We start from the raw sequence: 56123 nt of genomic DNA on the forward strand, positions 1-56123 counted from the left end.
AAGATGAAGCCGATCTTGTCCCGGCGCAGCTTGGTCAGCTGCTTGTCCTTCAGGGAGCCGAGCTCGGTGTCGCCGATGCGCACCGACCCGGAGGAGAAGGTGTCGAGACCGGCCACGCAGTGCATCAGGGTCGACTTGCCGGAGCCGGAGGGGCCCATGATGGCGGTGAACTCGGCCTGCCGGAAGTCGACGGAGACCCGGTCCAGGGCGACCACCTGGGTCTCACCCTGTCCGTAGATCTTCGACAGATCCGTGGCGCGCGCGGCCACGGTGGTGGCCCGGTCGGTGAGCGGTGCGGTGGTCACGGGATGGCACTCCTGTCGGACGGCGGTGGTCTTGGAAGGACTCGTTTCCATCGTCCGGGTCCCACGCCGCCGTGTAGTCACCCGTTGTTCCGGTTCCGAGGGCCGACTGCGGTCTGACCGCGAGCGGTGGTGTCATACCTGGGGATGACGAACGCCCCTGAGGGGGCCGGGTGTCGGGCACCGAGCGGGCCGGGTACCCGGGAACGGAGCCGTCAGGGTGTCAAGAACAGGTGGAGTGCCCTTGTTCGGGCGGTGAAATTCCGTCATTCCGCATGCGCCGCCGACGGTCGCACGCAAGGCTATTGGCAAGTGCGGATGGCGCGTTCCGTGTGCTGATGCACCCTCAGACGTCAATAAAATAAGACAACATCGGTCCGCCCTTCCGCTGTTCGGGGGACCCGTCCCGATAGTCTCGGAACCTCGATGCGGAGCCCATGGCCTGCCCGGATGGTGGAATGCAGACACGGCGAGCTTAAACCTCGCTGCCCCTTCGCGGGCGTGCCGGTTCGAGTCCGGCTCCGGGCACCTTCCGATCCCTGTGTGGTCCATTGAGAAGTTCGCGGCATGCCCGTTGACAGCGGTCGCCTGCCGTCAGAGACTCACGTCCGGCAAAGGTGAAAAAAATTTCACCTGACGAACGGAAGGGAAGGGGTCGCCGATGCGCACCACCGTCGGCATCATCGGAGCGGGCCCCGCCGGCCTCCTCCTCGCCCGGCTGCTCCACAACGCCGGCATCGACTCGGTCGTCCTGGAGAGCCGCGACCGCGCCTATGTCGAACGGCGGCAGCGCGCCGGGATCCTGGAGCAGGGCACCGCGGACGTGCTGCGCGCGGCCGGTGCCGGGCAGCGCATGGACCGCGAGGGGCTGCGCCACGACGGCATCGAACTGCGCTTCGACCGCCGGCGCCACCGCGTCGACTTCCCCGCCCTCACCGGCGGACGCTCCGTGATGGTCTACGCCCAGACCGAGGTCTGCAAGGACCTCATCGCCCTCCAGCTCGCCGAGGGCGGTCCGCTGCTGTTCGAGGCGGAGGCGCTGGCCGTGGAGGACGCCGCCACCGACGCCCCGCGCGTCCGCTTCCGGCACCAGGGCCGCGAGGACGTCCTGGAGTGCGAGTACGTCGTCGGCTGCGACGGCTTCTGGGGTGTGGCCCGCAAGGCGATCCCGGCCGAACTGACCCAGGTCTTCGAACGGACGTACCCCTTCGGCTGGCTCGGCATCCTCGCCGACGTGCCGCCCTCGCACAACGAGCTCGTCTACGCCCGCCACGACCGCGGCTTCGCCCTGCTCTCCATGCGCTCGCCGTCGGTCTCCCGCCTCTACCTCCAGGTGCCCGACGGCACCGACGCCGGGGCGTGGAGCGACGAGGAGATCTGGGACGAGCTGGAGCGCCGCTTCGAGACCGCCGACGACTGGCGCCTGGAGCGCGGCCCGATCACCCAGAAGTCGGTCACGCCCATGCGCTCCTACGTCCACGAGCCCATGCGCCACGGCCGCCTCTTCCTCGCGGGCGACGCGGCGCACATCGTGCCGCCCACCGGCGCGAAGGGGCTGAATCTCGCCGTCGGTGACGTCGTGACGTTCGCCCGGGCCCTGACCCACCGGAAGGCGACGGGCTCACCGGAGCTGCTCGACGCCTACTCGGAGACCTGCCTGCGCCGGATCTGGCAGGCCGAACGGTTCTCCTACGACATGACGACCCTCCTGCACCGCGCCCCCGGCACGACCGGCTTCGAGGACCGGCTCCAGCTCGCCCGGCTGGACCGGATCGCCTCCTCCCGCGCGGCCGAGACCGATCTGGCGGAGGGGTACACGGGCTTCCCGTTCGGGTGAGGCCTCGGGCGGCGTAAGGACGGCGTCAGCGGGTGATCTCCGTCCGGTTCCGGACGTGTCGCAGCTTGGTGATGAATGACCCCCTCCGGTGAGGGGAATCACGAAGCCGCGTAGCGTGTTGCGCAGCACGACGAGGGAAAGATCCTCCCCAAGCACTAGGGTCATTCCTTTGCCTACCTATTACTCTTGAGCCAAGGCCACGCAGTGTTGGCCATGGAGGAGTGAAATGAGGAGCAGAAACCCGGTCTTCTCGCGACGGGGGTTCAGCCGCGACAACGGCTACGCGGGCTTCAACACCGCGCCGCAGGCCGGGGGTCCCGCTGTCGCCACCCAGGGCAACCCGTACGCGCAGCCGACGGGCAACCCCTACGCGCAGAACCCGTACGCGCAGAACCCTTACGCCCAGCAGGACCTGCAGTACGGCGCGCCGCCGCAGGCCCCGGCCACCACCGGCCGGATGACCATCGACGACGTCGTCCTGCGCACGGCGAGCACGCTCGGTGTGCTCATCGTCACCGCGGCGCTCTCCTGGGCCCTGCTGCCGGTCGACGACGCCAACATCAGCCGTAGCTACGGCATCGGCATCGGCGCCGCGCTGATCGGCATGGTCCTGGCGTTCGTGCAGTCCTTCAAGCAAAAGGCCTCGCCCGCGCTGATCCTCACGTATGCCGCCTTCGAGGGTGTCTTCCTCGGCGTCGTGTCCAACATCGTCGACAACCGCATCGCCGACGGCGCGGCCATGCAGGCCGTGATCGGCACGATGGCGGTCTTCGCCGGTGTGCTGATCGCCTACAAGGCCGGCTGGATCCGTGTGAACCGCCGCTTCTACGGCTTCGTGATGGCGGCCGCGCTCGGCTTCATCCTGCTGATGACCGTGAACCTGCTGTTCGCGGTGTTCGGCGGCGGTGACGGCCTCGGCTTCCGCAGTGGTGCCCTCGGTGTCGTCTTCGGCGTCATCGGCATCATCCTCGGTGCCTGCTTCCTCGCCCTGGACTTCAAGCAGGTCGAGGACGGCGTCGCCTACGGCGCCCCGCGCGAGGAGGCGTGGCTCGCGGCCTTCGGCCTGACGCTGACGCTGGTGTGGATCTACATGGAGTTCCTGAGGCTCATCTCGATCCTCAACAGCAACGACTAGTACTGATCGGTCAGCACTGAGCGGTCAGCACTGATCGGGCGTACGCGAAGGGCCCCGGCTCCGGCCGGGGCCCTTCGTCGTGGTGCGCGCCTAGAGCAGTTTGCGCGCGGCCCTCCTCAGGTCGTACTCATGGACGATCGCCTTGGCGTGGCCGTACGCCAGGTTGTGTTCGTGCCGGAGCCAGCTGACCTTTTCCTCGAAACGGAAGAGTGCCGGGCCTTCTTCGACGGTGCGCAACCAGTCGGAGATCTCACGACCGGTGCAGTGGGGGATGCGGGCGAGCATGTTGCGATGGGTCTCTTCGGAGAAGACTTGGGACATCGGCGCCTCCGGACGCTGGGATGTAAGCCGGTCCTTCAGGTCACCGTGCCTGAGTGTTCGCCCGTTGGCAACAGTCCCGGTGCGACGCGTACGCTCGCGGCGTGGTTGATACGACGCCTCTGACCCGTGCGGTGGATCACTTCGCCGATCGTTTGAGGGCTGCGCCCCAGAGCCGGTTGCAGCGGGGCGCTGCCGCTGAGGCCCTCGGGCTGGCCCGGGAGTTGGCCCGGAGGGCGCAGGTGCTGGAGGGCATGGAGCCTCGGGAGATGCCGGATGCGGGGATGTTTGCGGCAGCAGATCAGATCACCGTTGCCGTGCATGACCTGGCGGTGGTGATTCCCAGTGCCGCCGACGTCGATGACGCGGTGCGGTTGGTCGAGGAGGCGCAGAAGCGGGCGGGGGTTTGAGCGTCGTTCGCGGATTCGGGTGCGTTGTGGTTGCTGGCGCAGCTCCCCGCTCACCTAGAGGGACGCGATGACCCTGTCGGCCAGGATGTACACGTTCTCCTCGCCGCACTCGAACGTGAGGGTGTACGCGCCGGAGATGCCGGAGCCGCCCAGGAGGATCGGGGTGTGGCCTGCGCGCAGAGCCGCGGCCAGGTGCTCCGCCGTCTCCCGGTGGCCCGGGGTCATGCACAGGGTCGTGCCGTCGGCGAAGACGTAGACGTCGAGGGTGCCCAGCGGGCCCGGGCGGACGTCCGTCAGTTCCACGCGCGAGGAGGCGAGCTCCTCCAGCGTGGCGACCGTGCGCTCGTGGTCGTTCGCCACCGGCGACTGCGTCGGTACGAAGTCCGGGTGGGAGGGGTGGCGGCGGCGGGCCGCGGCCAGCTCCGGGGACTCCGCGGCCGGCTCCTCGGTGTCCGCGCCGGGCTCGGACACCGGCTCCAGACCCGCGAAATCGGCCTGCCGGGGCAGGAACAGGTCGGGGTCGGGCAGACCCGGCAGGGGCGGCGCGTCGGAGGCGTCACGGGCCTCCTGGGCGGCCCAGAACGCCCGTGCCTCGGCGAGCTCCCGCTCGCGCTCCTCCGCGAGTGCCGCCGCGACGGCGGCCCGTATCTCGTCGGTGTCGGCGGGCGTGCGGGCGGAGGGCAGCAGTGCACGGGTGGTGGCGGCGCGGTTCTCGGCCAGCGCGGTGTGCAGGGCCGCGACCTGTCGGCGCAGCTGCAGGACGGTGCGCAGGACGGCGACACCCACGGCGCCCGTGGCGGCCGTGGTGACCAGCAACGCGATCGGCATGGCGCTCACTGACGTACTCCCGGTTCAAAGTCGACCCCCGACTTCCTACATCAGCTTGAAGGGCGGACTAACCAGCTGTCAGTGCGTAACGTCACGAAACGGACAGGGCTTCGGTGTCGGGGGAGGGGGTGGGGCTCCTGTGACCTGGGCTTCTCTGCGCGCAGAGGGAGATAGGTCACATCCTGGGGGAGATTGGATCACAAAACAGCCCAGAATCCCGGGGTTTCCGGGGTTCTGGGCCAAGACCTCACGGTCGGTGCTATGGCGGCTACGGTCAGGCGCTCAGCTGAGGCGCTCGATGACCATGGCCATGCCCTGGCCGCCACCGACGCACATCGTCTCCAGGCCGAACTGCTTGTCGTGGAACTGGAGGGAGTTGATGAGCGTGGTGGTGATGCGGGCGCCGGTCATGCCGAAGGGGTGGCCGACGGCGATGGCGCCGCCGTTGACGTTCAGCTTCTCCAGCGGGATGCCCAGGTCGCGGTAGGAGGGGATCACCTGGGCGGCGAAGGCCTCGTTGATCTCGACCAGGTCGATGTCGTCGATGGTCAGCCCGGCCCGCTTCAGGGCCTGGTTGCTCGCCTCGACCGGGCCGAGGCCCATGATCTCGGGCGAGAGGCCGGAGACGCCGGTCGACACGATGCGGGCGAGCGGGGTGAGGCCCAGCTCGCGGGCCTTGGTGTCGGACATGATCACGAGCGCGGCGGCGCCGTCGTTCAGCGGGCAGCAGTTGCCGGCCGTGACCATGCCGTCGGGGCGGAAGACCGGCTTGAGGCCCTGGACGCCCTCCAGGGTGACGCCGGCCCGGGGGCCGTCGTCCTTGGCGACGACCGTGCCGTCGGGGAGGGTCACCGGGGTGATCTCGCGCTCCCAGAAGCCGTTCTTGATGGCCTCCTCGGCGAGGTTCTGCGAGCGGACGCCGAACTCGTCCATGTCCTGGCGGGTGACGCCCTTGGCGCGGGCGAGGTTCTCGGCGGTCTGGCCCATCGCGATGTACGGGTCGGGCAGCAGGCCGTCCTCGCGCGGGTCGTGCCAGGTGGAGCCCTCGGACTGGGCGGTCGCTTCGGTGCGGGCCTCGGCCTCGGCGAAGAGCGGGTTGTGCGTGCCGGGCATGTCCGAGCTGCCGTTGGCGTAGCGGGAGACCATCTCGACGCCGGCCGAGATGAAGACGTCGCCCTCGCCCGCCTTGATGGCGTGCAGGGCCATGCGGGAGGTCTGGAGGGAGGAGGAGCAGTACCGGGTGATGGTGCAGCCCGGCAGGTGGTCCATCCCCATCTGCACGGCGACGATGCGGCCGAGGTTGTGGCCCTGCTCGCCGCCGGGCAGGCCGCAGCCGAGCATCAGGTCGTCGATGTCCTTCGGGTCCAGCTCGGGGACCTTGGCCAGGGCGGCCTGGACGATCGTGGCGGTCAGGTCGTCCGGGCGGAGGTCCTTGAGGGAGCCCTTGACGGCGCGGCCGATGGGGGAGCGGGCGGCTGAGACGATCACGGCTTCGGGCATCACGGCTCCATTGACGTACCGGGTGGTCTGGCTGGGCTGTCTGGGAAGTTACCCGTACGTATGGGCTGGGTCACGGGTGTGGCGGTGTGACCCTGACCGCAGTTTTCTAAGCGCTTGCTTTTCCGGCCTCCCCGGACTTCTCGTCAGCTCGACGGCGTGGCAGGGGTCGGCTCCTGCTCGGGTACCCGCCTGCGCCGCCGGCGCTTCAGCAGCGCCCACGGTCCCCTCGGACCGCTCGGCATGGCGGCCGTGACCTCCGTACCCGCCTCCGACGCGGCCTCCGCCGCCGCCCGGGCCACCGGCAGGAAGCCCTCGCGGCGGGAGGCGTCCGGGCGCTCCTCCTCGGCCGGCCACAGGCCCAGGGAGGCGCAGACGGTCGGCAGGACGGCCATCGCCGCCGTCGCGTAGCCCTCGGCGGAGGGGTGGTAGTTGTCCGGGCCGAACAGCTCGCGCGGGTTCGCGGCGAACTCGGGGCCGAGCAGGTCGCCCAGGGACACGGTGCGGCCGCCCTGTTCGACGACTCCGATCGTCTGGGCGGCCGCCAGCTGACGGGAGGCCCGTCGGGCCAGCCACCGCAAGGGCTGCTGGACCGGCTCGATGGTGCCCAGGTCGGGGCAGGTGCCGACCACCACCTCCGAGCCGGCGGTGCGCAGCCGCCGTACCGCCGAGGACAGGTGGCGGACCGAGCGGGTCGGGGGCATGCGGTGGGTGACGTCGTTCGCGCCGACCATGATCACGCAGATGTCAGGCACTGGGCCGGGGTCGGACAGCACCAGGGCCACCTGGCGGTCCAGGTCGTCCGAGCGGGCCCCGGGCGTGGCCACCGTGCGCAGCTCCACCGGGCGTTCCGCCAGGGCCGCGAGCCCCGAGGCCAGCAGCGCGCCCGGGGTCTGCCCCGCCCGGTGCACGCCCTGGCCGGCGGCCGTGGAGTCGCCCAGCATCGTCAGCCGCAGCGGTGCGTCGGCGGGGCCGGTGTACGTTCGGCCGTACAGTCCGTCCGCGTTCGGCACGTGCGGTGACGTGCCGTTGCCCACCCGGCGCCGCGCCAGCTGCACCTCCGCCAGCACCAGCCCCACGGCGGCCGCCCCGGCCAGCCCGATCCCGCCACCGCCGTACGCCGCGCCCGCCGCGATCCGCCGGGCCACCCGCGCCCTCGACATGCTCGTCATGCGTCGCCGCCACCTCCTCGAACCCTTACACCCAGTGCTTGCCCCGTGCAGACCGTCGCCCAATCTCAACAGCGAGTGAACGACCGTCACGGATGACCGGCAGGCCATAGGCTGGCGGCACCAACCACGACCACTTCTGCGGCAAACCGGAGACAACGGTGCAGTTCCACGACTCGATGATCAGTCTCGTCGGCAACACCCCGCTGGTGAGGCTCAACAGCGTGACCAAGGGCATCAGGGCGACCGTCCTGGCCAAGGTGGAGTACTTCAACCCCGGCGGGTCCGTGAAGGACCGCATCGCCCTGCGCATGATCGAGGCGGCCGAGGAGAGCGGCGCGCTCAAGCCGGGCGGCACGATCGTCGAGCCGACCAGCGGGAACACCGGCGTGGGTCTCGCCATCGTGGCGCAGCAGAAGGGGTACAAGTGCATCTTCGTGTGCCCCGACAAGGTGAGCACCGACAAGATCAACGTGCTGCGCGCGTACGGCGCCGAGGTGGTCGTGTGCCCGACCGCCGTGGACCCCGAGCACCCGGACTCCTACTACAACGTCTCCGACCGGCTGGTCCGTGAGACGCCCGGCGCCTGGAAGCCCGACCAGTACTCCAACCCGAACAACCCCCTCTCCCACTACCACTCCACCGGCCCCGAGCTGTGGGAGCAGACGGAGGGGAAGATCACCCACTTCGTGGCGGGCGTGGGCACCGGCGGCACCATCTCCGGGACCGGCCGCTACCTGAAGGAGATCAGCGACGGCAAGGTGAAGGTCGTCGGCGCCGACCCCGAGGGGTCCGTCTACTCCGGCGGGTCCGGTCGGCCGTACCTCGTGGAGGGCGTCGGTGAGGACTTCTGGCCCACCGCCTACGACCGGACCGTCGCGGACGAGATCGTCGCCGTGTCCGACAAGGACTCCTTCCAGATGACCCGCCGCCTGGCCAAGGAGGAGGGCCTGCTGGTGGGCGGCTCCTGCGGCATGGCGGTCGTCGCCGCGCTGGAGGTCGCCGAGCGGCTCGGCCCGGACGACGTCGTCGTGGTCCTGCTGCCGGACAGCGGCCGCGGCTACCTCAGCAAGATCTTCAACGACGAGTGGATGGCCGACTACGGCTTCCTGGAGGACTCGGGCCCCAGCGCCCGCGTCGGCGACGTCCTGAACGACAAGGAGGGCGACCGCATGCCCTCCCTCGTCCACATGCACCCGGAGGAGACGGTCGGCCAGGCCATCGACGTGCTGCGCGAGTACGGCGTCTCGCAGATGCCGGTCGTCAAGCCGGGCGCGGGCCACCCCGACGTGATGGCCGCCGAGGTCGTCGGCTCGGTCGTGGAACGCGAGCTGCTGGACGCGCTGTTCAGCAAGAGCGCCTCGCTCGACGACCCGCTGGAGAAGCACATGTCCGGCCCGCTGCCCCAGGTCGGCTCCGGCGAACCCGTCGCCGACCTGATGGCCGTCCTCGGCAAGGCGGACGCGGCGATCGTCCTCGTCGAGGGCAAGCCGACCGGTGTGGTCAGCCGGCAGGACCTGCTGTCCTTCCTCGCCCGGTCCGCGAAGTGACGGCGAACGGCCGGTGAACCACCGGTTGACCGGGTGCACTTGCCGTTCGTCCGCGATCTTCGTGGACTTCGCGGAAGTGGTACGAGCGCGACACGTTCGCGCAGCACCCGCTTAACACGAGTCCTGCACATTGGTGGGTGTCGGCAGGGCGGGAGCGGCTCCCCGCCCCGGCCGGCGCCGTTGGCGTCAAGGACCTCCGGAGCGGCTCCCGGACCTCCACCGACGTCACAGACGCGGGGGCCCGGCCTGACCAGGTCCGCGTCTCACGCGGGGACCGCCGTCGTCCCGCCCCCCGGTCACGGGGGTGCGGCGGTCCCCGCGCATTTCTCCGTGCGGGCGTCAGAGGGCCGGTTTCTCTTGCGGCACCGGCCTGTTGCTTTTCGCGCCTCAGCCGGCCCGGCTCGTCACCCAACTCCCCAGCAGCGCGAGCCGCTCCGCCGTCTCGGAGCCCGGCTCGGGCGTGTACGCCACGACCGTCTGGTCCGGTGCGGCCGGGATCGTGAGGGTCTCGTACGGGAGGTTCAGCAGGCCCGCGACCGGATGCCGGATCTGCTTCACCCCGTGGTCGCAGGGCTTGACCAGGTGGTCGGCCCACAGGCGGCGGAAGTCTTCGCTGGCGGCGGAGAGTTCCCCGACGAGCCGGCCCATCGCCGCGTCGTCCGGGTGGTGCCCCGCTTTCAGACGGAGGTGGGCGACCGTCTGGGAGGCGATCGCCGGCCAGTCGGGGTAGAGGTCGCGGGCGGTGGGGTCGAGGAAGACACGGCGGGGCAGGTTGCGGTCGGCGGGGGCCCTGTCGCTGAAGCCGACCACGGCGTCGCCGAGGGCGTTCCAGGCGAGGACGTCCATGCGGTGGTCCAGCACGTACGCCGGGTTGCGGTCCAAGCCGTCCAGGATCAGCTGGACACCCGGGCGCACGCGGGACGCGGACACGGTTGGCCGGGCCGCGGATTCGCGGGACGCGGCCGGAGCGCCCTCGGTCCGCCGAGGCGGCCGGGCGACCGCCCGCAGATACTCCTGCTCCGCCTCGTCGAGCCGCAGCACCCGCGCGACGGCGTCCAGCACGGCGTCCGACACGCTCGGTCCCCTGCCCTGCTCGAGGCGGATGTAGTAGTCGACGCTCACCCCGGCCAGCTGCGCCACCTCCTCACGACGCAGACCCGGGACCCGGCGGCGGCCGTACGAGGCCAGCCCCACCTCCTCCGGCTGGATACGGGCGCGGCGCGAGCGCAGGAAGTCTCCCAGTTCTCCGTCCATGGGCCCGAGCCTAGGCGCCCCGGGGCCGGCGAACCTGGTACTGCCGGACCCAGGAAAAGCGCCGCCCTGGGTACGGCCGCCGAGAGAACCGAGGGTGGTGGACGAGGCCGGGGAGACGCCCCGGCCACCGCCGAGGGGAACACTCCATGCCGTACGAGAACCTGGCCGGCCGCACCGCCGTCGTCACCGGAGCCGCGAGCGGCATCGGCGAGGCCGTCGCCGTGCTGCTGGCAGCCCAGGGGGCGCGGGTGGCGCTGCTGGCCCGGCGTGAGGAACGGCTCGCGGCGATCGCCGGGAAGATCCGCGCCGACGGCGGGCAGGCCCTGGCCGTCGTCGCGGACGTCACCGACGAGGCGTCCGTGGCCGGCGCCTGCGACCGGATCCACACGGAGTACGGGCCCGTCGACCTGGTCGTCAACGCCGCCGGCGTCATGCTGCCGCACCCCGTCGACGCCCGGCGCGGCGACGAGTGGCAGCGGATGCTCGACACCAACGTCACAGGCGTGCTGCGGATGATCGGCGCCTTCACCGCCGACCTGGTGGGCGCCGCCCAGGACGGCCGTACCGCCGACATCGTGAACATCTCGTCCATCGCCGCGCACGTCAGCTTCCCGAACTACGCGGTGTACGGCGCCACCAAGGCGGCCGTCACCCATCTGTCGGAGTCCCTGCGCGGCGAGTTCGGGCCGCGGGACGTCCGGGTCACCAACATCGAGCCCGGGTTCGTCGAGAGCGAGCTGCGCACGCACATCGCCGACGCGGAACTCTCCCGGCAGGTGGAGGGCATGCTGGCCGAGGTGGGCGCGCTGTCCGCCGAGGAGCTCGCCGACCTGGTCGCCTACGTGACGAGCCGCCCGCGCCGGGTCAACCTGCGGCAGATCGTCGCGCTGCCGACCCGGCAGGTCTGAACGGCGTGCGCCCGCTCAGTCCTCCCAGTCGCTGCCCTGGGAGGACTTGCGGCGGCCGCCGAACAGGCCCGGGTTGGTGCGCGCGGCCTGCACGACGTTGACGCCGACGATGCCCGCCCAGGCGGCGAGCAGGCCGGGCAGATGGCCCACGCCCCCGCCGATCGCGGACAGCGGCACCGCGAGGACCAGGGAGACGATCCCGAAGCCGAAACGCTCCCCCCAGGAGTCCGTGGCCCGCGGCGACCGGGACTCCCGGGCCGTCTGCATCTGCTGCTCGGCGAGCTGCCGGCGCACCCGGCGCTCCACCGCGCCGTCGATCCGCTGGTCGACCTTCTCCAGGAACGAGTCGACCAGCGCGGACTCGTACTCCTCGCCCAGCTCCCTGCGCGCGTGCAGGGTGGCGTCGAGTTCCTTCTTCAGGTCGGTGTCCCGCGCGTCCATTCCGGTCATGTCACTCACGGTAGAAAGCCGGGGCGCCGACCGCACTGGGGTTAGCCCCCGTGTCGGGGCTGGGGTTCGCGGGCGCGGGGCGGGGCCGGCCCTTCGGTCCCGCTTGCCGGTCTGCATATGCTCATGCAGAATCCTCAGCTACTGAATAGGCGAGGGGGAGCACGTCATGAGCGTGACCGACAGCCCTGCCGCGCGGTTGCAGGCTCTCTTCGAGGGCCACCGGCTGACGCCGACCCAGCGGCGCATCGCGCACAGCATGGTGCGGCGCGCCGCCGACGTGCCCTTCCTGTCGAGCGTGGAGCTCGCCGAGCTGGCCGGGGTCAGCCAGCCGTCCGTGACCCGCTTCGCCGTCGCCCTCGGCTTCGACGGCTACCCGGCCCTGCGCCGCCACCTGCGCGAGGTCGCCCCCGCCGAAACCGCCGCGGACGCCGGGTCCTCCAACGAGTACCAGCAGGCCGTCGAGGCCGAGATCGAGAACCTGCGGCACCTGGCGGAGGCCCTGGCCGACCCCGGGCCCGTGCAGCGCGCGGGGCGCCTCCTCGCCGCCTCCCGGCCGCTCCCCGTCCTCGGGCTGCGGGCGGCAGCCGCCCAGGCGCACGGCTTCGCCTACTTCGCCGCCAAGGTCCACCCCGACGTGCGGCTCCTCAACGAGGGCGGCACGATGCTCCACGACCGCATCGACGCCGCCGTCCGGGCCGGTGCGACCGCACTGCTGTGCTTCGCGCTGCCCCGGCATCCCCGCGAGGTCGTCGACACCCTCGACTACGCCAGACAGGCCGGGCTGACCGTCGTCACGGTCGCCGACTCCGCCTTCGCACCGGTGGCCAAGGTGTCCGACCTGCTGCTCCCCGCCGCCGTCGGCACCGGCCTCGCCTTCGACACGGCCTGCGCCCCGATGCTGCTCGGCCGGGTCCTGCTGGAGGCGATGTGCGACGACCTGCCCCAGGCCCAGTCCCGCCTGGAGGAGTTCGACGTGAAGGCCGCGGCGCGGGGGCTGTTCGTCGACTGACGGCACGGGCACCGCATTCTCAGACTCGTCTCACGTTGTGTCGCTAATGTGCCTCTCCTGAAACGCCCTTCAGACGCTTCGGAGACCGAACGGAGGCTGAACGTGACGCGCGGAGGACAAGGGCTGGCTCGGGTGGCCGTCGTCGTACGGGCGGGGGCGTCCCCGCTATGGTGGCTGGGTGTGTTCGCGGCGGGCATCGGCCTGCTGCACCCGGGACTGACGGGCCGCCGCATCGGCGTCCTGGCCGGGGCGGCACTGTTCGTCCTGGCGACGGCCGCGGTGGCCTACGGACGCCGCAAGCGCTACGTCGCCCTCGCCGCCTCCGCGGCCCGCGCCGGTAAACACGACGTCCTCCAGGACCGCGCGGTCACGACCCGCAACTGGCGCCGCGCCCACCGCTGGTGGCTCCTCCTCGCCTTCCTCGCCGCCCTGGGCAGCGCCTTCGCCGTGCCCGCCGCGGCCGGTCTGCTCCTGGCCGGCTGCGGCGCGGGCCTGTGGCTGAAGGCCGCGTGGCTCGGCCGCCGCGAGCGTGCGGACGAGGTGCTGCTGTGGGTGCGGGTGGACTGGCTGCGCCACGGCGCGGGCGGCCCAGCGGGCAAGCCGGTCAAGGGCTACCGCAGCACGGGCATCGCGGCCGGTGACGCGGCTCCCGGCGGGGCGCGAAGGAAAACGCCGGCGCTCGTGTGATCGGGCAGGGGGAGACCGGCCCCGGGGCGCGGACCGCTTTCGACGTGTGGCTACGCCGCGTGGGCGCGACCAGCCGCGATGAACCGGCAGCCGGGGGCTACGAGAACCCCCACGGCGCCCGGCCGCCCAGCAGCGCAGCGACATGCGCCCCTCCGGACTCCGCCACCACCTCCTCGACCGTCTGCGCCTCCCGCACCACCGCGAAGGCGACACCGCCCTCCCGGCCCGGGCCGAAGCCGTACACCCCGGGCCGGACCAGCGAGTTGTACGCATAGTGGTGCGCGAAGTAGTACGCCCCGGTGTCCAGCGCCGCCGCGAAGTCCCCCTGCTCCAGCAACGGCAGCGCACACCCCTCGGCCAGCAGGTCGCCCGAGAAGCACGCCGGTCCGGCCACGTCCTGCACCACGGCCGGACCCTCCTTCGGGCGCCCCTCGGAGTCGTACCCGGCGATCCTCAGCGGCCAGGCCCCCGGCGCGTACACCGTCCGCGTCGCGACCTGCACGCCCGCGTGCGTGACCGCCACCGGCCGGCCGCCCGCGCTCTTGGCGTACTCGACCCGCGCCACGACCGTCCCGTGCTTCGCCAGCAGTGACCGTCCGAACTCCGTCACCAGCCCGTACCGCCCGTCGAACAGCCCGGGCACCTCCTCGGCCAGCATCCGCGCGTACTGCGCGTACGTCGGCGTCGTCGCGTCCGACGCGAAGTTCACCGGCAGCCCGCCGCCGATGTCGAGCGTGTCGATCTGCCGCCGCCCGGCCCGCCGGTTGATCTCCTCCGCCAGCTCGTACGTCTCCGCCACGCCCCGGGCCATCAGGGACAGCGGGACCCCCTGGGACCCGGTGTGCGCGTGCAGCCGGGTCAGCCACGGCCGGTCCAGATACGCCCGCACGACCCACTCCCGGGCACCCTCGTCGCGCAGCGCCACCCCGAACTTCGACGTCGCCGTGGCCGTGGACGTCGCCTCGATGGAACCCCCGCCGATCTGCGGGTTCACCCGTAGGCCGAGCGGGGAGCGGCCGGCGCCGGACTTCATCAGGCCGTCGATGCGCTCCAGCTCCTGCGGATTGTCCGCGTTGACGGCGATGCCCAGCGCCAGCGCCTCGCGCAGCTCCCCGGGCGTCTTGGCCGGCGAGTCCAGCACCGTCATCTCCGGGCCCAGCCCCGCCGCCCGCGCCAGCGCCAGCTCGCCCGGGCTCGCCACCTCCGCCCCGACGCCCTCCTCGCGCAGCAGCCGCAGCACCGGCACCAGCGGGGTCGCCTTCACCGCGAAGGCGTGCAGCACGGGCGTGCCCGGCGCGACGACCGCGTCGAACGCGGCCCGCAGCTCCGCAGCCGACTCCCGGATGCCGGTGACGTCCAGCAGCCCGACGATGGGGCTGTCGGGCCCGAGCAGCCCCTGCTCCACGGCGGCCCGTACCGCCTCGTCCCGCCGGGCCGCGCGCCCGGCGCCGGAGTCGCGTGCCTCTGCCGCCTCGATGTGTGCGCCCATGCATCCAGCCAAACATCCACGGCACCGCCGCGCCGACCCCCGGACGTATTGACTAGCTCTATTCAGAAGGCCAGGATGTGAATAACCGCAGCAACAACCCGCCGGGAGCACCACGCACCCACCAGGAGGCAGACCATGTCGGGACCCCGCCCTGTCCGAGCGCCGCGCGGCACGGCACCGAGCGCCCTGGGATGGCAGCAGGAAGCCGCCCTGCGGATGCTGCAGAACAACCTCGACCCGGAGGTCGCCGAGCACCCCGACAAGCTCGTCGTCTACGGCGGCACCGGCAAGGCGGCGCGTGACTGGCGCTCCTTCGACGCGATGGTGCGCACGCTCAAGGGGCTGAAGCAGGACGAGACCATGCTGGTCCAGTCCGGCCGGCCCGTCGGCGTCATGCAGACCCACGAGTGGGCCCCGCGCGTCCTCATCGCCAACTCCAACCTCGTCGGCGACTGGGCGAACTGGGAGGAGTTCCGTCGCCTGGAGGCCCTCGGCCTGACCATGTACGGGCAGATGACGGCCGGCTCCTGGATCTACATCGGCACCCAGGGCATCCTCCAGGGCACGTACGAGACCTTCTCCGCCGTCGCCGCGAAGAGGTTCGGCGGCAGCCTCGCCGGGACGATCACGCTGACCGCCGGCCTCGGCGGGATGGGCGGCGCCCAGCCGCTCGCCGTGACGATGAACGACGGTGTGGCGATCTGCATCGACTGCGACCCGCGTGCGATCGAGCGGCGCATCGAGCACCGGTACCTGGACGTGCGGGCCGACTCCCTGGACCACGCGCTGCGGCTCGCCGTTCAGGCCCGTGACGCCCGCCGCCCGCTGTCCATCGGTGTCCTCGGCAACGCCGCCGAGCTGGTGCCGCAGCTGCTCGCCATGGGCGCGCCGATCGACGTCGTCACCGACCAGACCTCCGCCCACGACCCGCTGGCCTATCTGCCCCTCGGCACCGCCTTCGAGGACATGGCCGACGCCGCCGCCAAGGACCCGGCCGGCTTCACCACCCGGGCCCGGGAGTCCATGGCCCGGCACGTCGAGGCCATGGTCGGCTTCATGGACGCCGGCGCGGAGGTCTTCGACTACGGCAACTCCATCCGCGGCGAGGCGCAACTGGCCGGATACGACCGGGCCTTCGCCTTCCCCGGCTTCGTCCCCGCCTACATCCGCCCGCTGTTCTGCGAAGGCAAGGGCCCCTTCCGCTGGGCAGCCCTGTCCGGCGAGGCCTCCGACATCGCGAAGACCGACAGGGCGATCCTCGACCTCTTCCCGGAGAACGAGTCCCTGGCCCGCTGGATCCGCATGGCGGGGGAACGGGTCCACTTCCAGGGCCTGCCCGCCCGTATCTGCTGGCTCGGATACGGCGAGCGGGACAAGGCCGGTGAGCGGTTCAACGACATGGTCGCGAGCGGGGAACTGGCCGCGCCGGTCGTCATCGGCCGCGACCATCTCGACTGCGGCTCCGTCGCGTCGCCCTACCGGGAGACCGAGGCCATGCTCGACGGGTCCGACGCGATCGCCGACTGGCCGCTGCTGAACGCGATGGTGAACGTGGCCTCGGGGGCGTCCTGGGTGTCCCTGCACCACGGGGGCGGGGTCGGCATGGGCCGGTCGATCCACGCCGGGCAGGTGACGGTGGCGGACGGCACGAAGCTCGCCGGCGAGAAGATCCGGCGGGTCCTGACCAACGACCCGGGCATGGGCGTCATCCGGCACGTCGACGCCGGGTACGACATCGCGGAGTCGGTCGCCGAGGAGCGCGGCGTGCGGGTGCCGATGCGCGAGGGTGACGGCGCGTGAGCTTCCACAGCATGTGGGCGGAGCTGCTGCCGGTCGGCCGCAGCTCCGCCTCCGGCGGCTACCGCCGCTTCGCCTGGACGGACGCGGACGCCGAGTGCCGGACCTGGTTCGAGGCGCAGGCCCGGGCCCGCGGACTCGGCTACGAGGTCGACCGGAACGGCAACCAGTGGGCCTGGCTCGGTGACCCCGCCGTCGGGGACGCCGTCGTCACCGGGTCGCATCTGGACTCCGTGCCGGACGGCGGGGCCTTCGACGGCCCCCTCGGAGTCGTGTCCGCCTTCGCCGCCCTGGACGAACTGCGCGGCCGGGACGCGCGGTTCACCCGGCCCCTCGGCATCGTGAACTTCGGTGACGAGGAGGGCGCCCGCTTCGGGCTCGCCTGCGTCGGGTCCCGGCTCACCGCCGGGCAGCTCACCCGCGAGCAGGCGCACCGGCTCACCGACGGCGACGGCGTGACGCTGCCGCGTGCGATGGAGGCCGCCGGATACGACCCGGACACCATCGGCCCCGACCCGGAACGGCTGGCCCGCATCGGTGCCTTCGTCGAACTGCACGTCGAGCAGGGCCGGGCCCTCGACCTGTCCGGCGACCGGGTCGGCATCGCCAGCGCGATCTGGCCGCACGGCCGGTGGCGGTTCGACTTCCGGGGCGAGGCCAACCACGCCGGCACCACCCGGCTCGCCGACCGGCGCGACCCCATGCTGTCCTACGCCGAGACCGTCCTCGCCGCCCGCCGCGAGGCCGAACTCGCCGGTGCCGTCGCCACCTTCGGCAAGATCGCCGTCGAGCCGAACGGCGTCAACGCCATCCCCTCCCTGGTGCGCGGCTGGCTCGACTCCCGCGCCGCCGACCAGGACAGCCTGGACGCGGTGGTCGCCGGCGTCGAGAAGGCGGCCGGGGAGTACGCCGCCGCCCACGGTGTCGATCTCGCCGTCGTGCGTGAGTCGTTCACCCCCGTCGTCGAGTTCGACCACGCCCTGCGCGACGAACTCGCCCGCATCCTCGGCCAGGACACCGGCCTCAAGGTCCCCGTCCTCGGCACCGGCGCCGGACACGACGCCGGGATCCTGTCCGGGAGCATCCCGACCGCCATGCTGTTCGTGCGCAACCCCACCGGCGTCTCCCACTCACCGGCCGAGTCCGCCACCGAGGACGACTGCGTGGCCGGGGTACTCGCACTCGCCGACGTACTGGAAGGACTGGCGTGCAGGTGACCACAGCAGCCACGCGCACCTACTGGCTGGAGCACGCCTGGCTCGGCACCAGCGTCGAGCCGGGCGTGGCCCTGGACGTCCGGGGCGGCCGCATCGCCGCCGTCCGCCCGGGCACCCCCACCCCGCCCCCCGGCGCCGAGGTCCTGCGCGGCCTCACCCTCCCCGGACTGGCCAACGCCCACAGCCACGCCTTCCACCGCGCCCTGCGCGGCACCGTCCAGGTCGGCTCCGGCACCTTCTGGACCTGGCGCGAGGTCATGTACGCCACGGCCGCCCGGCTCACCCCGGACACCTACCACGCCCTCGCCCGCGCCGTGTACGCCGAGATGGCCCTGGCCGGCATCACCGCGGTCGGCGAGTTCCACTACGTCCACCACGCCCCCGGCGGCACCCCCTACGCCGACCCCAACGCGATGGGCGAGGCCCTCATCGCGGCCGCCGCCGAAGCCGGGATCCGCATCACCCTCCTCGACACCGCCTATCTCTCCTCCGGCTTCGGACAGCCGCCCACCGCCCCCCAGCTCCGCTTCTCCGACGGCACGGCGGACGCCTGGGCCGAACGCTGTTCAGTTCTCAAGGAACGAGATCACGCGCGGATCGGAGCGGCCATCCACTCCGTACGGGCCGTGCCCGCCGACCAGCTGGCGACCGTTGCGCGGTGGGCCGAGGAGCGGCGGGCCCCGCTCCACGTGCACCTGTCGGAGCAGACGGCCGAGAACGACGCCTGCCGGGAGGCCCACGGCCGCACTCCCACCCGGCTGCTCGCCGACCACGGCGTGCTCGGCCCGCGCACCACCGGCGTCCACAACACCCACCTGACTGCCGAGGACATCTCCCTCATCGGCGGCAGCGGCACCGGCACCTGCATGTGCCCGACGACCGAGCGGGACCTCGCCGACGGCATCGGGCCCGCCGCCGCCCTTCAGCAGGCGGGCTCGCCGCTCTGTCTCGGCTCCGACAGCCACGCCGTGATCGACCTGCTCGAAGAGGCGCGCGCCATGGAGCTGAACGAGCGCCTGCGCACCCGTACCCGAGGCCACTGGACGGCGGCCGCCCTTCTGCGGGCCGCCTCGGCGGACGGCCACGCGGCCCTCGGCTGGGAGGACGCGGGCGCCCTTGAGCCCGGCGCGCTCGCCGACTTCACGACGATCGCGCTCGACTCGGTCAGGACGGCAGGGCCGCTTCCGCGGCTCGGGGCCGAGACGGCCGTATTCGCTGCGTCGGCAGCAGACGTGTCGCATACGGTCGTGGGAGGGCGGCACGTCGTACGGGACGGGGCCCACTCGCTCGTACCGGACGTGCCGCGAGCCCTCGCGGACGCCGTCGAAGCCCTGCGCGGATGACACCGGGCCGCTCCTGCGAGCGAGCGGCCCCCGAACCCGACCCCACCGCCGACCAGGCCACCAAGGACGCCATGAGCAACGCGACGACCGTCAGCCCCGCCCACTCCGCGAGCACCGCAAGCACGCTCATCACCAACATCGCCGCCCTGGTCACCAACGACCCCTCCCTCGGTGACGGAACCCCCCTCGGACTGGTCCAGGACGCGGCCGTCGTCATCGAAGGCGACCGCATCGCGTGGACCGGTGATCAAAGCAAAGCACCCGCCACTGACAATCGGGTCGACGCGGGCGGCCGGGCGGTCCTCCCCGGCTTCGTCGACTCCCACTCCCACCTCGTCTTCGCGGGCGACCGGACGCAGGAGTTCAACGCCCGCATGTCGGGGCGGCCGTACAGCGCGGGCGGCATCCGCACGACCGTCGAGGCCACCCGCGCCGCGACGGACGAGGAACTGGAAGCCAACGTCACCCGTTACCTCGCCGAGGCCCTCCGCCAGGGCACCACCACCTTCGAGACGAAGTCCGGCTACGGCCTCACGACCGCCGACGAGTCCCGCGCCCTGCGCGTCGCCGCCCGCCACACCGACGAGGTCACCTACCTCGGCGCCCACATCGTCGCCCCCGAGTTCGCCGAGGACCCGGCCGCCTACGTCGCCCTCGTCACCGGCGAGATGCTCGACGCCTGCGCCCCGCACGCCCGCTGGATCGACGTCTTCTGCGAGCAGGGTGCCTTCGACGGCGACCAGGCCCGCGCGATCCTGACCGCCGGCCGGGCCCGCGGCCTGCACCCCCGTATCCACGCCAACCAGCTCTCGTACGGCCCGGGCGTGCGGCTCGCCGTCGAGCTCGACGCGGCCAGCGCCGACCACTGCACCCACCTGACGGACGAGGACGTCGACGCCCTGGCGAACGGCCGCACGGTCGCCACCCTCCTGCCCGGCGCCGAGTTCTCCACCCGCGCCGAGTGGCCGGATGCCCGCCGTCTCCTCGACGCGGGTGTCACCGTGGCCCTCTCCACCGACTGCAACCCGGGCTCGTCCTTCACCTCTTCCGTCCCGTTCTGCATCGCGCTCGCCGTACGGGACATGGGCATGACCCCGGACGAGGCCGTCTGGTCGGCCACGGCGGGCGGCGCCGCGGCCCTCCGGCGCACCGACATCGGCCGCCTCACCCCGGGCGCGTACGCCGACCTGACGCTTCTCGACGCCCCGAGCCACGTCCACCTGGCCTACCGGCCCGGTGTCCCGCTGGTCACCGGAGTCTGGCGGCGCGGCGAGCGGGTGCTCTGACCGACGAAGGCACCCGAAGGTTGTGCACGATTTTCCTACCATATTCATAACGAGCACATGACAAAACGGAGTTGACGATCCGCCACATCAACCTGCTTCGTACATAACGGACTTGACCCCCCTCGTGGCGCGGCGGAAGATCGCGCCAGTCGCTCCGCGCGCACCGTGACCACGCGCCGGCCGCACGCGACGAGGGGGGTTTCCTGGCATGGCCCCCGACGGGGGGTGCCGTTCCATGCGCGGACGCGTCGGTGCGAGCAGTACACGCGCCACGAAGGCAGCGCTTTCCTCCCCGCCTCACTTTCCGGACGACAGGAGGAAGCAGCCCATGGCAGACGAGATGGTGCAGCGCGCCCAGAGATTCATCAACACCACGTACAACAACGGCGCGACGCTGGGCATATCCAAGCTGGACGAGAACGGCCAGACCGGCTGGCCCGTGATGTACGCGCTGACCCGGGCGCTCCAGTACGAGATGGGCATCACCGCCCTGTCCAACTCCTTCGGCCCGACCACCCTCGCGAAGCTGGGGGAGCTCTACGGCAAGCTCGACGAGTCGACCATCCCGTCGGCCAATTTCTGCCGCATCATCCAGTCCGCCCTGTACTGCAAGGGCTACGACGGCGGCGACATCGACGGCAAGTACAACGACCGGGTCAAGGACGCGGTCGTGAAGCTCAACCAGAACATGGGCGTCTCCGGCACCTACCCGGGCAGCTCCCTGTGGCCGAAGGTGGTCAAGGGCCTGTTCAACATGGACGCCTACGTCACCGTCAACAACGGTTCGGACACCATCCGTTCCATCCAGCAGTGGCTGAACGGCAAGTACATCCTGCGCAAGGACTTCTACATCATCCCCTGCGACGGCCACCACTCCCGCGACGTCGCCAAGTCGATGCTGTTCGCGATCCAGTACGAGCTGGGCATGGCGGACGGTGTCGCCAACGGCGTCTTCGGGCCCGGCACGCAGTCCGGTCTGAAGTCCCACACCGTCTCGCTCGGCACCACCGGCGTCTGGGCGCAGCTGTTCACCGCGGCCATGATCCTGAACAAGCGGAACGTCCCCTTCGGCAGCTTCACCGCCACCGTGCAGTCCGGCGTGGAGACCTTCCAGTCCTTCAGCAAGCTGCCGGTCACCGGCAAGGGCGACTTCCAGACCTGGGCCTCGCTGCTGGTCTCCTACGGCGACCAGTCCCGCAAGGGCACGGCCTGCGACGGCGTCACCAAGATCACGCCCGCGCGGGCACAGGCCCTGAAGAACGCCGGCTACAAGTACATCGGCCGCTACCTCTTCAACCCCTCCACCACGGACCTGCCGGAGAAGCAGATCCAGCCGGGCGAGCTGGCCACCATCAAGGAATACGGGCTCAGCTGTTTCCCGATCTTCCAGACCTGGAGCCGGTCCGCGGACTACTTCAGCTACAACCAGGGCACCGCCGACGCGTTCCGCGCGATCGAGTGGGCCGAGTACCACGGCTTCAAGCCCGGCACCATCATCTACTTCGCGGTCGACTACGACGCGATGGACGGCGAGGTCACGGACTACGTCATCCCGCACTTCCGCGGGATCATGCGCACGATCGGCGAGAACTCCGGCTACGGCATCGGCGTCTACGGCCCGCGCAACGTCTGCCAGCGCGTCGCCGACGCCGGCTACGCGGCGACGAGCTTCGTCTCCGACATGTCCAGCGGCTTCTCCGGCAACCTCGGCTATCCGCTGCCCACCAACTGGGCGTTCGACCAGATCTCCACGATCAAGGTCGGCTCGGGCGACGGTCTGATCGAGATCGACAACAACATCGTGTCCGGGCGGGACTTCGGCCAGAGCGACTTCAACCCGGGTGCCGAGCTCGGCGGGCTGGACACGGACCTCGACAAGGCGGCCTATCGCGACCTCCTGCTCAAGGACGTGCAGACGTACTTGAACTCGATCGGCGTGCCGGAGACCGGCGGCGAGGGCTGGGAGCCCGACGACGACTGGGCGACGCTCGGTGGCATCTCCACCACCAAGGCCGTCGACCTGGTGCTCAGCGCGGACTGGCTGTTCACCTCGCTGGCGCGGCAGCTCAGGCTCCGCAAGGCCCTCATCCAGGCGCCGGTGCTGTGGGAGCTGCGCAAGCTCAACCCCTTGGACATGGCCGCCGTGGAGGCCGTCAAGGCGGGGCTGGACGACGACTGCAGCACCGGCTGGGGGCAGATCCACGCCTGGGTGACCATCGACGCCCGCAACTACTGCCGGGAGCAGGGCATCATCAACGGCGCGCCGCTCACCGACGCCGACATCCCGACGGTCTGGAAGCAGCTCACCGACGACGAGACGTACAACATCCGCTCGGTCGCTTACCTGACCATCTACAACGCCTACCAGCTCGGCGCACCCCGACCGAACCTCACGACCAGCCTGTCCCAGACCCAGGCGCTGCTGGCCCGGTACAACGGCACCGGCGACGACGCCGCGAAGTACGGCCGTGAGCTGATCGGCCTGTACAACGTGCTGGAGAACTACAACATGCTGTCGCGCGGCTAGAGAGACCGGATGAAGACGAGCACCGAACACTCACGGCTCCCGCTGATCCTCCCCCTGGCCGTCAACGTCGTCCTGGGGATCCCAGCCGTGGTTCCGGCGTTCCTGCTGTGGTACTTCGCGTCGAACTGGCCCCTTGCCGACCTGGGCTGGACCGAGCGCGAGCCCACCGAGAACGACGGCATGCTGCCCTGGTTCATGGTCGCCACACCGATCCTCACCCTGTTCGGTCTCGTCTGGTGGCTGGCCAACCGTCCTCTCCGGCGCAGGACGGCGCTGTCACCCCGCGCGTACTGGCTACTGAGCGCTGCGGCCACCGCACTGCCCACGCTCACTCTCATCATCATCAGCTTGGGAAGGAACTGAGGACGTGACCGACAACACGCGCAGCATGAGCGGCATATCGAGACGGGTCGTGGTGAAGGGGGCCGGTGTGCTCGCTGTCGCTGCCGCCGCCGGCTCCTTCGCATCGCCAGCGGCCGCGGCCGCCCCCGCCGCTCCTCCCGGTGCCCGGAAGAAGGCCCCCACCTCCGCCAACGGCTGGACCGTGGAGGAGCAGGCCAACCACGTCTCCACCGTCTGGACGCGCCCCGTCTCGGGCACCGGCCTCGAGGTCGACATCCGGATCGGCGACGTGGAGGCGATCCTGCTGCACGTCGTGCGGCGCTACCACTACGAGGTCGAGCAGCTGCCCCGCGTGGACCTCGCGGGCTGGCAGCGGATCGACGGCCTGAAGAAGGACGCGCCGGAGTCCAACCTCGCCTCGGGCACCGCGGTGCGGATCCGCCCGGGCGCGGGCGCGAGCGGCAGCCTCTTCCCGCTCCAGGTCCTGACGGTACGCGACATCCTCGCCGACTGCGAGGGCGTGGTGCGCTGGGGCGGCGACGACAGCCCGGTGGACGAGTCGCTGTTCTACATCGACCGCGGCCCGGACGACGCGTCGGTCCAAGAGCTCGCCGACCGGCTGCGGCGGGCCGAGGCAACGCCCGGCGAGGGCGCCGGCGTGACGGTGGACGTGCTGGCCCCGTCCCGGCGCGACCGCGCGAAGCGGCTGGTGAAGGAGCAGCGGGCGAACTGAGGCCGGCAAAGGCCCGTAGAAGACGCGCCCGGGGGCGGACCTTTCGGTCCGCCCCCGAAGACGGCGTCACCCGGTACGGCGTGGTGCGGTGAGGATCACTCCTCGACGGTCAGCCCCTTGCGCAGCCGTACCAGCGTGCGCGACAGCAGCCGCGAGACGTGCATCTGCGAGATGCCCAGTTCCTCGCCGATCTCGGACTGGGTCATGCCCGCGACGAAGCGCAGCGACAGGATCTTCCGGTCGCGCGGCGGAAGTTCGGCGATCAGCGGCTTCAACGACTCGACGTACTCGATGCCTTCGAGCCCGTGGTCCTCGTAGCCGATGCGGTCCGCGAGCGCGCCCTCGGAGTCGTCCTCCTCCGGCTGGGCGTCCAGCGAGGAGGCGGTGTAGGCGTTCGACGCGGCCATGCCCTCGACGACCTCGTCGTTGGAGATGCCGAGGCGCTCGGCCAGTTCGGTCACCGTCGGGGCGCGGTCCAGCTTCTGGGCCAGCTCGTCACCGGCCTTGGCCAGGTCGAGCCGCAGCTCCTGGAGCCGCCGCGGAACGCGCACGGACCACGAGGTGTCGCGGAAGAAGCGCTTGATCTCGCCGACGATGGTCGGCATCGCGAACGTGGGGAACTCGACACCCCGAGCGAGCTCGAAGCGGTCGATCGCCTTGATCAGGCCGATGGTGCCGACCTGGATGATGTCCTCCATCGGCTCGCTGCGGGAGCGGAACCGGGAGGCGGCGAACTTGACCAGCGCGAGGTTCAGTTCGACGAGTGTGTTGCGGACGTACGAGTACTCGTGGGTGCCTTCCTCCAGCGACTCCAGGCGCTCGAAGAGGGTCTTGGACAGGGCCCGTGCGTCGACCGCGTCGACTTCCTCGTACGGGGGGATGTCCGGAAGTCCGGCGAGAAGGTCGTCCTGTGTGACGAGCATCTCGTCCTGCTCGATGGGATCCAGATGTTTCGGAGGGGGTGTCGACGTCGCTTTCTGGGTACGCGATGCGTCGAGCCGGGGTGACATGATGTCCTCCATCGTTCTCGGCATATGGCTGCCGGGGCCAGTACGTGCACTGCGGTGTGCGGCGCCTCCAAAGCCGGCCGTGTCGGGTACGTGTCCTTACTAGGCCTACCCGCTTTCCCGAGCCCACCGCAAGTGCGTTCTGTGGGCATATGTCCGTTTGTGTGTGGTTGTTCGGGTGTCGGAGCGTGGCGGGAAGGCGTAGTGTTCGAGGGCGTCAGCAGCAGTCACGACGTCGGGAGAGAGAGACGGCATGGACCGCGGGACAGTCGGCAGCGCACAGTCTGGCCGGCTTCTGGTGGAGGTGCGGGAAGAGGGCTCTAACGCCGTCGTGACCCCGGCGGGTGAGCTGGATCACCACACCGCCGATCTGTTGCGTGAGCCACTCGAGGACTGCCTCGCCAAGGGATTCAAGCGCCTGGTCATCGACTGTGCGCGGCTGGAGTTCTGCGACTCCACGGGGCTGAACGTGCTCCTGGGGGCGCGGCTGAAGGCCGAGGCCGCTGGGGGTGGTGTGGCACTCGCCGGGATGCAGCCGGTGGTGGCACGCGTGTTCGAGATCACCGGCGCGGATGCGGTCTTCAGCGTCCATGACACGCTTGAGGCGGCCCTGGCCGACGAGTCGGGCTGACCGGCGGTGCGTGGACGCGCCGAGCCTCGGCCATCCCCCTGTGACCGGTGCCGTGCCCCTGTCACGCCTTTCGTGCCGAATACGGGGGTGTTCCCCCGGTCCGCCCGGGCAGGAGACATCCTGAAACGGTCGGCCGCCAGGGCGGCGGGGGCGCCGCGAAACCGTCGTGCCCCGCACTGCGTGACTGACTGTGTAGTGAATTTTTTGAATCGTGAACTGGTGAATCGGTGAGGTGAAGCGCTGATGAGCACCACCCGGCCCTACTCGCCGGGCGACCGCGGGCCGGAGCCCAGCGGCGCTTCCGGGGCGTCCGAGGGTGGAGTACCGGCGGGCGGTGCGTCCGGCGGCGAGGGCGGTGCCGCGCCGTCCGAAGGCACGGGACCGTCGGGGGGCCGGCAGGTGCGCCGGCTGAGCTTCGACGGGGCGAGCGGTGTCGTTCCGCTCGCCCGCGACTTCGCCCGCCAGGCGCTGTACGCGTGGGGCTGGCTGCCGGCCGCCTCCGCGGACCAGCGGGCCGCCGCCGAGGACGTGCTGCTCGTCGTCTCCGAGCTGGTCACCAACGCCTGCCTGCACGCCGAGGGGCCGGACCAGCTGTGGATCACCTGTGACAACAAGGTGATCCGCATCGAGGTCGCCGACCGGGGCACCGGCCAGCCGTCGCCCCGCACCCCGCACCGGGCCGGCCGCCCGGGCGGCCACGGCATGTTCATCGTCCAGCGGCTGTGCCTGGACTGGGGCGTCGTCCGCACGCCGGGAGTCGCCGGCAAGACGGTGTGGGCCGAACTGGGGGCTCCTGCCTGATCCCGGGGCGCGCGGCCGTCCGGGTGACGGGCGAGCGGGCAGTTCGCCGGCGGCGCTTGGCTGCCCGGCTGCTCGCTGCCTGGCTGCCGGGCCGCGCCCACGGAACCTCCGCCGCACATCACCCCGCCCGTCACTCACCACACGCCGGATCGCCACGGATCCGGCGTGCACTGTGTCTTCCTTCCTCAACGCCCCGGGCGTACCTTGACGGCCCGATCTGATACGCCGTCAGGAACAGGAAGGGGAGCGGCTCCGTGTCGTACCGGAATCGAACCGCCGCGCTCGCGTCCGCCGCGGCCCTGGCCGGCTCGGCGGTGTTGCTGGCCGCCCCCACGGCCCGGGCCGAGGTCGTCGACGTCAACTACCAGTGCAAGACGCCGATCGGCGACAAGAGCGCCGTCTCGCCCATCGACATCAAGGGTGTCAGGAGCGGCGGCGGCTACCGGATCACCATGTCGTGGCAGAAGGGCGTCTCCTCCAGCCCGGTCGAACTGGGCAAGGGCGCGATGACCCCGAGCGCCACGATCGCACTGGGCGGCGCGGACAGCGGCACCCTGACGGTGACCGGCCCCGCCAACGACGCCGCGATCCCCGCCAACACGCCGATCAAGATCAACGACCTGAGCGGTACGTACACGCCGAAGAAGAGCGGCGAGGTCACCTTCACGGCCGGCGTGCTCACCATCAAGGCGCTCGGCACGACGACCACGTGCACGCCGACGAACGACCCGGGCCCGTCCCTGACCCTCGACGTCACGGTCGCGAGCGGCGGCGGCGCCACCGGCTCCACCCAGGGCGGCGGCTCCGGCTCGGGGGCCGGCGACGAGCTCCCGCAGACCGGCCCGGAGGACTCGGCGGTCGCCCTCGGCACCCTCGGCGGCACGGTCCTGCTCGCCGGCGCGGCGGGCGCCCTGTGGCTGACACGACGTCACCAGAGGGTCCGCGTACGCCACTGAGCGCCCGCCCGTACGACCGCTGGAGCCGCCGATGCCGTACGTCGCCCGTGTTCCGTACCTGTCACTGCCGCTCCTGCTGGTGCTCCTGCTGGGCCTGGCGGGCACCGGGCCCGCCGGGGCGGCGGACCGGCCCGGCATCGAGCTGTCCAGGGCCCAGGCCGGGACGGGCGGCTCGGTCACCGTCACCGGCAGCGGCTGGCGGCCGCGTGCCCTGCTGACGCTGCTGGTCTGCGGGCAGGCCGAGCCGGCCCGGGGCGTGACCGGCGGCACCAACTCCTGCGCCAACGCCGACGGCCGGGCCGTCACCACCGACGCCCAGGGGCGCTTCCGCCGCGAACTGCCGGTCGTCGAACCGCCCGTGCCGTGCCCCTGCGTGGTGCACGTGGCGACGGTGACCGGCGCCGGGGCCGAGGCCGACGCGGTCCTCCGGGTCGCCGGGCACGCGGTCGAGCCGCTGCCCGCGGACCGGGCCGGCGGGCGGCTGTCGCTGCTCGCGGACACCCGGCTACGGGGCTCCGGCGGGCTGCTGACCTGGTTCGGCTCGCCGCCCGCCCGGACGCTCGTGGTCACCGTCGGGAACGTCGGGACGTCCCCCGTGAAGGACCCCGTCTTCCAGGTCGGCACCTCCCACGGCGTGTTCGCGCCCCAGTGGCAGGACCAGCGCTGGCGCGGCACGATCCGGCCCGGCGGGAAGGCGCGCATCGAACTCCCCGTGGAGCTCGCGGCCGGGGCGCACGGCGACTACACCGTGTCCCTGAAGTACGGCGGCAAGGTCCTCGCCGAACACCCCTGGGGCGTGGGCCGCCCGTGGGGCGTGACCCTGTTCTGGGCCCTCGTCTGCCTGGTCGTCCCGGCTGCGCTGTTCCGCGCCGGCCTGGCCGTCGTGGACCGCGCACGCCCCCGCCACCCGGTCCACGCGGCCCGCCCGCCCCGCCGCCGGACGCCGAACCGCCGAGCTCGACGAGGACGCCACTTCCCTGATGATCAAGCGAGTTCAAGCGTCAGGGGAGGCGTTGGTTGAACGAGTGGCATGTGATGCGTGTACCGGATCCCGGACGCTGGGGGACGCTGCCGCCTGAGGGGTTCTGGGGGGTACAGGACTTGCCGGCGGCGGTCGCCCGGATCGGTCTGCGGCCGGGTGATCCGGTGCTTGTGGCGCCGGACGGCACGGTCGACCGGGATCTGCTGGACTTCGTCCGCTCTCATGAGTTTCGGAACCTGGAGCGGGAGACGAAGCGGAACTACACGACGGATATCCGCCCGCTGCTGACCCTTCTTTCTTCGCGGGGAGTGCCGTGGCGGAGGGCGACGCGGCAGGACCTGGCGGATTACCGGCACTGGAGGTGCCGGGCGGCGGAGAATCCGGGCCGGATCGGCGGGACGAAGTGGGACCGGGAGGCGTCCGCGTTCACCAAGCTGTTCCGGTGGGCGAAGGTCTACCCGCTGCCGGTGGACGTTTCGCGGCGCGAGGACCGGGCTGCGGACGCGGTGAGCTCGCGGGTGCTGTGGCTTCGACATCACTCAGCGCGGCCCGCCGGGAAGCCCTGGTGCTTCCGGCGAGCACCTCGTCGATCTGCCCCCACAGGCCAGGGCTGATCATGTAGTCCATGTGCCGCTGATCCTGGTCACCACTCCACGGCCCACGTCCCTCGCCTCGACCGAGGGACCAACCTCGACTCAGCGTTGCGACACCCGGCGGAGACCGGACTCTCCGTCCGCTACCTCCCGAAACTCCTCAGAGCCGGACCCCAAAGGAAACGGACGCCAACCCCGCACAATGACCACAGCCCCCTGGGTCCTGCTGATCTTACGAGTGACCAGTTCGAACCACGATCAAGAAAGGAGGGCATACCGTCGATCCGGCTCTCGCCGCGGCCGACGGCGGCGCAAGCCGGGCAAGCTCCACGCCGACAAGGGATACGACTACGACCACCTGCGGCGATGGTTAGCGCCAGGCACTGAGCCCTCTGGAGGCATGCGACGGGAAGTGACGTCCAAAGTTGGACATCCGGATCTAGCACGATGTTATGGGGCCGCTATCTACGGTCTGGCCGGCCTGAGCGGCCATGCGACGCAGCCATATGTGGGCCGGTTCCCGCTCATGGAGGGGATGCCACCACAGGGACTCCACCAAGTGGCCGATCTCGAAGGCGGGTTGGACGACGGTGATCGGTTGTCCGGAGAGGGCGGGGATCGCGACCCGTTCGGGCATCAGGCCGATGCGGTCGGTCCCCGCGACCAGGTGGGGAATGGCCAGGAAGTTCTCCGTGACGATCTCCGCGTGCGGTTCGATGCCCTCGGCGTGCAGGCGGTTCAGGGGGGAGAAGACCGGCGACGGGTGACGGTAGGGCAACACCCAAGGGTGTTCCGCCAGTTCCTCCCGCCCGAGGACGGCCGGGGCGCGGTCGGCGGACATCACGCACACCCAACGGTCCTTGTACAGGTCGAAGGTGGGGATGTTCGACAGGATGCCCTGGGGCAGGACGAGGGCGTCCACCGTGCGCAGGTTGTCCAGCGCCTGCTGCACGACCCGTTCGGTACTGTGCTGGAAGCGCAGCCGCACGTTCGGCGCGGCGGTACGGACCAGGTCGGCCAAAGCCCGCCCGAACGTGGGCAGTTGGCAGTCAGCCATGATCACGGTGAACTCGTGCCGGGCCTGCGTGGGATCGAAGTCGGGGCGCGTCCGGAGGACCCGGTCCGCCCAGCTCAGGGCCTGCTCGGTGTGTTCCACGAGTCGTTCCGCCAGGGGGGTCAGCTCGTAGCTGTTGCCCACCCTGACAAGGAGTTCGTCGCCGTAGTGCCGGCGCAGCCGGGCCAGGGCCGCGCTCAGCGAGGGCTGGCTCAGACCGAGCCGTTGTGCGGCCCGCGTCACACTGCGCTCCTGGAGGAGCGCGTCAAGCGGCGGCAGCAGGTTGAGGTCCAGAGTCACGGCACCCACCTCGAATGATCATCAGCTCTGTCTATGTCGAGCATAAGTGATTTCGGCTTCCCTGATCCCTGCGCGGACGCGAGAGTGGTGACACGGCTCGGCGGGACCTCGTGTCAGACGGACCGCCGCCACCCCAGACGTTCGCATGCTCGGGCCTGCATCGATCGATGCAGGTGTTCCGAGCCCATCAAGGAGGCGACAATGCCGTCGTTCCATGTCCTGATCGCCGGCGGAGGCATCGGAGGGCTCTGTCTGGCGCAGGGTCTTCGCCGCGCGGGAATCAGCTGCACCGTCTACGAGAGCGCGCCGGGCATCGGGCGGGCCGGCTACCGCCTGCACATGAACGGTGCGGGTGGCCGCGCTCTCCAGCAGTGCCTTCCGGACAACCTCTTCGAGCTGTACATGCAGACCTCGCGCGAGACGCCGCGCCGTGAGGTCATGGTCGTGCTCGACTACCAGGCCCGCGAACTGGGCGCCCGCCCCCACATCGGCCCGCCCAACGACCCGAGCCGGCCGCACACAGCGGTCAACCGGCGCACGCTGCGCCAGATCATGGGCTTGGGCCTGGAGGACATCGTCCGCTACGACAGCACCGTCACCGGCTTCGAGACGGACGGCGAGAAGGTGCGGGTGCTGCTCGACGACGGCACGAGCGAGACCGGGGACGTACTGGTGGGCGCCGACGGCATCAACTCCGTCGTACGCAGGCAGTTGCTGCCCGACGTTGCAGTCGTGGACACCGGAATACGCGGCCTGTACTCCACCGCACCGCTGACCGACGATCTCGCAGCGCGCCTGCCCGAGGCACTGTTCGACGGTTTCGCCGTCGCCGCGGGGCCGAACGGCGCGATGTTCGCGTACGGCGTGTACCGGCCGCGCAGGCCGGTCGCCGAGGCGGTGGCCGAACTGGCGCCCGGCGCCGCCGTCGATCCCGTCGATCCTTACATCATGGTCAACCTCGGCCTTCCGCCCGGGAGCCCTTTCGCCGCTGAGGCTCCCGACCTGTGGCACAGCTCCGCCGAAACCCTGCACGCGCTGATGCGCACCGCGGTACGGGGCTGGGATCCCGCCCTGGCCGATCTCGTCGAGCACGTCGACGCGTCGACGATCTTCCCGGTGTCCACGCGTCACCTGCAGCCGGCAGAGCCCTGGCCGGCCGGCCGTGTCACCCTGCTCGGCGACGCGATCCACGCCATGCCTCCCTCGTTCGGCTCCGGCGCCAACACGGCACTGCGCGACGCCGCGGCCCTCGCCCGGGCCCTGGAACGCGCCGCCCACGGCGACACCCCCGTGGCGGAGGCCGTGGCCGAGTACGAGACCGAAATGCGCGCCGAGGTCTTCCCCATCCTGCGCGCCTCGGCCGACCCGCGGGGCCTCGACGCCGACTTCCTGCCCGACGACCTCCCCGTCAGTCACACCTGATCGCCCCCGACACGAGCCGCACCACGAGGAGAACCATGCCCGTCACCGAAGACATCGAGTTCCGAGTGTCGGAACTGACCCTGCGGGGCAAACTGTTCCGCCCGACCGACGGCCCGGAACGCCTGCCCGTCGCCATCCTCCAGGGCGGCCTGGGCGGTCCCGCGGAATCCATGTTCGCCATGGCCCAGGGCTTCACCGACGCCGGTCTGGCCTGCCTGATCTACGACCACCGCAACACCGGCTACAGCGACGGCGAACCCCGTCAGCAGTTCGATCCCTGGCAGCAGTGCCGGGACCTGCGCGACGTCATCACCCATCTGACCCTGCGGGAGGACATCGACCCCGACCGCATCGCCCTGTGGGGCATCAGCATCGGTGGCGCCAACTCCCTGTTCACGGCCGCCACCGACCGCCGGGTCAAAGCCGTCGTCAGCATCATCCCCCCGGTCAGCGGCTGGAGCGCGCGCACCCTCCAACCGGCCGACACACTCGCGGAGCTCGAAGCCCTCATCCCTTCCGACCGTCAGGCCCAGCTGCGCGGCGAGCCGGCCGCGAGCATCCGCCTGCACGGCGTCCCGGAACCCGGGGACCCGGTCATGTTCAGCGACCAGGAGGGTCTGGAATTCGTCGAGAACATGATCCACCAGCTGCCCAGCTTCCGGAACGAGATCACCATCTCGACCCTCGACCGCATCTTCGAGATGGAGGTGCGCGCCTACGCCGAACGCATCACCGCCCCGGTCCTGATGATCCTCGCCTCCAAGGACACCGTCGCCCCCGTCGAGGAGGCCCGCGAGATGTACGAGCGGATCCCCGACCCGAAGGAGGTCATCGAGTACCCGGGCCAGCACTACGAGATCCTCTCGAACCACTTCCCCGAGATCGTCACCCGCAGCGCCGACTGGCTGGCAGCCACCCTGCGCGGCTGACCGCCCCGCCATCCGCTCCCGTCCGGTCCGCCGGAGCCCGCATGGCCCGGCGGACCGCCCCCCGTGCCGCGAACACAGAGAGGTGTCGTCGATGCGTCTGCTCGGACTTGCCTGCGGGCAGGAGGACGGCAGTGCCGAGGTACTGCTGAAGGCCGCGCTCACCGCGGCCGCGCGCGAGGGGACAGCCGTCGAGATGGTACGGCTGACCGACCTGTCCCTGGTGACCGCCGCCACCGCGGACGCCGGGGACGACGCGGCCTGGTTCTGCGACCGGCTGCTCGACGCGGACGGCGTGATCGTCAGCTCCCCCACCTACACCCGCAGCGCACCGGGCGCGTTGAAGCTCCTCATCGACCGCGCCTTCGGTCCGCGCACGGACGTGGTCTTCGTCCGTGAAGCCCTCGCCCGCCGCGAACACGGCCCGGCCGAGCAGAAGGAGACTCGCGGCCTTCTGGGCGTCGACACGGCCCCCGACCCGCGGGTCCTCAAGCCGCGCGTGGCCGGCTTCATCGCCGTGGGCGGCTGCCCGTCACCCCACTGGCGCACGCTGACGCTGCCCACTCTGCACGCCCTGGCCTTCCCCCTGCACATGGCCGTCGCCGACCAGATGGAAGTCCCCACCCCCGGCGGCCTGGGCGGCACAGCCACCGACCCGGCGGCTGTGCTGCGCGCCGAGCGGCTGGGCGGCGCGGTTGCCCGGCAGCTCGGTCTGCCCCACGACGAAGTCCGGTTCCTGGGGGAGCCCGGCACCTGCCCGATGTGCCACCTCGACCTGATCGTGCTGCGCGGCGGCCGCGCCGAATGCGGCACGTGCGGGGCGGCGGGCCGTTTCGTCGTCCAGGACGGCGACGTCCGGGTCGACTTCTCCCCCGCCGGCGCCGCTTCCTCCGTCCACACTCTCACGGAGCTGGAGGAGCACTACCGGGAACTGTTGAGCGCCGCCTCACTGGAGCCGGACCCCCAGGAGATCGACAAGCACGCCGCCGCGTTCCGTGACAGCGTCCCCGTCCTGCGCCCACCGCGGCCGTAGACGACCGTTCGCGGGCTCTCAGGCACCGACGATGCCGCGGCCGTCAGCGGACCGGTCGGCCCCAGGATGCACCGGCGTGTGGGACATGCTCGGCGAGATCCGGTACGAGTTCGCGCTGCCGTCCATGAGGACCACCGGCACCCTCTCGGTCCGGGGCAGGTCACACAGGGTCTCCGGTGAGAGCTGGCTCGACCGGCAGTGGGGCCGGGTGCCAGCGTCCCCCTCGATGCGCTGGACCTGGATGAACCTCAGCTCCACGGGCCGGCTCCGGGTGACGTCGCCCTGCTGGCGGCCTGCACCCGGGCCCTGGGGACCGCCAGGTCGCCGCCTGGGACCTGGACACCGAGCCGGAGTCCGTCCGCAACGGCCCGTTCGAGCTTGCCGCGCCCCGTAGCGGGCCGATGCGCGGCAAGCCGTCCGCCTGAGGACTGGAGGAACTCGGCTGTCACCACCGAACTGGCGGTCAGACGTCCGCTTCTACCAGGCCGACGCGGTCGGCCGCTGCGGGTGTGATGGCGACGAGGCACCGGTGCCGCCCTCCGTGGCCGCAACAAGCCCTGCACAGTGCGAGTGCCCGCCCGTGGCCCGATCGGCATTGCGGCTATGCCCTGCGCCATCTCGTGACAGTGGAGGTGGCCGCCGACCCCCTTGCGAGCCGGGGTTGCGGGCGGATCAGGAGCGGGGCGTGACCAGCCCGGCGTCATAGGCCATGATCACGGCTTGAATGCGGTCGCGCGCACCGATCTTCGCGAGGACCCGGCCGACGTGTTTCTTGACGGTGGATTCCGTGAGGACCAGCCGCTCGGCTATCTCCGCGTTGGTCCAGCCTTTGCCGATCGCCACCAGGACCTCGTGCTCGCGCTCGCTCAGCGTCCGCAGCCTGGGATCGGTGTGCGGCTCTGCGGGGGAGGCGGGAGAGAGCACCCGATGGGCGTGGGCGTCCAGCAGGCGTCTGGTCAGTCTGGGAGCGACGACCGCGTCGCCCGTCGCCACGGCATGGATCCCGGCGACGACTTCCTCGGGGCGGGCGTCCTTGAGCAGGAAGCCGCTCGCTCCGGCGCGCAGCCCCTCGTACGCGTACTCGTCCAGGTCGAAGGTGGTGAGGATCAGCACGCGGGTACGGCCGCCGGCGGCGACGATCCGCCGGGTGGCCTCGATGCCGTCCATGCCGGGCATGCGGACGTCCATGAGGACGACGTCCGGGCGCAGTTCGGCGGCGATGCGGACGGCTTCGGCGCCGTGTCCGGCCTCGCCCACGCACTCCATGCCCGGGGTGCCCTGGAGCAGCATGCGGAAGCCGAGGCGTTGCAGAGACTGGTCGTCGGCGATCAACACAGTGGTCATGGGGTCTGCTCTCCCTGGGGCTGCGGGCCTCCTGGGGCGGGGGCTTGTGCGGGGGACGGGGCAGACGCCGGCGGATCGGTGAGTGTCACGTCCACGGTCCAGCCGGACCGGTCGTCACGCGGCCCCGCGGTGACGGTGCCGCCGTACATGGCGGTCCGCTGCCGGATACCGACCAGTCCGTGTCCCGGACCGTCGGCCTCTGCCAGGGGCCGCGCAGATGTCCGGGCGCCGGGGGGCGGCCCGGTGTCGGAGACGCTGATCCGGATCTCTCCGTTCCCGGCGGTGACGGTGACGTTCGCTGCCGAGCCGGTGCCGGCGTGCTTGAGGGTGTTGGTCAGGGCTTCCTGGACGACGCGGTAGACGGTCAGTTGCACCCCGCTGCCGAGGGCGTCGACGTCTCCGGACGTCCGGCAGGTGACATTCACACCGGCCGCACGGACCCGGGCCAGCAGCGGATCCAGATCGCGGATGCCGGGCTGCGGGCTGAGCCGCTCGGCCTGGTCGTCGGATTCGTCGCCCAGGACACCCAGGACGCGCCGCAGTTCGCTCATCGCCTGCCGTCCGGTGTCCCCGATCATGCGCAGGGCCTCTTCGGACCGCTCACCCGTGCTGGAGGCGAGGGTGGCGGCGCCGTCCGCGAGTCCTACCATGACCGACAGGTTGTGGCCGACGATGTCGTGCATCTCGCGGGCCACCCGGGAGCGTTCGGCGGCGGCAGTCAGCCTCTCGCGCTGCTCACGCTCGATCTCCAGTCGGGCCGCCCGGTCCTCCAGCGCCGCGAGGTACACCCGCCGGGTGCGCAGGGCCAGACCCAGGGCGATCGCGGCGATCTCCTGGCTCGCCACCGTCAGCAGGCCCTGCCACAGCCGGTCGGCGGGTGCGAGGAACCACACCGCCGCGTTCAGCTCGACGGTCGTCGCGGCGGCCGCCCAGCCAAGCCTGCGCAGGGGGCCGTTCAGTGCCAGGTTGAACAGGGCGATGAGCAGACACCCGCCCGTCGGCAGCAGCAGGCCGAGCGCCATGAGGGCCGGGGCGCACACCGCGATCACCGTGAAGACGGCCGTCGGCGCCCTGCGCCGCCACCACAGCGGCACGACGAGCATGGCGGACAAGGCCGTCTCGATGCCCAACGGCAGGTCGGCGAGCGCCCGGATCTCGCCGAACGGGCCGTGCTCGCCCGGGGAGCGGAAGACCGTCACAGCGGCGACGACCAGCACGATCGCCGAGTCGAACAGCCACGGATGCCGGCGGCCGCCCCACTTCAGGTGCCGCTGCGCGCGCAGCAGACGCCCCATGAGCGGATGCGACCAGGCCGCCTCCAAGCCGGGGGGCGGCGCGAGGGCCGGCCGGCCGGAGCAGGGGCGGCGGCCCGCGCTCCCGGCCTCCGCCCCTCCTCTCGTACCCGTCGCAGGCATGCTCTCGCCCAATCGGTCAGACGTCCGTACGGACAAGCCGGTATGCCGCCCCGGCCAGTGTCAGCGCCACCCATCCGGCGAACACCGCCAGGCCCGCCCAGGGGCCGAGCGAGTCGGTGGCCTGGTGCAGGTGCGTCACCGCTTGGCCGGCGTTGCTGGGCAGATACGGCGTGATGTCGTCCTTCCAGGACGCGGGCAGCAGCGAGGTCAGGCCCGGCAGGATCAGCAGGCTGCTCACCAGCACGGTGATGCCGCTGGCGGTGGAGCGCAACAGCGAGCCCAGGGCCACACCCCACACACCCACCAGTCCCAGATAGAGGCCCGCTCCGATCAGGGAACGCAGCACCCCGTCCTCCCCGAGGGACATGGAGATGCTCTGGCCGTCCAGGGACGCAACACCCAGCCCGAACGCTGCCAGCGCGCCGATGACGGCCACGGGCACAACGAGAACGCCGGTGACGACGCTCTTCGACCACAGCACCGGCAGCCGCCTGGGCACCGCCGCCAGCGTGGAGCGGATCATGCCCGTACTGTACTCACCGGCTGACATCAGGACCCCCAGGACGCCAACGGCCAGTGAGGCGAACGTCAGGCCCGTCAGGGCCACGCTGACGGCGTCCTCGGGGCCGGAGGACGATCCGGGCGGACCGCCGCCATTGCTGCCCGGGCTGTATGTGGCGGCGGCGATTGCACCGATGGCGGTCAGCAGGAACAGGGACACGCCCAGCGTGATCCAACTGGACCGCAGCGACCAGAACTTGCCCCACTCCGAGCGCAGCACCCCGAGCGCCGTGACCCGGTAGGCGGGCCGGTCGGGGCGGGCAGGTGCGGCGTCCGCGATGTCCGGCGTGACGGTGATGGTCATCAGGCGGCCCTCCGGGCGGCAGTGTCGGCGGGGACGCTGTGGTACTCCACCGCGTCGCTGGTGATGTCCATGAACGCCTCCTCCAAGGAAACGGTCTGCGGGGTGAGCTCGTACAGCGGAATCCCGTGTTGCGCGGCGATCGCGCCGATGCCACGCGCGTCCACGCCCAGGACGACCAGTTCCTCCGCGGTCGAGGACGTGACGCTGACGCCCGGCCCCGACAGCAGCGAGCGCAGTTGTTCCGGCTCGGTGGTGGCGACCTTCACGCCCCTGCCTCCGACCTCCTGGATCAGGCCGTCGACCGTGGTGTCCGCCAGCAGCCGGCCCCGGCCGACGACGACCAGATGGTCGGCGATCAGCGCCGTCTCACTCATCAGATGCGAGGACAGCATCACCGTCCGTCCCTCGGCGGCCAGCCCCGCCAGCAACTGGCGCACCCACAGCACGCCCTCCGGGTCCAGACCGTTGACCGGCTCGTCGAGCATGACGATCTCCGGGTCGCCGAGCAGCGCCGCCGCGATGCCGAGCCGCTGGCCCATGCCCAGGGAGAAGGCCCCGGCCCGCTTGTGAGCCACACTGTGCAGCCCGGCCAGGTCGATGACCTCGTCGACGCGGCGACGCGGGATCCCGTGAGTACGGGCGAGGGCCATCAGGTGGGCGAAGGCGGTGCGGCCCGGGTGGACGGACCTGGCCTCCAGCAGCGAACCGATCTCCTGCAGCGGCGCGGCGTGCCGGGCGTAGCGGCGGCCGTTCACCATCGCCGAGCCGCTGGTGGGCGCGTCCAGGCCGATGATCACGCGCATCGTGGTGGACTTGCCGGCTCCGTTGGGACCGAGGAAACCGGTGACCTGGCCTGGCTTCACGCTGAAGCTCAGCCGGTCCACCGCGGTCTTGTCCCCATATCGTTTGGTCAACTCTCGTACTTCGATCATGGGTTGATCCCGATCCACTCCCGCCGCTCCGGCCGGTCCGGAGCGCGTGTCTCAAAGCTAGGTACGGAACGGGCCGCGTCCCTGGGACCAGGGGGGACACTTCGGCATCGCCGTGGTACCTCGGTACCACTGGGGTCGCACAACGTTGACCCCACCACCGGCGAGATCCGCCGCCACCGCGTCGCAGCCGCTGCGCGGTCCAGGGGCTGTCGGGGAAGACCTTCAGGAGGCTGAACAGCTGAACTTGACGGGGAACATGAGACGAGTCACAAGGCACGTCACGAGGCGAGGACATGAGAAGGGCCGCCGCACCTCGGAGGTGCGGCGGCCCTTCCGTCAGGGTCCGGCAGGACGGCTCAGTGGACGTCGCCCATCAGCGCCTTGACCTTCCTGCGGTACATGTACACCGCGCCACCCGCCAGGGCGGCGAGCACCGCCTCCGCCGCGACCGCGCCCGTGCCGCTCAGGTCGACGCCCCCGACGGCCGGGTTGGAGAGCAGACCCGTCACCGAGTCGCCCGCCGTGACCGCGAGGAACCAGACGCCCATCATCTGGCTGGCGTACTTGGCCGGGGCCATCTTCGTCGTCACCGACAGGCCGACCGGCGAGAGGCACAGCTCCCCGACGGTCTGGAGCAGGTAGATGCCCACCAGCCACATCGGGCTGACCAGCGTGTCACCGCCGGCCATGCCGAGCGGCAGCAGGAAGAAGAAGAACGAGACACCGATGAAGAACAGCGCCGCGGCGAACTTGGCGACCGTGCTCGGCTCCTTGCCCTTGCGGTTCAGCCACAGCCAGAACCAGGCGAAGACCGGCGCCAGGGCCATGATGAACACCGGGTTCAGCGACTGGTACCAGGACGACGGGAAGTCGAAGCCGAGCAGCGAGCCGGAGGCCTTCGTCTCGCCGAACGCCTGGACCGTGGAACCGCCCTGGTCGTAGATCATCCAGAAGGCGGCGGCCGCGACGAAGAACCAGATGTAGCCGGTCATCTTCGACTGTTCGACCGCGCTGAGCTCCTTGTCCCGCTTGATGCGGATCAGCACACCGGCCGGGATGATCAGGCCGATCACCGTGAGCGGGATCATCGCCCAGTTGAGGGTGAAGTGGCCGGTGAAGCCGACGACGCCGTAGAAGACCGCCGCGACGGCCAGCCAGATCAGACCCTTGCGCAGCCAGGACGCGCGCTCCTCGGCCGCCAGCGGCTTGGGTACGACGGTGCTCCGCGGGCTCAGGTGTCGGGTGCCGATGAGGAAGGCCATGAGGCCGATGCCCATACCGACCGCGGCGAGACCGAAGCCGAGGTGCCAGCTCACCTGCTGGCCGACCGTGCCGATGATCAGCGGCGCGAAGAAGGCACCCATGTTGATGCCCATGTAGAAGATCGTGAAGCCGCCGTCACGGCGCGGGTCGTCCGGGCCGTCGTAGAGGTGGCCGACCATGGTGGAGATGTTGGCCTTGAGCAGGCCGGAACCGAGTGCCACCAGGGCCAGACCGGCGAAGAAGGGTGCCTGGCCGCCGGGCAGCGCCAGCACCAGGTGACCCGACATGATCGTGACGGCCGCGATCGTCACGGTCTTGCGCGGGCCCCAGACCCGGTCACCGAGCCAGCCGCCGGGCATGGCGAGCAGGTACACCATCGACAGGTACACCGAGTAGATCGCCGTGGTGGTGGCGAGGTCCATGCCGAGCCCGCCGCCCATGCTGCCCTTCTTGGCGTCGGGCCCGCCGGAGAGCAGGTACACGACGAGCAGGGCCCGCATGCCGTAGAAGCTGAACCGCTCCCACATCTCGGTCATGAACAGAGTGGCCAGTCCGCGGGGGTGGCCGAAGAAGGTCTTCTCGGAGCCGGGGGTGCCCGGGCGGGCCGAGTCCTTCGTCAGGCTGGACGCCATGGTCGTTCCTTGCTGGTCGGGACGCGCTCCGCGGCAGCGGTGGTGCGCCCGGTGGGGGGCGGCCGGCACCGGTGCGTACGGCCGTCCGCCCGACGCCTACGGGGGTCCGCTCCGGGTCACGGAGCGGTGGGCGGTCGCCACCGGGATCCACGCCTCTACGCGCGTATCCGCACGACGAGGCCCGGCCACAGGTCTTTTCAGGTTCGGGGGCGGCGGGCACCGGCCCGCACACAAACCCGCACACAAAAGAGACCTCCAGGGGCAATCAGCCTCCGAAGGTCGCCATGGTGCTACAGGCGTTGATTCACCATACGGCAGGACACCGCCGTATATGGAAGGTCTTGAGACACGGATCACAGGTGTCGGGGGAACCGTAAGCCCCTTTTCCAAGGTCCTTACCAGGATCGCACCCCAAAGGCAGAGGTTTGTGCGCGTACCCGCGGACCGTAAGAAACGGGTTTGCCGCGGGTAAGAATCAAGGCTTCCGGTCACACCCCAGCTCAGGGGCTCGCAGGTCTACCATCACCTCATGACCCGTGTACTGCTCGCCGAGGACGACGCGTCCATCTCGGAGCCGCTGGCCCGTGCTCTGCGCCGGGAGGGCTACGAGGTCGAGGTGCGTGAGGACGGACCCACCGCCCTCGACGCCGGAATGCAGGGTGGCGTCGACCTGGTCGTGCTCGACCTGGGCCTGCCCGGCATGGACGGTCTGGAGGTGGCCCGCCGCCTGCGTGGCGAAGGCCACAGCATCCCGATCCTCATCCTGACCGCCCGCGCCGACGAGGTGGACACCGTCGTCGGGCTCGACGCGGGCGCCGACGACTACGTGACGAAGCCGTTCCGGCTCGCCGAGCTGCTCGCCCGCGTCCGCGCCCTGCTGCGCCGCGGCGCAGCCGAGCCGCAGCAGCCGCCCGCCACCCACGGCGTGCGCATCGACGTCGAGTCGCACCGCGCCTGGATGGGCGAGGAGGAGCTCCAGCTCACCGCCAAGGAGTTCGACCTGCTGCGGGTGCTGGTGCGCGACGCGGGCCGGGTCGTCACCCGCGACCAGCTGATGCGCGAGGTCTGGGACACGACCTGGTGGTCGTCGACCAAGACCCTCGACATGCACATCTCCTGGCTGCGCAAGAAGCTCGGCGACGACGCGGCCAACCCCCGGTACATCGCCACGGTGCGTGGTGTGGGCTTCCGTTTCGAGAAGAGCTGAGCCGCGGGGCAGGCACGGGTAGGCACGGGTAACAGGACATGCGCCGCCGACTGATCCAGTCCACGCTCGCCGTGGTGCTCGTCGTGATCGCCGTCTTCGGGGTCTCCCTCGTCATCGTCGAGACCAGGACGATCAGCAACAGCGCCCAGGAGCGGGTGGAGTCCGAGGCGGTCCGGCTGGCCAGCATCGTCGACAGCCGGCTCTTCGGGGCCCAGCAGGTCGACGCCGAGGTGCTGCGCGACCAGATCACGCAGGACCGCTACTACGCGGTGATCCGGATCCCCGGGGAGGCGCCCATCGAGGTCGGCGCCAAGCCGTCCGGCGACGTCATCAGCGCCAGCGCGCCCGGCGAGGAGGGCGAGACGGTCACCGTCCAGGAGCCGCGCTCCTCGGTGACGCGCGAGGTCGGCCGCACCCTGCTGATCATCGCGCTGGTCGCGCTGCTCGCCGTGGTGGCCGCGGTGCTGCTGGCCGTCCGCCAGGCGAACCGGCTGGCGTCGCCGCTGACCGACCTCGCGGAGACGGCCGAGCGGCTCGGCTCGGGCGATCCCCGCCCGCGGCACAAGCGGTACGGCGTGCCCGAGCTGGACCGGGTGGCGGACGTGCTGGACGGCTCGGCCGAGCGCATCGCGCGCATGCTCACCGCCGAGCGGCGGTTGGCCGCGGACGCCTCCCACCAGCTGCGGACGCCGCTCACCGCGCTGTCCATGCGGCTGGAGGAGATCACCCTCACCGACGACCCGGACACGGTGAAGGAAGAGGCGACGATCGCGCTGACCCAGGTCGAGCGGCTCACGGACGTCGTGGAGCGGCTGCTGACGAACGCCCGCGATCCGCGCACCGGCTCCGCCGTCACCTTCGACCTCGACGAGGTCATCCAGCAGCAGCTCGCCGAGTGGCGGCCCGCCTACCGCAGCGCCGGGCGGGCGATCGTCAGCTCCGGCAAGCGGCACCTCGAGGCCGTCGGCACGCCGGGAGCGGTCGCGCAGGTGCTGGCCGCGCTGATCGAGAACTCCCTGATGCACGGCGGCGGCACGGTGGCGCTGCGTACCCGCGTCACCGGCAACCAGGCCGTCATCGAGGTCACGGACGAGGGCCCCGGGGTCCCCGCCGACCTGGGCGCCCGCATCTTCGAGCGGGCGATCAGCGGCCGCAACTCCACGGGCATCGGCCTGGCCGTGGCCCGCGACCTGGCGGAAGCGGACGGCGGCCGTCTGGAGATGCTCCAGACCAAGCCCCCGGTGTTCGGCCTGTTCCTGTCCCGCACGCCCGTCCGGAAGCCCCTCGGGGGCGAGGACGAGCCGATGATCCGCTGACGCGGCCCACGCTCACGCCGGGCCGATGACCCGCCGACGCGGCGGACGACGGCCTACGGCACCCGCTGTCCGGACCGTGACCGCCCGGCCCGCTCGCCCTTCAGGATCGATTCCGCGTCCGCCACCGCCTCACGGGCCGGAAGGGCGCGGAACACCCAGGAGCGGTACGACCAGAAGCGGAACAGCGTGGCCACGCCGATGCCGAGGAACTTGAAGATGTTGTTCTGCAGCGGGGTGTCCCAGCCGAAGCCGTAGGTCGCCACGAAGAGCACGCCGTTCTCGATGACCAGCCCGATCGCGCTGAACAGCAGGAACAGGGTCATTTCCCGCGTACGGCGACTCTTGTCGCGGTCGCGGTAGGTGAAATAGCGGAAGCCGACGTAGTTGAAGATGATCGCCACGACGGTCGCGATGACGCTCGCGCGCACCACCTGGAGGTCGGTGACATGCCGTACCAGGTTGAACACGAGGAGGTTGACCAGCACCCCGGCACCGCCCACCGCGCCGAACTTGGCGACTTCGTGGACGATCCGTCGGAGCCGCGAGGCACCATGTCCCATGGTCGTGCAGGCCCCCGTCCGTGGTCGGCGTCAACCCAGCCATGCTAACCACCCTCCAGCGCGATCTTCCTGCGGACGTCGGTGGGCGGCCGGAGATGGTCCGGGCGGGACCGCGGTGGGACGGGAAACCGGCCACCTCGGCGCGGCCGATACGCTAGGGGTGTGACGTTCCCGGTAGTCGGCATGGTCGGCGGGGGCCAGCTCGCTCGTATGACACACGAGGCAGGCATCCCGCTGGGCATCAGGTTCAAGCTTCTCAGTGACACCCCGCAGGACTCAGCTGCGCAGGTCGTGAACGATGTCGTCGTCGGCGACTATCGCGACCTGGAGACGCTGCGCGCCTTCGCACGCGGGTGCGATGTGATCACCTTCGATCACGAACACGTACCCACCGAGCACCTCAGGGCCCTGGAGGCGGACGGCATCCCTGTGCGCCCCGGCCCCGACGCGCTCGTGCACGCCCAGGACAAGGGCGTGATGCGCGCGAAGCTCGACGCGATCGGCGTGCCCTGCCCCAGACACAGAATCGTTTCCGATCCGCAGGACGTGGCGGCCTTCGCCGCCGAGGGCGACGGCTTTCCCGTCGTCCTCAAGACCGTCCGTGGCGGGTACGACGGCAAGGGCGTGTGGGTCGTGGACTCCGTCGAGGAGGCCGCCGACCCGTTCAAGGCCGGTGTCCCGGTGCTCGCCGAGGAGAAGGTCGACTTCGTCCGCGAGCTCGCGGCCAACGTCGTACGCTCCCCGCACGGCCAGGCCGTCGCCTACCCGGTCGTCGAGTCCCGCCAGGTCAACGGCGTCTGCGACACGGTCATCGCCCCGGCGCCCGACCTCGACGAGGCCCTCGCCCTGGAGGCCTCCGAGATGGCGCTGAACATCGCCAATGAACTCGGCGTCGTCGGGCACCTCGCCGTCGAGCTGTTCCAGACGCGCGACGGCCGCATCCTCGTCAACGAGCTGGCGATGCGCCCGCACAACTCCGGCCACTGGTCGATGGACGGCGCCGTCACCAGCCAGTTCGCCAACCACGTCCGCGCGGTCCTGGACCTCCCGCTCGGCGACCCGCGCCCGCGTGCCCGGTGGACCGTCATGGTCAACGTCCTCGGCGGCGACTACCCGGACATGTACTCCGCGTACCTGCACTGCATGGCCCGCGACCCCCAGCTCAAGATCCACATGTACGGCAAGGACGTGAAGCCCGGCCGCAAGGTCGGTCACGTCAACACCTACGGCGACGACCTGGACGACGTGCTGGAGCGCGCCCGTCACGCAGCCGGCTACCTGAGAGGCACCATCACCGAATGAGCCCTGTTGTTGGCATCGTCATGGGGTCGGACAGCGACTGGCCCGTCATGGAGGCCGCCGCCAAGGCCCTCGACGAGTTCGAGATCGCCTACGAGGTCGACGTCGTCTCCGCGCACCGCATGCCGCGCGAGATGGTCGCGTACGGCGAGCAGGCCGACGAGCGCGGGCTCAAGGTGATCATCGCCGGGGCCGGCGGCGCCGCCCACCTGCCCGGCATGCTCGCCTCCGTGACACCGCTGCCGGTCATCGGGGTGCCCGTGCCGCTGAAGTACCTCGACGGCATGGACAGCCTGTTGTCGATCGTGCAGATGCCGGCCGGTGTCCCGGTGGCCACGGTCTCCGTCGCCGGTGCCCGCAACGCCGGTCTGCTGGCGGCCCGCATCCTCGCCGCGCACGACGACGAACTCCGCGCCCGCATGCGCGAGTTCCAGCAGGAGCTGAACGACCAGGCCACCGAGAAGGGCAAGCGCCTGCGCGCCAAGGTCGAGGGCTCGGGCGGCTTCGGCTTCGGCGCCGGGAAGTGACGACGATGACCTCCCTGGAGGCAGTCCGGGAACTCCTGAGCGAGTTCCCGGTCGCCGACGGGCACAACGACCTGCCCTGGGCGCTGCGCCAGCAGGTCCGCTACGACCTCGACGCCCGCGATGTCGCCGCCGACCAGAGCGCCCACCTGCACACCGACATCCCGCGGCTGCGCGCGGGCGGAGTCGGTGCGCAGTACTGGTCGGTGTACGTCCGCACGGACTCGCCCGACCAGGTCGCGGCCACGCTCGAGCAGATCGACTGCGTACGGCAGTTGATCGACCGCCACCCGGAGGACCTGCGGCCCGCGCTGACGGCCGCCGACATGGAGGCCGCGCGCCGGGAGGGCCGGATCGCCTCCCTCATGGGCGCGGAGGGCGGTCACTCCATCGCCAACTCCCTGGGCACGCTGCGCGGGCTGTACGGGCTCGGCGTGCGCTACCTCACGCTCACCCACAACGACAACGTCGACTGGGCGGACTCCGCGACCGACGAGCCCCGGGCCGGCGGCCTCACCGCGTTCGGCCGGGAGGTCGTGCGGGAGATGAACCGGCTCGGCATGCTCGTCGACCTCTCCCACGTCGCGGCGACGACGATGCGCGACGCCCTCGACGCGAGCTCCGCGCCCGTGATCTTCTCGCACTCCTCGGCACGGGCCGTGTGCGACCATCCGCGCAACGTCCCGGACGACGTCCTGGAGCGGCTGACCGCCAACGGCGGCATGGCGATGGTGACGTTCGTGCCGAAGTTCGTGCTCCAGGCGGCCGTGGACTGGACGGCTGAGGCCGACGAGAACATGCGCGCCCACGGCTTCCACCACCTGGACACCACGGCGGAGGCCATGAAGGTCCACCGCGCCTTCGAGGAGCGGCACCCGCGCCCGGTCGCGACGGTGGCGACGGTCGCCGACCACCTGGACCACATGCGCGAGGTCGCCGGCATCGACCACCTCGGCATCGGCGGTGACTACGACGGCACGGCCTTCACCCCCGACGGCCTGGACGACGTCTCCGGCTACCCGAACCTCATCGCGGAGCTGCTGGACCGCGGCTGGTCCAAGGCCGACCTGGCGAAGCTGACCTGGAAGAACGCGGTCCGGGTGCTGGACGCGGCCGAGGACGTGGCCCGGGGCCTTCAGGCCACGCGATCGCCGTCCAACGCGACGATCGAGTCGCTCGACTCGCGCGACGGCTGAGTGTCGAGGGCGGGGTAGTCGGTGTAGCCGGTCGCCCCGCCCACGTACATGAAGTACCGGTCGCGCATCTCGTTCAGCGGTGCCCCGAGCCGCAGCCGGGTCACCAGGTCGGGATTGGCGAGGAAGGGCCGCCCGAGGGCGATCAGGTCGGCCCCGGCGGCCAGCAGCGCCTCGGAGGCCCGGTGCACGGCGTCCGTGGAGATCTCCTTCAGCACCGGATTGGCGACGATCACCCCGGGCCAGGCGGCCCGCACCTTCCGGAACACCGGCGTGTCCGGGTCGGCGTACCCCAGGTGCAGATACGCGAGCCCCAGCCCGCCGAGCCGCTCGACGAGCGCGGGGTAGATCTCCTCGGTCTCGCCCTCCTCGATGCCGTTGACGGTGTTGCCGGGGGAGACCCTCAGCCCCACCCGCGCGGCTCCGATCTCGGCGGCCACGGCCTCGGTCACCTCCGCCGCGAACCGGATCCGGGCGGCGACCGGTCCGCCGTAGCGGTCGGTGCGGAGGTTGGTGTTGCGGGCGAGGAACTGATGGAGCAGATGGCCGTTGGCGGAGTGCACCTCCACACCCTCGAAACCGGCGTCGACCGCGTTGCGGGCGGCGCGTGCGAAGTCCGCGACGGTGGCCCCGATGTCCTCGGCGGTCATCTCCCTCGGCACGACGGCCGGCCGGTGGCCCACCGGCGTGAAGATCGTCTCGGGGAGCGGGACGGGCGAGGGCGCGACCGGCGTCAGCCCGCTGGTCGCGGGGTGGCCGACCCGGCCGCCGTGCTGGAGCTGGAGGAACATCCGTCCGCCCGCGTCCCGGACCGCGTCCGTGACCCGCCGCCAGCCGGCCACGTGCGCCGGGGCGTGGATGGCCGTGATGTTCGGGTACGTCTGCCCGACCGCGTTCGGCGTCGCGGCCTCGGCGATGATCAGCCCGGCGGAGGCGCGCTGGGCGTAGTACGTGGCCATGAGCGCGGTCGGGGTTCCGTCGGCCTCGGCCCGGTTGCGGGTCAGGGGCGCCATCACCAGACGGTTGGGCAGGTCCAGCCCGGGGAGACGAGCCGGTTCGAAGAGTGCTGTCGTGTGCTGCGTCATGTCCGTACGCTAGAACCTGACACAGATGTCAGAATCAAGCCCGGGAGTGGGACGTGCGGATCGGTGAACTGGCCCGGCGCACCAACGTGAGCGAGCGGTCGCTGCGCTACTACGAGAAGCAGGGGATGCTCACCGCCGAGCGGACGCCCGGCGGACACCGGGAGTACGCGGAGGCGGCCGTGGACCGGGTCATCCGGATCCAGGAGCTGTTCGCGGCGGGACTGTGCAGCGAGAAGATCGTCCAGCTGCTGCCGTGCATGCGGGACAGCGACGGCGGGCCGTCGGTCCGCGCCACGCCCAACCTGGTCGCCGAGCTCGCGGCCGAGCGTGCCCGCATCGACCGGATGATCGCCGACCTGGTCCGCTCCCGGGACACCCTGGACGAGGTGATCGAGGCGGCCCGGGTGCCCTGAGGGCGTCGCCGCACGAGGTCGGGGCCGTACTCCGAACGCGCCGCCCACCAGGAACCCCCCAGCGCTCCGTGCGACGGTGACCGTACGCCACGAACGACCGTACGGAGCCGCCATGGCAGACCTCCAGGACGACCTGCGCCCCACCGCCGCGGCCGGTGAGTTCGACGACCTGTCCGAGCCGTACGCCGACGGGTCCGCCATGGCTGCGGAGCCCTATGAGCCCGTCTCCGATCCGGACGACGCGCCGCTGACCCGAGCCCACGCCATCCTCGCCGTCCACCCCGTCGCCGACGGCTACAACGGACTGCCCTGGGCGCTCAAGCGCCTGTCCTGTTACGACCTGGAGGAGGGCGAGAGCACCGTCGCCACGGACGTGCCCCGCCTGCGCCGCGGGCGGGTGGGCGCGATGTTCTGGTCACTGCACCTGCCCGAGGGCCTGGACGGCGACCGGGCCGTCGGCGCCACCCTGGAGCAGCTGGACCTGGCCAAGACCGTCGCCCGGAACTGCGGCGAGGGACTGCGGCCGGCCTGTACGGCGGGGCAGGTCACCGACGCCCGCAACTGCGGCCGCGTCGCCGTGCTCCTCGGTCCCGCCGGGGCCTCGGCCGTGGGTGACTCGCTGGGCATCCTGCGCCAGCTGCACTTCCTCGGCCTGCGCGTGCTGACGCTGACCGGGGTGTCCTGGGCGAGCGACGCGGGGCTGACGCGGTTCGGCGAGGAGGTCGTCCGCGAGATGAACCGGATCGGCGTGATCCCTGACCTCTCCGGTGCCTCCGTGCCGACCGTCCGCCGCGTGCTGAGCCTCTCCCGGGCACCCGTGCTGTTCAGCCGCTCCGCCGCCCGGGCCCTGCGGCCGCACCCGGTCAACCTGCCCGACGACCTGCTGGCGGAACTGGGCGCGGCCAAGGGGCTGTGCATGGTGCCGCTGACGGCCGAGCAGACCGGGCCTACCGTCCGTGACGTCGCCGATCACCTCGACCACATCCGGGGCGTGGCCGGTGCGCACTGCGTCGGACTGTCCGGCACGTACGACTCGGGTTCGGCCCACCCGCAGGAACTCGGCGACACCTCCTGCTATCCGCGGCTGATCGCCGAGCTGCTGCGGCGCGGCTGGGACGAGGCCGATGTGGCCCTGCTGACCTGGGGCAACGTCCAGCGGGTCCTGTGTGGCGCCGACATCACCGCCCGCACCGCCCAGCAGCGACGCGAGCCGTCGACGGCGACCATCTCCGAGCTGGACGGGTGACCGGCAGGTGACTCAGGCGGTGTGCTCGATCCGGCACAGGCAGAACGGATGCCCCACCGGGTCGGCGTACACCCGGAAGTCCTTCTTCTCGTAGTCCTCCCGGTCCAGCACCCGCGCCCCCAGCGCCAGCACCCGCTCCTCGGCCGCGTCGATCTCCTCCCAGGTCGACCCGCCGTCGAAGTCCAGGTGGAACTGCTGGGCGTTGCGGTCGGCCCGGGGCCACTCCGGCGGGGTGTAGCCGGGAGAGCGCTGGAAGGCGAGCCGCGGCCCGTCGGGGATCCGCAGCACCACCCAGTCGGGGTCGTCGTCCTCGGGCGTCCCGCCCCCGACCTGCGCGTAGAAACGGGCCAGCTCGCGCGGGTCGGGGCAGTCGACGACGACGGAACGGAAACGTGCCACAGCAGGCATGGGGCCTCCCGGTGTCAGCAGGCGCAGAGGCAGAACGGGTGCCCGGCCGGGTCGGCGTAAACCCGGAACGTCCGCGTCCGGTCGTCGGCGTCCAGCGGCTTGGCGCCGAGCGCCAGCACACCCTTCTCGGCCGCGTCCAGGTCCTCCACGACCAGGTCGAGGTGGAACTGCTGCGAGCCGTCGGGCGACGGCCACTTCGGCGGTACGTACCCGGGGGACTCCTGGAAGGCCAGCGCCGCTCCGCCCGGCACCTTCAGGTCGACCCACTCGCCCGAGTCGTCGGCCTCCACCGTGGGAGTGCCGCCGAGCACCTCGGCGTAGAAGCCCGCGAGTGCGCGCGGATCGGGACAGTCCAGGACGACGACACCCAGCTCGGCGAGAGCCATGACTTCCTCCTTGAAGCGGCCGTTACCTTCCGGTTGTTACCAGCACGAGCTGGCAACCAGTAACCGTTACTGCATGCTCCCGCATTGGCGGTAACCTCGCAAGGGGAAAAGCGAGAGGTACGGTCCAGCCATGACGGAGAGATCGCCCGCGCCCGGCGGCCTGGCCCTGGTCGAGGCCCTGGTGAACACGCTGGACATCGAGTCGGGTGCCGACGCGCTGGACACGGCGGAGGGCCGGGCGCGCTTCGGGATCACGCGGGACGGGGTCGAGGACGCCCGGGCCCTGCGTGAGTCCCTGCGCGCGGTCCTGCTCGCCCACGCGGGGCACCCGCCGCACCGCGAGGTGACTCCTCTGGGCGACCTGCTGGCCGGGGCGCCGCTGCTGGTGGCGGTCGACCGGCGCGACGGCTCGGCGACCCTCGCCCCGGCCGACGAGGGCCCCCTGCTCTCCCGCGTCGCGGCCGCCGTCGCCGAGGCCCTGATCGCCGGCACCTGGAGCAGGCTCAAGGCCTGCGAGGCCGTCGACTGCCTCTGGGCGTACTACGACCGCAGTCCGGCCGGCCGGGGCCGCTGGTGCTCGATGCAGGTCTGCGGGGCCCGGGCGAAGATGCGCCGCTACCGGGCGAAGGGCTGACCTACGCCTCCTCCTCCCGCGGTGCCCGGGGAGCCGACGCCCGGGAGCCGACCAGGAGCAGGCACAGCACCGCGACACCGGCGACGATGCCGGTCAGCACGAGCAGCGGGTCGAGCGGGCGGGTGGTGGAGGCGGTCGTCTGGGTCTGCGGCTGCTGCGCGACCTGTGCGGCCGGGGACGCCGGGGCCGCCGGCGGTGACTGGCCCGCCGCGGCCGCCGGGGAGGCGGTGGACGCGGTGGAGGACGGCGACGAGGACGGCATGCGCATCGTCGGCGTCCCGCTGCCCGGCGTGGTGTGGCTCGGCGCGGTCTCCCGGTGTCCCGAGGAGGAGCCGGTGTGCTCGTGCGCCGTCGGTGCCGCCGTCGTCGCCGGTGCCGCCGCGCGGACCGTGATCCCGGCCGTCATGTTCGGGTGGACGGTACAGACGTAGCCGTACGACCCGGCTGTGGTGAACGTGAAGCTCCAGCTCTGCCCCTTGTCGAGCATCGGGGAGTGGATCGAGACCGGGCCCGAGGTGGTCTTCACGTCGTGCGGCGCCGTGTCCTGGTTGGTCCACGTCACCGTGGACCCGGCCGGGACGCTCAGGCGCGCGGGCGAGAAGGCGTACCCCTTCATCGTCACGCTGTACGAGGCCGCCGACGCCTGCCCGGCCGGCAGCAGCGGCAGGGCGAGGAGCGTCAGGACGGCGGACACGGCGGCACCCCGGGCCGTCCGTCGGGCCGCCCTCACGAGAACTCCGCCGCGACCAGCAGCCGCAGCCGGGTGGCCGGCCGGCGCCACGGCAGCCGGAACCCCGTGGCCCGGCGCAGCAGCCGGTACGGCAGCCGGGCGTGTCCCACGACCAGCAGCCGGTCGTCGGCCCGCTCGACCACCCGCAGCCGCATCAGGACGGGGAAGGCGACGCCGTTCAGGTCGAGGTCGCCGGTGAGCTGGAGACGGCCGTGGACCTCGTCGACCTGCTCCGAGGTGAGCACGGCGGAAAGCCGGCGGTCGTCGAACTCGTAGCGGAAGGAAGGGCGCTCGGCGTCCTCCGGCACGGTGAGGGACGCCTCGCCGAGCGTGACCCGACGGCGCAGGACCGGCAACGGCCCGTACCAGGCGGTGAGTTCGGTGAGTGAGCGGCCGGGGGCCACGGTGTACCGGCCGGGCAGCGGCAGCCGGCGGCCGGCGCCGTCGCGCGAGTGTGGCGGGGGAGGGGCGGTGGGCAGGGTGACGGTCGTCATCCCGGTCTCCTTGGAAAGCGGTTCCCGAAGCATGGCGATGGTGTGGAGAATGGAGCGGGCGCCGCTCCGGCCGGCTGAGCCCCGGCCGGAGCGGCGTCCACCTGCGTCCCGTCAGCAGTTGTCCGTGAGGAAGTCCGTGGTGGGCGTGAGCATCTGCCCGGCCCAGACGGTGTGCATCTTCACGTAGCTGTCGGGGTTGAGCAGGTCCGTGACCTGCTGTCCGGGCGATTCCTCCAGATGTGCCTTGTTGACGTGGTTCAGCAGCACGCTGAGGGTGTCGTCGAGCACGGTGCCGCCGCCTTCGACGGCGGGCTTGAGGATGCTCTCGACCCACACCGTGTGCATCTTGATGTACGAGTCGAGCGCGAGTGCGTCCTGCACCTGCTCGCCCGGGGACCGTTCCAGGTGTGCCACGTAGAGGTGCTGGAGGATCGGCAGCAGCACGTTCTGGACACTGGTGCACTGCTCGTCGTCACCGGAGCCGCCACCGCCGGTACCGCCCGTGGGAGTCGGCGTCGGGGTCGGTGACGAGGGGGGAGTGGGCGTGGGGCCGGTCGTGGGCGGGGCCGTGGGTGCGGGCGTGGGTGTGGGCGTGGGCGTGGGGGCGGGCGTCGATCCGCCGCCACCGCCGCCGGAGCCCTCGACGACCTTCACCGACGCCACCATGTCCGGGTGCACCGCGCAGTAGTACTCGTACGTGCCCGCCTTGGTGAAGGTGTACGACCAGGAGTCGCCCTGCTCCAGCGTCCCCGAGTCGAACTTCACGGGGGCCTTGGTGGTGGTGACGGTGTGCGGCACGCTGTCGTGGTTGGTCCACCGGACGGTCTGGCCGACCTCGACGACGAGCTGCTTCCCGTCGCCGAACTTGTTGCCCATGATGTCGACCTGGTAGTCGGCCTTGGCGGCGGCGGGCTGCGCCTCGGCAGCGGCCACGGGCGCCTGAGCCGCGCCCGTGGTCTGCTCCGAGGAACCGGAACCCGACACCGCGCTCAGCAGCCCGAGGCTGAGCACCGCGGCCAGCGCCGCGCCGAGCCCGGCGACGAGCAGACCCCGGTTCCCGGCGGGCGGCCTGCGCCGCCCGTGACCGGTCTCGTCGCTCTCGTTGCTTCGTTTCACTTCGACTCCTTGTGCTTGGGGGGAGTTCAGCGGCCGGGGTCGGCCGTGACCAGCAGACTCGTCACGGCGAGCACGACGAGGACGAGCCCCGTCTCGACCGCGACCGAGTAACCGAAGGGCCGCACCGTGGCGGCGTCGCCGCGCAGCAGCACGGCGAGATCGAGGCGGGTGCGCACCCACTGGCGGCTCGCGAACGCGGCGAGCAGGACGGCTCCGAGCACGCCCGTCTTCAGCAGGAGCAGATGCCCGTACGAGGTGTGCAGCAGGGCGTCGTACGACCCCACCACCTGCCAGGCGAGCACCAGCCCGGCGCCGACGATCCCGGTGACGCTCACCGCCGCGAGCCGCGAGTAACCCGGCACCACCACCGCCAGCTCCCGGGCTCGCCGACGCGGCAGCACGGCCAGCGCGAGCACGGCCAGCCCGCCGATCCACAGCGAGGCGCCGAGCAGATGGACGAAGTCGGCGACGGCACCCCACGTGGGCTTAGCGCCCTCGGAGCTGTGGCCCGTCATGCCGGTCGTCCGCAGCAGCCCGAACGCCACCGCGAGGGCGCCCACCCGCCAGCCCGGGGAGCGGGAGGTGCGGGCCCCGCCCTGGAGCAGGGCGCCGAGCACCACGGCCGCCAGCACCCACAGCAGAGCCCGCGCGGCGAGCACGACCCCGGGCTCGGTGGCCAGCAGATCGGCGTACGTCCTCGGGCGCAGCGCGTCCCGCGGTCCGCCGAGCGTGCCGTAGGCGCCCTGGAGGCCGATGCTCGCGACGGTGGCCATCAGGCCCACCACCCAGGCGAAGACGAGCAGCGCCCGGGACCGCGGCTCGTCCGCGCCGCGCGGCCACAGCAGTACGACGAAGGCGAGACCGCCGACGAACAGGGCCAGCGCGAGATAGCCCGCCCAGCGGGCGGCGACCAGGCCCTTGCGCACCGAGGGGGAGGGGGTGGGAGCGGCGGCCTCGTCGCCGCCGGTCCTGGCGGCCGGTGCGCCGACGGTGAGGGTGATCCGGCCGGAGGAGGCGTGTCCGTCCTCCGCGTCGACGACGGACCAGACGACGGCGAGCTCACCGTGCTCCGGGGCGGCGAGCGCGACCCGGACGGCGTCGGCCCCGCCACCCGGCGCACGGGACACCGGGAGCCGGTCGCCGCCCACCGTCAGCACCCGGACGTCGGCGAGGTCGACGGCCTCGTCGAAGGTGAGCGTGAGGTGGTCGGGGGTCTTCTTCAGGTTGGCCCCGTCCTTCGGGGAGGAGGAGACCAGCTCGGTGTGGGCGGAGGCGGCCTGGGGCGCACCGGCCAGGACGTAGAGGAGCGGGGTGAGCAGGAGCAGGAGCAGGGCGCGGCGGACGGTCGTGGTCACGGGGTCGCCTCCGGCCGGGGGGACATGATGCCGCCGAGGAGGCTGCCGACCGGGGCCAGGCCGACACAGGGGGAGGGCTGCGGCGCGGGCGTCTGGCTCGCGCCGTCGAGCAGCCCGAACACGGGCTCGGTGAGCCCGCCGAGGAGCGGTTGTACGAGGGTGACCTCGCCGTCCTCGCAGGTGTCGCCGTCGGCCGGGGCGGACCCCGACGGCGTGGGCGTGGGCGTGGGCGTGGGCGTGGGCGTGGGGGACGGGGAGGGGGAGCCGGTGTCGGAGGGCGGGGAGTTCGTGTGGCCGGTGTGGCCGGAACCGTCCGCGCCGCCGGTGCCGTACCCGGTGCCCGCGCCGATTCCGCCGTATCCAGGCAACTGGCCGTCACCGATGGGGAATTGGCCCGCCCCGGCGCCCGGATCGGATACGCCGGGTCCGCCCGGCGCGGCCGGTGTGGGGTTCGCCGGCGCGGTGGCCGCGGGCGGTGATGCGGGGGGAGCGGCGGTCTGCGTGCTGCCGGAGGCGGAGGGGGCACCGATGCCCGACGCGTAACCGAGCACGATGATCACGGCGCCGACGAGCGCGCCGGCCACCAACTCGTCGCGGTGATCCCGCGGCCACTCCGCCCGGGAGAACAAGGGCATGGGGTACTCCTGGCATGGTCAGATCAAGCCAAATGGAAGGTGTGGCGAATGACGACCAGTGGAGTGGAAGGGGGATTCCGCGCAACTACGCGTCGGTTAATCGATTGTTGCCTGACCCTCTCTCCCGGCGGGCCGGTCCGTGAGAAGGGTCGATTCCGCGTGCCGCTCGAATGGAATTCGAACTCATATTGATGATTTCGGGGAAGGCGGCACAGGTCATGGCCGGAGAAGGCCGCTGGCCTTGGCGGACCTGCCCGAGCGCGGCCTCGGCAGCCGGGCGCGACAGCGCAACGCGCACAGAAGATCCCCGCAGTTTCGCTCGGTTTCTTCACCGATCCCGCGAGAATTCCCGGAACTCCGCGAAAGCCGTCAGGAATTCATGGAACCCGTTCTCAGGCGGTCGGTCGGCCCATCGCCCGGTACGTCCACCCGGCCTTGCGCCAGCGCTCCGGGTCGAGGGCGTTGCGGCCGTCGAGGATGACCCGGGCCGCGGCGACCTCGCCGAGCGCCTCCTCGTCCAGCTCGCGGAACTCCCGCCACTCCGTCAGGTGCAGCACGATGTCGGCACCGCGTACGGCATCCAGCGCCGAGTCGGCGTAGCCGAGGGTCGGGAAGACGCGGCGGGCGTTGTCCATGCCCTTGGGGTCGTAGACCGTGACCTGCCCGCCCTGGAGGTGGATCTGCCCGGCGACGTTCAGCGCGGGGGAGTCCCGGACGTCGTCCGAGTCGGGCTTGAAGGTCGCGCCCAGTACCGCGACGCGCTTGCCGAGGAACGGCCCGCCGCCCAGCGCCTGCCGGGTCAGCTCGACCATCTGCCCGCGCTGGCGCATGTTGATGGAGTCGATCTCCCGCAGGAAGGTCAGCGCCTGGTCCGCGCCCAGCTCGCCGGCGCGCGCCATGAACGCCCGGATGTCCTTCGGCAGACAGCCGCCGCCGAAGCCGATCCCGGCCCGCAGGAACTTCTTGCCGATCCGGTCGTCGTAGCCGATGGCCTCGGCCAGCTTGGCGACGTCGCCGCCCGCGGCCTCGCACACCTCCGCCATGGCGTTGATGAACGAGATCTTGGTGGCGAGGAAGGAGTTCGCGGAGGTCTTCACCAGCTCGGCGGTCGGGAAGTCCGTGACCACGAAGGGGGAGCCCTCGGCGATCGGCGTGGCGTACACCTCGCGCAGCAGCTTCTCGGCGCGTTCGCTGCGCACGCCGACCACGATGCGGTCGGGGTGCAGGGTGTCCTTGACGGCGAAGCCCTCGCGCAGGAACTCCGGGTTCCACGCCAGC

The 56123-nt window shown here is 71.5% G+C and carries 55 protein-coding genes and 1 tRNA gene (1 of these 56 cut by a window edge); 31 read left to right on the forward strand and 25 right to left on the reverse strand.

Features of this window, described 5'->3' with window-relative positions; translation table 11 throughout:
- Window positions 1–305: ATP-binding cassette domain-containing protein (locus GTY47_RS08715; protein ID WP_010034466.1), on the reverse strand; the 305-nt coding region annotated here is incomplete at its 3' end.
- A gap of 441 nt (window positions 306–746) precedes the next feature.
- Here GTY47_RS08715 and GTY47_RS08720 point away from each other — a divergent pair.
- The 3 genes from GTY47_RS08720 (at window position 747) to GTY47_RS08730 (ending at window position 3274) form a co-directional block, all read left to right on the forward strand.
- Window positions 747–830 (forward strand) — tRNA-Leu (locus GTY47_RS08720).
- A gap of 133 nt (window positions 831–963) precedes the next feature.
- Window positions 964–2139, forward strand: coding sequence for a 4-hydroxybenzoate 3-monooxygenase (locus tag GTY47_RS08725; protein WP_010034468.1), 1176 nt, complete (start codon window positions 964–966; stop codon window positions 2137–2139).
- A 226-nt stretch (window positions 2140–2365) separates the two neighbouring features.
- Window positions 2366–3274, forward strand: a complete 909-nt coding sequence (locus GTY47_RS08730; protein WP_010034470.1) for a Bax inhibitor-1/YccA family protein — start codon at window positions 2366–2368, stop codon at window positions 3272–3274.
- Between the two features lie 90 nt (window positions 3275–3364).
- Here GTY47_RS08730 and GTY47_RS08735 read toward each other — a convergent pair whose 3' ends face one another.
- Entirely contained in the window at window positions 3365–3595 is a 231-nt protein-coding gene (locus GTY47_RS08735) for a DUF4287 domain-containing protein (RefSeq protein WP_010034472.1), read from the reverse strand.
- 101 nt (window positions 3596–3696) lie between these two features.
- On the opposite strand from GTY47_RS08735, the gene GTY47_RS08740 reads away from it, so the two are divergent.
- On the forward strand, window positions 3697–4002 hold the full coding sequence (locus tag GTY47_RS08740) for a hypothetical protein (RefSeq protein ID WP_029180791.1): 306 nt from the start codon (window positions 3697–3699) through the stop codon (window positions 4000–4002).
- Between the two features lie 54 nt (window positions 4003–4056).
- Here GTY47_RS08740 and GTY47_RS08745 read toward each other — a convergent pair whose 3' ends face one another.
- The 3 genes from GTY47_RS08745 to GTY47_RS08755 form a co-directional block, all read right to left on the reverse strand.
- Window positions 4057–4839, reverse strand: a complete 783-nt coding sequence (locus GTY47_RS08745) for a hypothetical protein (protein WP_029180792.1) — start codon at window positions 4837–4839, stop codon at window positions 4057–4059.
- Between the two features lie 273 nt (window positions 4840–5112).
- Window positions 5113–6330, reverse strand: a complete 1218-nt coding sequence (locus GTY47_RS08750) for an acetyl-CoA C-acetyltransferase (RefSeq protein ID WP_010034484.1) — start codon at window positions 6328–6330, stop codon at window positions 5113–5115.
- A 143-nt stretch (window positions 6331–6473) separates the two neighbouring features.
- Window positions 6474–7499 carry an SGNH/GDSL hydrolase family protein gene (locus GTY47_RS08755; protein WP_010034486.1) on the reverse strand — a complete coding sequence of 342 codons (1026 nt, stop codon included), beginning with the start codon at window positions 7497–7499 and terminating at the stop codon, window positions 6474–6476.
- A 158-nt stretch (window positions 7500–7657) separates the two neighbouring features.
- Between GTY47_RS08755 and GTY47_RS08760 the strand changes: the two genes are divergently transcribed.
- Window positions 7658–9046: a cystathionine beta-synthase gene (locus GTY47_RS08760; protein WP_010034489.1), complete on the forward strand. Its 1389-nt coding sequence runs from the start codon at window positions 7658–7660 to the stop codon at window positions 9044–9046.
- A 387-nt stretch (window positions 9047–9433) separates the two neighbouring features.
- Here the strand turns inward: GTY47_RS08760 and GTY47_RS08765 are convergent, their stop codons facing one another.
- Window positions 9434–10300, reverse strand: a complete 867-nt coding sequence (locus tag GTY47_RS08765) for a helix-turn-helix transcriptional regulator (protein ID WP_010034490.1) — start codon at window positions 10298–10300, stop codon at window positions 9434–9436.
- A 146-nt stretch (window positions 10301–10446) separates the two neighbouring features.
- Here GTY47_RS08765 and GTY47_RS08770 point away from each other — a divergent pair, with 146 nt between their 5' ends.
- The gene (locus tag GTY47_RS08770) at window positions 10447–11208 is read left to right on the forward strand and encodes an SDR family oxidoreductase (protein WP_010034494.1); all 762 of its coding nucleotides are present in this window, start codon (window positions 10447–10449) and stop codon (window positions 11206–11208) included.
- A 15-nt stretch (window positions 11209–11223) separates the two neighbouring features.
- Here the strand turns inward: GTY47_RS08770 and GTY47_RS08775 are convergent, their stop codons facing one another.
- A complete protein-coding gene (locus tag GTY47_RS08775; protein WP_010034496.1) occupies window positions 11224–11649 on the reverse strand; it encodes a hypothetical protein in 426 nt (141 codons plus the stop codon).
- Window positions 11650–11824: 175 nt separating this feature from the next.
- On the opposite strand from GTY47_RS08775, the gene GTY47_RS08780 reads away from it, so the two are divergent.
- A complete protein-coding gene (locus GTY47_RS08780) occupies window positions 11825–12667 on the forward strand; it encodes a MurR/RpiR family transcriptional regulator (protein ID WP_010034500.1) in 843 nt (280 codons plus the stop codon).
- A gap of 102 nt (window positions 12668–12769) precedes the next feature.
- A complete protein-coding gene (locus tag GTY47_RS08785; protein ID WP_029180793.1) occupies window positions 12770–13354 on the forward strand; it encodes a hypothetical protein in 585 nt (194 codons plus the stop codon).
- 97 nt (window positions 13355–13451) lie between these two features.
- Here the strand turns inward: GTY47_RS08785 and GTY47_RS08790 are convergent, their stop codons facing one another.
- A complete protein-coding gene (locus tag GTY47_RS08790; protein ID WP_010034522.1) occupies window positions 13452–14843 on the reverse strand; it encodes a hypothetical protein in 1392 nt (463 codons plus the stop codon).
- Window positions 14844–14978: 135 nt separating this feature from the next.
- Here GTY47_RS08790 and hutU point away from each other — a divergent pair, with 135 nt between their 5' ends.
- The 7 genes from hutU to GTY47_RS08825 all read left to right on the forward strand — a co-directional run bounded on the left by hutU (window position 14979) and on the right by GTY47_RS08825 (window position 24088).
- Window positions 14979–16643, forward strand: coding sequence for a urocanate hydratase (hutU, locus tag GTY47_RS08795; protein WP_010034526.1), 1665 nt, complete (start codon window positions 14979–14981; stop codon window positions 16641–16643).
- On the forward strand, window positions 16640–17857 hold the full coding sequence (locus tag GTY47_RS08800) for an allantoate amidohydrolase (protein WP_010034527.1): 1218 nt from the start codon (window positions 16640–16642) through the stop codon (window positions 17855–17857). Before hutU ends, GTY47_RS08800 begins: the two co-directional genes overlap by 4 nt.
- Entirely contained in the window at window positions 17854–19200 is a 1347-nt protein-coding gene (locus GTY47_RS08805) for a formimidoylglutamate deiminase (RefSeq protein ID WP_040902610.1), read from the forward strand. Before GTY47_RS08800 ends, GTY47_RS08805 begins: the two co-directional genes overlap by 4 nt.
- Window positions 19197–20486 (forward strand): imidazolonepropionase, encoded by a 1290-nt coding sequence (gene hutI, locus GTY47_RS08810; protein WP_010034532.1) that lies wholly within the window; start codon window positions 19197–19199, stop codon window positions 20484–20486. The genes GTY47_RS08805 and hutI overlap by 4 nt, the downstream gene beginning before the upstream one ends.
- A gap of 328 nt (window positions 20487–20814) precedes the next feature.
- A complete protein-coding gene (locus tag GTY47_RS08815) occupies window positions 20815–23013 on the forward strand; it encodes a glycoside hydrolase domain-containing protein (protein ID WP_010034534.1) in 2199 nt (732 codons plus the stop codon).
- Between the two features lie 9 nt (window positions 23014–23022).
- Window positions 23023–23376 carry a hypothetical protein gene (locus GTY47_RS08820; protein WP_010034536.1) on the forward strand — a complete coding sequence of 118 codons (354 nt, stop codon included), beginning with the start codon at window positions 23023–23025 and terminating at the stop codon, window positions 23374–23376.
- A 4-nt stretch (window positions 23377–23380) separates the two neighbouring features.
- Entirely contained in the window at window positions 23381–24088 is a 708-nt protein-coding gene (locus GTY47_RS08825; RefSeq protein ID WP_010034538.1) for a hypothetical protein, read from the forward strand.
- A 95-nt stretch (window positions 24089–24183) separates the two neighbouring features.
- Here the strand turns inward: GTY47_RS08825 and GTY47_RS08830 are convergent, their stop codons facing one another.
- Window positions 24184–25110, reverse strand: coding sequence for an RNA polymerase sigma factor SigF (locus tag GTY47_RS08830; RefSeq protein WP_029180795.1), 927 nt, complete (start codon window positions 25108–25110; stop codon window positions 24184–24186).
- A gap of 238 nt (window positions 25111–25348) precedes the next feature.
- Here GTY47_RS08830 and GTY47_RS08835 point away from each other — a divergent pair, with 238 nt between their 5' ends.
- The 5 genes from GTY47_RS08835 to GTY47_RS08855 all read left to right on the forward strand — a co-directional run bounded on the left by GTY47_RS08835 (window position 25349) and on the right by GTY47_RS08855 (window position 29079).
- Window positions 25349–25726 (forward strand): STAS domain-containing protein, encoded by a 378-nt coding sequence (locus GTY47_RS08835; RefSeq protein ID WP_010034548.1) that lies wholly within the window; start codon window positions 25349–25351, stop codon window positions 25724–25726.
- Window positions 25727–25969: 243 nt separating this feature from the next.
- A complete protein-coding gene (locus GTY47_RS08840; RefSeq protein WP_010034551.1) occupies window positions 25970–26527 on the forward strand; it encodes an ATP-binding protein in 558 nt (185 codons plus the stop codon).
- A 254-nt stretch (window positions 26528–26781) separates the two neighbouring features.
- Window positions 26782–27483, forward strand: coding sequence for an LPXTG cell wall anchor domain-containing protein (locus tag GTY47_RS08845; RefSeq protein ID WP_010034554.1), 702 nt, complete (start codon window positions 26782–26784; stop codon window positions 27481–27483).
- 31 nt (window positions 27484–27514) lie between these two features.
- Window positions 27515–28504 carry a hypothetical protein gene (locus tag GTY47_RS08850; RefSeq protein WP_010034555.1) on the forward strand — a complete coding sequence of 330 codons (990 nt, stop codon included), beginning with the start codon at window positions 27515–27517 and terminating at the stop codon, window positions 28502–28504.
- Window positions 28501–29079 carry a site-specific integrase gene (locus tag GTY47_RS08855; RefSeq protein ID WP_107500547.1) on the forward strand — a complete coding sequence of 193 codons (579 nt, stop codon included), beginning with the start codon at window positions 28501–28503 and terminating at the stop codon, window positions 29077–29079. Before GTY47_RS08850 ends, GTY47_RS08855 begins: the two co-directional genes overlap by 4 nt.
- 418 nt (window positions 29080–29497) lie before the next feature.
- Here GTY47_RS08855 and GTY47_RS08865 read toward each other — a convergent pair whose 3' ends face one another.
- Window positions 29498–30412 carry a LysR family transcriptional regulator gene (locus tag GTY47_RS08865; RefSeq protein WP_231911168.1) on the reverse strand — a complete coding sequence of 305 codons (915 nt, stop codon included), beginning with the start codon at window positions 30410–30412 and terminating at the stop codon, window positions 29498–29500.
- 201 nt (window positions 30413–30613) lie between these two features.
- Between GTY47_RS08865 and GTY47_RS08870 the strand changes: the two genes are divergently transcribed.
- The 3 genes from GTY47_RS08870 (at window position 30614) to GTY47_RS08880 (ending at window position 33793) form a co-directional block, all read left to right on the forward strand.
- Window positions 30614–31834 (forward strand): FAD-dependent monooxygenase, encoded by a 1221-nt coding sequence (locus GTY47_RS08870; protein WP_010034559.1) that lies wholly within the window; start codon window positions 30614–30616, stop codon window positions 31832–31834.
- A gap of 35 nt (window positions 31835–31869) precedes the next feature.
- Window positions 31870–32763, forward strand: coding sequence for an alpha/beta fold hydrolase (locus tag GTY47_RS08875; protein ID WP_010034566.1), 894 nt, complete (start codon window positions 31870–31872; stop codon window positions 32761–32763).
- A gap of 91 nt (window positions 32764–32854) precedes the next feature.
- Window positions 32855–33793 (forward strand): NAD(P)H-dependent oxidoreductase, encoded by a 939-nt coding sequence (locus tag GTY47_RS08880; protein ID WP_010034567.1) that lies wholly within the window; start codon window positions 32855–32857, stop codon window positions 33791–33793.
- Between the two features lie 672 nt (window positions 33794–34465).
- Here the strand turns inward: GTY47_RS08880 and GTY47_RS08890 are convergent.
- The 5 genes from GTY47_RS08890 to GTY47_RS08910 all read right to left on the reverse strand — a co-directional run bounded on the left by GTY47_RS08890 (window position 34466) and on the right by GTY47_RS08910 (window position 40244).
- A complete protein-coding gene (locus GTY47_RS08890) occupies window positions 34466–35137 on the reverse strand; it encodes a response regulator transcription factor (RefSeq protein WP_010034569.1) in 672 nt (223 codons plus the stop codon).
- Window positions 35134–36432 carry a histidine kinase gene (locus GTY47_RS08895; RefSeq protein ID WP_010034570.1) on the reverse strand — a complete coding sequence of 433 codons (1299 nt, stop codon included), beginning with the start codon at window positions 36430–36432 and terminating at the stop codon, window positions 35134–35136. The genes GTY47_RS08890 and GTY47_RS08895 overlap by 4 nt, the downstream gene beginning before the upstream one ends.
- Before the next feature lie 136 nt (window positions 36433–36568).
- Window positions 36569–37417 carry a membrane protein gene (locus GTY47_RS08900; RefSeq protein ID WP_010034571.1) on the reverse strand — a complete coding sequence of 283 codons (849 nt, stop codon included), beginning with the start codon at window positions 37415–37417 and terminating at the stop codon, window positions 36569–36571.
- Window positions 37417–38349 carry an ABC transporter ATP-binding protein gene (locus GTY47_RS08905; RefSeq protein WP_029180797.1) on the reverse strand — a complete coding sequence of 311 codons (933 nt, stop codon included), beginning with the start codon at window positions 38347–38349 and terminating at the stop codon, window positions 37417–37419. The genes GTY47_RS08900 and GTY47_RS08905 overlap by 1 nt, the downstream gene beginning before the upstream one ends.
- Window positions 38350–38705: 356 nt before the next feature.
- Window positions 38706–40244 carry an oligopeptide:H+ symporter gene (locus GTY47_RS08910; RefSeq protein ID WP_010034574.1) on the reverse strand — a complete coding sequence of 513 codons (1539 nt, stop codon included), beginning with the start codon at window positions 40242–40244 and terminating at the stop codon, window positions 38706–38708.
- Window positions 40245–40773: 529 nt separating this feature from the next.
- Between GTY47_RS08910 and GTY47_RS08915 the strand changes: the two genes are divergently transcribed.
- Together GTY47_RS08915 and GTY47_RS08920 are read left to right on the forward strand one after the other, a co-directional pair.
- Complete coding sequence (locus GTY47_RS08915) at window positions 40774–41451, forward strand: response regulator transcription factor (protein WP_010034575.1); 678 nt, start codon at window positions 40774–40776, stop codon at window positions 41449–41451.
- Between the two features lie 38 nt (window positions 41452–41489).
- A complete protein-coding gene (locus GTY47_RS08920) occupies window positions 41490–42767 on the forward strand; it encodes an ATP-binding protein (RefSeq protein ID WP_010034580.1) in 1278 nt (425 codons plus the stop codon).
- A 53-nt stretch (window positions 42768–42820) separates the two neighbouring features.
- Here the strand turns inward: GTY47_RS08920 and GTY47_RS08925 are convergent, their stop codons facing one another.
- Entirely contained in the window at window positions 42821–43327 is a 507-nt protein-coding gene (locus GTY47_RS08925; RefSeq protein ID WP_010034585.1) for a GtrA family protein, read from the reverse strand.
- Window positions 43328–43489: 162 nt separating this feature from the next.
- Here GTY47_RS08925 and GTY47_RS08930 point away from each other — a divergent pair, with 162 nt between their 5' ends.
- From GTY47_RS08930 to GTY47_RS08940, 3 genes are read left to right on the forward strand one after another with little or no spacing between them, the layout of a single operon-like run.
- The gene (locus GTY47_RS08930) at window positions 43490–44629 is read left to right on the forward strand and encodes a 5-(carboxyamino)imidazole ribonucleotide synthase (RefSeq protein WP_029180798.1); all 1140 of its coding nucleotides are present in this window, start codon (window positions 43490–43492) and stop codon (window positions 44627–44629) included.
- The gene (purE, locus tag GTY47_RS08935) at window positions 44626–45153 is read left to right on the forward strand and encodes a 5-(carboxyamino)imidazole ribonucleotide mutase (RefSeq protein ID WP_173937286.1); all 528 of its coding nucleotides are present in this window, start codon (window positions 44626–44628) and stop codon (window positions 45151–45153) included. The genes GTY47_RS08930 and purE overlap by 4 nt, the downstream gene beginning before the upstream one ends.
- 5 nt (window positions 45154–45158) lie before the next feature.
- Window positions 45159–46346 (forward strand): dipeptidase, encoded by a 1188-nt coding sequence (locus GTY47_RS08940; RefSeq protein ID WP_010034593.1) that lies wholly within the window; start codon window positions 45159–45161, stop codon window positions 46344–46346.
- On the opposite strand, the gene GTY47_RS08945 is transcribed toward GTY47_RS08940, so the two are convergent.
- Window positions 46286–47428: an alkene reductase gene (locus GTY47_RS08945; protein WP_010034597.1), complete on the reverse strand. Its 1143-nt coding sequence runs from the start codon at window positions 47426–47428 to the stop codon at window positions 46286–46288. The two genes, GTY47_RS08940 and GTY47_RS08945, sit on opposite strands and share 61 nt — an antisense overlap.
- 53 nt (window positions 47429–47481) lie before the next feature.
- Here GTY47_RS08945 and GTY47_RS08950 point away from each other — a divergent pair, with 53 nt between their 5' ends.
- Together GTY47_RS08950 and GTY47_RS08955 are read left to right on the forward strand one after the other, a co-directional pair.
- Window positions 47482–47841 carry a MerR family transcriptional regulator gene (locus GTY47_RS08950; protein ID WP_010034600.1) on the forward strand — a complete coding sequence of 120 codons (360 nt, stop codon included), beginning with the start codon at window positions 47482–47484 and terminating at the stop codon, window positions 47839–47841.
- Between the two features lie 112 nt (window positions 47842–47953).
- Window positions 47954–49087, forward strand: a complete 1134-nt coding sequence (locus tag GTY47_RS08955; RefSeq protein ID WP_010034603.1) for a dipeptidase — start codon at window positions 47954–47956, stop codon at window positions 49085–49087.
- Window positions 49088–49099: 12 nt separating this feature from the next.
- Here GTY47_RS08955 and GTY47_RS08960 read toward each other — a convergent pair whose 3' ends face one another.
- Window positions 49100–49495: a VOC family protein gene (locus tag GTY47_RS08960; protein ID WP_029180799.1), complete on the reverse strand. Its 396-nt coding sequence runs from the start codon at window positions 49493–49495 to the stop codon at window positions 49100–49102.
- 14 nt (window positions 49496–49509) lie between these two features.
- A complete protein-coding gene (locus tag GTY47_RS08965; RefSeq protein ID WP_010034606.1) occupies window positions 49510–49881 on the reverse strand; it encodes a VOC family protein in 372 nt (123 codons plus the stop codon).
- Window positions 49882–50011: 130 nt separating this feature from the next.
- On the opposite strand from GTY47_RS08965, the gene GTY47_RS08970 reads away from it, so the two are divergent.
- A complete protein-coding gene (locus tag GTY47_RS08970; RefSeq protein ID WP_010034607.1) occupies window positions 50012–50515 on the forward strand; it encodes a CGNR zinc finger domain-containing protein in 504 nt (167 codons plus the stop codon).
- Window position 50516: 1 nt separating this feature from the next.
- Here the strand turns inward: GTY47_RS08970 and GTY47_RS08975 are convergent, their stop codons facing one another.
- The 6 genes from GTY47_RS08975 to GTY47_RS09000 all read right to left on the reverse strand — a co-directional run.
- Window positions 50517–51209, reverse strand: a complete 693-nt coding sequence (locus GTY47_RS08975) for a cupredoxin family copper-binding protein (RefSeq protein WP_010034609.1) — start codon at window positions 51207–51209, stop codon at window positions 50517–50519.
- A gap of 32 nt (window positions 51210–51241) precedes the next feature.
- Window positions 51242–51739, reverse strand: coding sequence for a hypothetical protein (locus tag GTY47_RS08980; protein ID WP_010034613.1), 498 nt, complete (start codon window positions 51737–51739; stop codon window positions 51242–51244).
- Between the two features lie 111 nt (window positions 51740–51850).
- On the reverse strand, window positions 51851–52855 hold the full coding sequence (locus tag GTY47_RS08985) for a plastocyanin/azurin family copper-binding protein (RefSeq protein WP_010034616.1): 1005 nt from the start codon (window positions 52853–52855) through the stop codon (window positions 51851–51853).
- Between the two features lie 26 nt (window positions 52856–52881).
- On the reverse strand, window positions 52882–54210 hold the full coding sequence (locus GTY47_RS08990; protein ID WP_010034618.1) for a copper resistance protein CopC: 1329 nt from the start codon (window positions 54208–54210) through the stop codon (window positions 52882–52884).
- Window positions 54207–54845, reverse strand: a complete 639-nt coding sequence (locus GTY47_RS08995) for a hypothetical protein (protein WP_010034621.1) — start codon at window positions 54843–54845, stop codon at window positions 54207–54209. Before GTY47_RS08995 ends, GTY47_RS08990 begins: the two co-directional genes overlap by 4 nt.
- Window positions 54846–55237: 392 nt before the next feature.
- Window positions 55238–56123 carry the 3' portion of a UDP-glucose/GDP-mannose dehydrogenase family protein gene (locus tag GTY47_RS09000; protein ID WP_010034624.1) on the reverse strand. It continues 458 nt past the right edge of the window, so only the last 886 of its 1344 coding nucleotides appear in the window; its start codon lies off the right edge, out of view — the gene reads right to left on this strand; the stop codon is at window positions 55238–55240.

Origin of the sequence: Streptomyces sp. SID5464, assembly GCF_009862985.1 — a bacterium.
Classification (GTDB): Bacteria; Actinomycetota; Actinomycetes; order Streptomycetales; family Streptomycetaceae; genus Streptomyces; species Streptomyces chartreusis_D.

Excerpts from the sequence above, each read along its gene's own strand:
- GTY47_RS08725 (WP_010034468.1), top strand. The coding sequence starts at position 964 with ATGCGCACCACCGTCGGCATCATCGGAGCGGGCCCCGCCGGCCTCCTC.
- GTY47_RS08730 (WP_010034470.1), top strand. The coding sequence starts at position 2,366 with ATGAGGAGCAGAAACCCGGTCTTCTCGCGACGGGGGTTCAGCCGCGAC.
- GTY47_RS08735 (WP_010034472.1), bottom strand. The coding sequence starts at position 3,595 with ATGTCCCAAGTCTTCTCCGAAGAGACCCATCGCAACATGCTCGCCCGC.
- GTY47_RS08750 (WP_010034484.1), bottom strand. The coding sequence starts at position 6,330 with ATGCCCGAAGCCGTGATCGTCTCAGCCGCCCGCTCCCCCATCGGCCGC.
- GTY47_RS08755 (WP_010034486.1), bottom strand. The coding sequence starts at position 7,499 with ATGACGAGCATGTCGAGGGCGCGGGTGGCCCGGCGGATCGCGGCGGGC.
- GTY47_RS08765 (WP_010034490.1), bottom strand. The coding sequence starts at position 10,300 with ATGGACGGAGAACTGGGAGACTTCCTGCGCTCGCGCCGCGCCCGTATC.
- GTY47_RS08770 (WP_010034494.1), top strand. The coding sequence starts at position 10,447 with ATGCCGTACGAGAACCTGGCCGGCCGCACCGCCGTCGTCACCGGAGCC.
- GTY47_RS08775 (WP_010034496.1), bottom strand. The coding sequence starts at position 11,649 with ATGGACGCGCGGGACACCGACCTGAAGAAGGAACTCGACGCCACCCTG.
- GTY47_RS08780 (WP_010034500.1), top strand. The coding sequence starts at position 11,825 with ATGAGCGTGACCGACAGCCCTGCCGCGCGGTTGCAGGCTCTCTTCGAG.
- GTY47_RS08790 (WP_010034522.1), bottom strand. The coding sequence starts at position 14,843 with ATGGGCGCACACATCGAGGCGGCAGAGGCACGCGACTCCGGCGCCGGG.
- hutU (WP_010034526.1), top strand. The coding sequence starts at position 14,979 with ATGTCGGGACCCCGCCCTGTCCGAGCGCCGCGCGGCACGGCACCGAGC.
- hutI (WP_010034532.1), top strand. The coding sequence starts at position 19,197 with ATGACACCGGGCCGCTCCTGCGAGCGAGCGGCCCCCGAACCCGACCCC.
- GTY47_RS08815 (WP_010034534.1), top strand. The coding sequence starts at position 20,815 with ATGGCAGACGAGATGGTGCAGCGCGCCCAGAGATTCATCAACACCACG.
- GTY47_RS08820 (WP_010034536.1), top strand. The coding sequence starts at position 23,023 with ATGAAGACGAGCACCGAACACTCACGGCTCCCGCTGATCCTCCCCCTG.
- GTY47_RS08830 (WP_029180795.1), bottom strand. The coding sequence starts at position 25,110 with ATGGAGGACATCATGTCACCCCGGCTCGACGCATCGCGTACCCAGAAA.
- GTY47_RS08835 (WP_010034548.1), top strand. The coding sequence starts at position 25,349 with ATGGACCGCGGGACAGTCGGCAGCGCACAGTCTGGCCGGCTTCTGGTG.
- GTY47_RS08840 (WP_010034551.1), top strand. The coding sequence starts at position 25,970 with ATGAGCACCACCCGGCCCTACTCGCCGGGCGACCGCGGGCCGGAGCCC.
- GTY47_RS08850 (WP_010034555.1), top strand. The coding sequence starts at position 27,515 with ATGCCGTACGTCGCCCGTGTTCCGTACCTGTCACTGCCGCTCCTGCTG.
- GTY47_RS08870 (WP_010034559.1), top strand. The coding sequence starts at position 30,614 with ATGCCGTCGTTCCATGTCCTGATCGCCGGCGGAGGCATCGGAGGGCTC.
- GTY47_RS08875 (WP_010034566.1), top strand. The coding sequence starts at position 31,870 with ATGCCCGTCACCGAAGACATCGAGTTCCGAGTGTCGGAACTGACCCTG.
- GTY47_RS08880 (WP_010034567.1), top strand. The coding sequence starts at position 32,855 with ATGCGTCTGCTCGGACTTGCCTGCGGGCAGGAGGACGGCAGTGCCGAG.
- GTY47_RS08890 (WP_010034569.1), bottom strand. The coding sequence starts at position 35,137 with ATGACCACTGTGTTGATCGCCGACGACCAGTCTCTGCAACGCCTCGGC.
- GTY47_RS08895 (WP_010034570.1), bottom strand. The coding sequence starts at position 36,432 with ATGGGGCGTCTGCTGCGCGCGCAGCGGCACCTGAAGTGGGGCGGCCGC.
- GTY47_RS08900 (WP_010034571.1), bottom strand. The coding sequence starts at position 37,417 with ATGACCATCACCGTCACGCCGGACATCGCGGACGCCGCACCTGCCCGC.
- GTY47_RS08905 (WP_029180797.1), bottom strand. The coding sequence starts at position 38,349 with ATGATCGAAGTACGAGAGTTGACCAAACGATATGGGGACAAGACCGCG.
- GTY47_RS08910 (WP_010034574.1), bottom strand. The coding sequence starts at position 40,244 with ATGGCGTCCAGCCTGACGAAGGACTCGGCCCGCCCGGGCACCCCCGGC.
- GTY47_RS08915 (WP_010034575.1), top strand. The coding sequence starts at position 40,774 with ATGACCCGTGTACTGCTCGCCGAGGACGACGCGTCCATCTCGGAGCCG.
- GTY47_RS08920 (WP_010034580.1), top strand. The coding sequence starts at position 41,490 with ATGCGCCGCCGACTGATCCAGTCCACGCTCGCCGTGGTGCTCGTCGTG.
- GTY47_RS08925 (WP_010034585.1), bottom strand. The coding sequence starts at position 43,327 with ATGGGACATGGTGCCTCGCGGCTCCGACGGATCGTCCACGAAGTCGCC.
- purE (WP_173937286.1), top strand. The coding sequence starts at position 44,626 with ATGAGCCCTGTTGTTGGCATCGTCATGGGGTCGGACAGCGACTGGCCC.
- GTY47_RS08940 (WP_010034593.1), top strand. The coding sequence starts at position 45,159 with ATGACCTCCCTGGAGGCAGTCCGGGAACTCCTGAGCGAGTTCCCGGTC.
- GTY47_RS08945 (WP_010034597.1), bottom strand. The coding sequence starts at position 47,428 with ATGACGCAGCACACGACAGCACTCTTCGAACCGGCTCGTCTCCCCGGG.
- GTY47_RS08955 (WP_010034603.1), top strand. The coding sequence starts at position 47,954 with ATGGCAGACCTCCAGGACGACCTGCGCCCCACCGCCGCGGCCGGTGAG.
- GTY47_RS08960 (WP_029180799.1), bottom strand. The coding sequence starts at position 49,495 with ATGCCTGCTGTGGCACGTTTCCGTTCCGTCGTCGTCGACTGCCCCGAC.
- GTY47_RS08965 (WP_010034606.1), bottom strand. The coding sequence starts at position 49,881 with ATGGCTCTCGCCGAGCTGGGTGTCGTCGTCCTGGACTGTCCCGATCCG.
- GTY47_RS08970 (WP_010034607.1), top strand. The coding sequence starts at position 50,012 with ATGACGGAGAGATCGCCCGCGCCCGGCGGCCTGGCCCTGGTCGAGGCC.
- GTY47_RS08980 (WP_010034613.1), bottom strand. The coding sequence starts at position 51,739 with ATGACGACCGTCACCCTGCCCACCGCCCCTCCCCCGCCACACTCGCGC.
- GTY47_RS08995 (WP_010034621.1), bottom strand. The coding sequence starts at position 54,845 with ATGCCCTTGTTCTCCCGGGCGGAGTGGCCGCGGGATCACCGCGACGAG.